The sequence below is a fragment of the Microbacterium sp. HMH0099 genome, from assembly GCF_049384025.1.
Lineage (GTDB): Bacteria > Actinomycetota > Actinomycetes > Actinomycetales > Microbacteriaceae > Microbacterium.
Genome location: NZ_JBMRJR010000003.1, coordinates 337385 through 393023 on the forward strand (window position 1 = coordinate 337385; position 55639 = coordinate 393023).

At 72.8% G+C, this 55639-nt stretch carries 50 protein-coding genes and 1 tRNA gene (1 of these 51 only partly in view); 20 read left to right on the plus strand and 31 right to left on the minus strand.

Annotated features, from left to right (window positions below; genetic code table 11):
• Positions 1-93: 93 nt before the first annotated feature.
• Positions 94-825, minus strand: coding sequence for a hypothetical protein (locus ACO03V_RS08780; RefSeq protein ID WP_423137322.1), 732 nt, complete (start codon positions 823-825; stop codon positions 94-96).
• Positions 826-969: 144 nt separating this feature from the next.
• Between ACO03V_RS08780 and ACO03V_RS08785 the strand changes: the two genes are divergently transcribed.
• Positions 970-1641 (plus strand): response regulator transcription factor, encoded by a 672-nt coding sequence (locus tag ACO03V_RS08785; RefSeq protein ID WP_423137323.1) that lies wholly within the window; start codon positions 970-972, stop codon positions 1639-1641.
• Positions 1638-3233, plus strand: a complete 1596-nt coding sequence (locus ACO03V_RS08790; RefSeq protein WP_423137324.1) for a HAMP domain-containing sensor histidine kinase — start codon at positions 1638-1640, stop codon at positions 3231-3233. The genes ACO03V_RS08785 and ACO03V_RS08790 overlap by 4 nt, the downstream gene beginning before the upstream one ends.
• 46 nt (positions 3234-3279) lie before the next feature.
• Here ACO03V_RS08790 and ACO03V_RS08795 read toward each other — a convergent pair whose 3' ends face one another.
• Complete coding sequence (locus tag ACO03V_RS08795) at positions 3280-4635, minus strand: hypothetical protein (RefSeq protein ID WP_423137325.1); 1356 nt, start codon at positions 4633-4635, stop codon at positions 3280-3282.
• A 328-nt stretch (positions 4636-4963) separates the two neighbouring features.
• Between ACO03V_RS08795 and ACO03V_RS08800 the strand changes: the two genes are divergently transcribed.
• The gene (locus ACO03V_RS08800) at positions 4964-5761 is read left to right on the plus strand and encodes a helix-turn-helix domain-containing protein (protein ID WP_423137326.1); all 798 of its coding nucleotides are present in this window, start codon (positions 4964-4966) and stop codon (positions 5759-5761) included.
• A 61-nt stretch (positions 5762-5822) separates the two neighbouring features.
• Here the strand turns inward: ACO03V_RS08800 and ACO03V_RS08805 are convergent, their stop codons facing one another.
• The 6 genes from ACO03V_RS08805 to ACO03V_RS08830 all read right to left on the minus strand — a co-directional run bounded on the left by ACO03V_RS08805 (position 5823) and on the right by ACO03V_RS08830 (position 11150).
• Positions 5823-6146: an ATP-dependent DNA ligase gene (locus ACO03V_RS08805; RefSeq protein WP_367726977.1), complete on the minus strand. Its 324-nt coding sequence runs from the start codon at positions 6144-6146 to the stop codon at positions 5823-5825.
• A 341-nt stretch (positions 6147-6487) separates the two neighbouring features.
• Entirely contained in the window at positions 6488-7459 is a 972-nt protein-coding gene (locus tag ACO03V_RS08810; protein ID WP_423137328.1) for a helix-turn-helix transcriptional regulator, read from the minus strand.
• Positions 7456-8388 carry a helix-turn-helix transcriptional regulator gene (locus ACO03V_RS08815; protein WP_423137500.1) on the minus strand — a complete coding sequence of 311 codons (933 nt, stop codon included), beginning with the start codon at positions 8386-8388 and terminating at the stop codon, positions 7456-7458. Before ACO03V_RS08815 ends, ACO03V_RS08810 begins: the two co-directional genes overlap by 4 nt.
• 90 nt (positions 8389-8478) lie before the next feature.
• Complete coding sequence (locus tag ACO03V_RS08820) at positions 8479-9426, minus strand: FKBP-type peptidyl-prolyl cis-trans isomerase (RefSeq protein ID WP_423137329.1); 948 nt, start codon at positions 9424-9426, stop codon at positions 8479-8481.
• 9 nt (positions 9427-9435) lie between these two features.
• The gene (locus tag ACO03V_RS08825; RefSeq protein WP_367726982.1) at positions 9436-10461 is read right to left on the minus strand and encodes a tRNA (adenine-N1)-methyltransferase; all 1026 of its coding nucleotides are present in this window, start codon (positions 10459-10461) and stop codon (positions 9436-9438) included.
• Positions 10458-11150 carry an HAD family hydrolase gene (locus ACO03V_RS08830; protein WP_367726983.1) on the minus strand — a complete coding sequence of 231 codons (693 nt, stop codon included), beginning with the start codon at positions 11148-11150 and terminating at the stop codon, positions 10458-10460. Before ACO03V_RS08830 ends, ACO03V_RS08825 begins: the two co-directional genes overlap by 4 nt.
• Positions 11151-11294: 144 nt before the next feature.
• Between ACO03V_RS08830 and ACO03V_RS08835 the strand changes: the two genes are divergently transcribed.
• Positions 11295-12158, plus strand: coding sequence for a PAC2 family protein (locus ACO03V_RS08835; RefSeq protein WP_367726984.1), 864 nt, complete (start codon positions 11295-11297; stop codon positions 12156-12158).
• Between the two features lie 188 nt (positions 12159-12346).
• On the opposite strand, the gene ACO03V_RS08840 is transcribed toward ACO03V_RS08835, so the two are convergent.
• Both ACO03V_RS08840 and ACO03V_RS08845 read right to left on the minus strand, forming a co-directional pair.
• On the minus strand, positions 12347-13177 hold the full coding sequence (locus tag ACO03V_RS08840; protein WP_423137330.1) for an undecaprenyl-diphosphate phosphatase: 831 nt from the start codon (positions 13175-13177) through the stop codon (positions 12347-12349).
• Positions 13178-13185: 8 nt separating this feature from the next.
• Positions 13186-14487: a M20/M25/M40 family metallo-hydrolase gene (locus ACO03V_RS08845; RefSeq protein WP_423137331.1), complete on the minus strand. Its 1302-nt coding sequence runs from the start codon at positions 14485-14487 to the stop codon at positions 13186-13188.
• 140 nt (positions 14488-14627) lie between these two features.
• Between ACO03V_RS08845 and ACO03V_RS08850 the strand changes: the two genes are divergently transcribed.
• Both ACO03V_RS08850 and ACO03V_RS08855 read left to right on the plus strand, forming a co-directional pair.
• A tRNA-Leu gene (locus tag ACO03V_RS08850) sits at positions 14628-14712 on the plus strand.
• A gap of 283 nt (positions 14713-14995) precedes the next feature.
• Positions 14996-16039, plus strand: a complete 1044-nt coding sequence (locus ACO03V_RS08855; RefSeq protein WP_423137332.1) for an isopenicillin N synthase family dioxygenase — start codon at positions 14996-14998, stop codon at positions 16037-16039.
• Positions 16040-16115: 76 nt separating this feature from the next.
• Here ACO03V_RS08855 and ACO03V_RS08860 read toward each other — a convergent pair whose 3' ends face one another.
• Positions 16116-17195: a VIT1/CCC1 transporter family protein gene (locus ACO03V_RS08860; protein WP_423137333.1), complete on the minus strand. Its 1080-nt coding sequence runs from the start codon at positions 17193-17195 to the stop codon at positions 16116-16118.
• A gap of 341 nt (positions 17196-17536) precedes the next feature.
• The gene (locus ACO03V_RS08865; protein ID WP_423137334.1) at positions 17537-19516 is read right to left on the minus strand and encodes a DEAD/DEAH box helicase; all 1980 of its coding nucleotides are present in this window, start codon (positions 19514-19516) and stop codon (positions 17537-17539) included.
• 265 nt (positions 19517-19781) lie between these two features.
• On the opposite strand from ACO03V_RS08865, the gene ACO03V_RS08870 reads away from it, so the two are divergent.
• Together ACO03V_RS08870 and ACO03V_RS08875 are read left to right on the plus strand one after the other, a co-directional pair.
• Positions 19782-20699 (plus strand): SGNH/GDSL hydrolase family protein, encoded by a 918-nt coding sequence (locus tag ACO03V_RS08870; RefSeq protein ID WP_423137335.1) that lies wholly within the window; start codon positions 19782-19784, stop codon positions 20697-20699.
• A 1-nt stretch (position 20700) separates the two neighbouring features.
• On the plus strand, positions 20701-21000 hold the full coding sequence (locus ACO03V_RS08875) for a putative quinol monooxygenase (protein ID WP_423137336.1): 300 nt from the start codon (positions 20701-20703) through the stop codon (positions 20998-21000).
• Positions 21001-21055: 55 nt separating this feature from the next.
• On the opposite strand, the gene ACO03V_RS08880 is transcribed toward ACO03V_RS08875, so the two are convergent.
• Entirely contained in the window at positions 21056-21862 is an 807-nt protein-coding gene (locus ACO03V_RS08880; protein ID WP_423137337.1) for a TrmH family RNA methyltransferase, read from the minus strand.
• A 100-nt stretch (positions 21863-21962) separates the two neighbouring features.
• On the minus strand, positions 21963-23165 hold the full coding sequence (locus tag ACO03V_RS08885; RefSeq protein WP_423137338.1) for an amidohydrolase family protein: 1203 nt from the start codon (positions 23163-23165) through the stop codon (positions 21963-21965).
• Positions 23166-23397: 232 nt separating this feature from the next.
• Between ACO03V_RS08885 and ACO03V_RS08890 the strand changes: the two genes are divergently transcribed.
• A complete protein-coding gene (locus ACO03V_RS08890; protein WP_423137339.1) occupies positions 23398-24246 on the plus strand; it encodes a Sir2 family NAD-dependent protein deacetylase in 849 nt (282 codons plus the stop codon).
• Positions 24247-24254: 8 nt separating this feature from the next.
• On the opposite strand, the gene ACO03V_RS08895 is transcribed toward ACO03V_RS08890, so the two are convergent.
• On the minus strand, positions 24255-25091 hold the full coding sequence (locus ACO03V_RS08895; RefSeq protein ID WP_423137340.1) for a PaaX family transcriptional regulator C-terminal domain-containing protein: 837 nt from the start codon (positions 25089-25091) through the stop codon (positions 24255-24257).
• A 106-nt stretch (positions 25092-25197) separates the two neighbouring features.
• Between ACO03V_RS08895 and ACO03V_RS08900 the strand changes: the two genes are divergently transcribed.
• The 3 genes from ACO03V_RS08900 to ACO03V_RS08910 are packed head-to-tail and all read left to right on the plus strand — an operon-like array spanning position 25198 to position 28981.
• Entirely contained in the window at positions 25198-26688 is a 1491-nt protein-coding gene (locus tag ACO03V_RS08900; RefSeq protein WP_423137341.1) for an FAD-dependent monooxygenase, read from the plus strand.
• A complete protein-coding gene (locus ACO03V_RS08905) occupies positions 26685-28370 on the plus strand; it encodes a (2,3-dihydroxybenzoyl)adenylate synthase (RefSeq protein ID WP_423137342.1) in 1686 nt (561 codons plus the stop codon). Before ACO03V_RS08900 ends, ACO03V_RS08905 begins: the two co-directional genes overlap by 4 nt.
• Positions 28370-28981 carry a flavin reductase family protein gene (locus ACO03V_RS08910; protein ID WP_423137343.1) on the plus strand — a complete coding sequence of 204 codons (612 nt, stop codon included), beginning with the start codon at positions 28370-28372 and terminating at the stop codon, positions 28979-28981. Before ACO03V_RS08905 ends, ACO03V_RS08910 begins: the two co-directional genes overlap by 1 nt.
• 69 nt (positions 28982-29050) lie before the next feature.
• Here the strand turns inward: ACO03V_RS08910 and ACO03V_RS08915 are convergent, their stop codons facing one another.
• Genes ACO03V_RS08915 through ACO03V_RS08925 form a run of 3 tightly spaced genes read right to left on the minus strand, consistent with a single transcriptional unit; the run spans position 29051 to position 31775 of the window.
• Entirely contained in the window at positions 29051-29857 is an 807-nt protein-coding gene (locus ACO03V_RS08915) for a maleylpyruvate isomerase family mycothiol-dependent enzyme (protein WP_423137344.1), read from the minus strand.
• Positions 29854-30678, minus strand: coding sequence for a fumarylacetoacetate hydrolase family protein (locus tag ACO03V_RS08920; RefSeq protein WP_423137345.1), 825 nt, complete (start codon positions 30676-30678; stop codon positions 29854-29856). The genes ACO03V_RS08915 and ACO03V_RS08920 overlap by 4 nt, the downstream gene beginning before the upstream one ends.
• Positions 30675-31775 carry a cupin domain-containing protein gene (locus tag ACO03V_RS08925; protein WP_423137346.1) on the minus strand — a complete coding sequence of 367 codons (1101 nt, stop codon included), beginning with the start codon at positions 31773-31775 and terminating at the stop codon, positions 30675-30677. Before ACO03V_RS08925 ends, ACO03V_RS08920 begins: the two co-directional genes overlap by 4 nt.
• Positions 31776-31974: 199 nt before the next feature.
• Between ACO03V_RS08925 and ACO03V_RS08930 the strand changes: the two genes are divergently transcribed.
• The gene (locus ACO03V_RS08930) at positions 31975-32787 is read left to right on the plus strand and encodes an alpha/beta fold hydrolase (protein ID WP_423137347.1); all 813 of its coding nucleotides are present in this window, start codon (positions 31975-31977) and stop codon (positions 32785-32787) included.
• Between the two features lie 59 nt (positions 32788-32846).
• Positions 32847-33434 carry a histidine phosphatase family protein gene (locus ACO03V_RS08935; RefSeq protein ID WP_423137348.1) on the plus strand — a complete coding sequence of 196 codons (588 nt, stop codon included), beginning with the start codon at positions 32847-32849 and terminating at the stop codon, positions 33432-33434.
• 169 nt (positions 33435-33603) lie between these two features.
• Here ACO03V_RS08935 and ACO03V_RS08940 read toward each other — a convergent pair whose 3' ends face one another.
• The 8 genes from ACO03V_RS08940 to pdhA are packed head-to-tail and all read right to left on the minus strand — an operon-like array spanning position 33604 to position 43304.
• Positions 33604-34413, minus strand: coding sequence for an HpcH/HpaI aldolase/citrate lyase family protein (locus ACO03V_RS08940; protein ID WP_423137349.1), 810 nt, complete (start codon positions 34411-34413; stop codon positions 33604-33606).
• A 46-nt stretch (positions 34414-34459) separates the two neighbouring features.
• The gene (locus ACO03V_RS08945) at positions 34460-34927 is read right to left on the minus strand and encodes a MaoC family dehydratase (RefSeq protein ID WP_367726997.1); all 468 of its coding nucleotides are present in this window, start codon (positions 34925-34927) and stop codon (positions 34460-34462) included.
• Entirely contained in the window at positions 34924-36099 is a 1176-nt protein-coding gene (locus ACO03V_RS08950) for an acyl-CoA dehydrogenase family protein (protein ID WP_423137350.1), read from the minus strand. Before ACO03V_RS08950 ends, ACO03V_RS08945 begins: the two co-directional genes overlap by 4 nt.
• Positions 36096-38093: an acetyl/propionyl/methylcrotonyl-CoA carboxylase subunit alpha gene (locus tag ACO03V_RS08955; protein ID WP_423137351.1), complete on the minus strand. Its 1998-nt coding sequence runs from the start codon at positions 38091-38093 to the stop codon at positions 36096-36098. The genes ACO03V_RS08950 and ACO03V_RS08955 overlap by 4 nt, the downstream gene beginning before the upstream one ends.
• A gap of 2 nt (positions 38094-38095) precedes the next feature.
• Positions 38096-39661: a carboxyl transferase domain-containing protein gene (locus ACO03V_RS08960; protein WP_423137352.1), complete on the minus strand. Its 1566-nt coding sequence runs from the start codon at positions 39659-39661 to the stop codon at positions 38096-38098.
• A gap of 19 nt (positions 39662-39680) precedes the next feature.
• Complete coding sequence (locus ACO03V_RS08965; RefSeq protein WP_423137353.1) at positions 39681-41138, minus strand: dihydrolipoamide acetyltransferase family protein; 1458 nt, start codon at positions 41136-41138, stop codon at positions 39681-39683.
• Complete coding sequence (locus ACO03V_RS08970) at positions 41135-42139, minus strand: alpha-ketoacid dehydrogenase subunit beta (protein ID WP_423137354.1); 1005 nt, start codon at positions 42137-42139, stop codon at positions 41135-41137. Before ACO03V_RS08970 ends, ACO03V_RS08965 begins: the two co-directional genes overlap by 4 nt.
• Before the next feature lie 52 nt (positions 42140-42191).
• On the minus strand, positions 42192-43304 hold the full coding sequence (pdhA, locus tag ACO03V_RS08975; protein WP_423137501.1) for a pyruvate dehydrogenase (acetyl-transferring) E1 component subunit alpha: 1113 nt from the start codon (positions 43302-43304) through the stop codon (positions 42192-42194).
• Between the two features lie 175 nt (positions 43305-43479).
• Between pdhA and ACO03V_RS08980 the strand changes: the two genes are divergently transcribed.
• A complete protein-coding gene (locus ACO03V_RS08980; protein WP_387054615.1) occupies positions 43480-43968 on the plus strand; it encodes an Lrp/AsnC family transcriptional regulator in 489 nt (162 codons plus the stop codon).
• A 105-nt stretch (positions 43969-44073) separates the two neighbouring features.
• On the opposite strand, the gene ACO03V_RS08985 is transcribed toward ACO03V_RS08980, so the two are convergent.
• A complete protein-coding gene (locus ACO03V_RS08985) occupies positions 44074-45066 on the minus strand; it encodes a DMT family transporter (RefSeq protein WP_367727004.1) in 993 nt (330 codons plus the stop codon).
• A 124-nt stretch (positions 45067-45190) separates the two neighbouring features.
• On the opposite strand from ACO03V_RS08985, the gene ACO03V_RS08990 reads away from it, so the two are divergent.
• Positions 45191-45751, plus strand: a complete 561-nt coding sequence (locus ACO03V_RS08990) for a CGNR zinc finger domain-containing protein (protein WP_423137355.1) — start codon at positions 45191-45193, stop codon at positions 45749-45751.
• Between the two features lie 160 nt (positions 45752-45911).
• Here ACO03V_RS08990 and ACO03V_RS08995 read toward each other — a convergent pair whose 3' ends face one another.
• Positions 45912-46817, minus strand: coding sequence for an alpha/beta fold hydrolase (locus ACO03V_RS08995; RefSeq protein ID WP_423137356.1), 906 nt, complete (start codon positions 46815-46817; stop codon positions 45912-45914).
• A 162-nt stretch (positions 46818-46979) separates the two neighbouring features.
• On the opposite strand from ACO03V_RS08995, the gene ACO03V_RS09000 reads away from it, so the two are divergent.
• The 3 genes from ACO03V_RS09000 to ACO03V_RS09010 all read left to right on the plus strand — a co-directional run bounded on the left by ACO03V_RS09000 (position 46980) and on the right by ACO03V_RS09010 (position 52002).
• Positions 46980-47714 carry an exonuclease domain-containing protein gene (locus ACO03V_RS09000; RefSeq protein WP_367727007.1) on the plus strand — a complete coding sequence of 245 codons (735 nt, stop codon included), beginning with the start codon at positions 46980-46982 and terminating at the stop codon, positions 47712-47714.
• A gap of 277 nt (positions 47715-47991) precedes the next feature.
• Entirely contained in the window at positions 47992-50403 is a 2412-nt protein-coding gene (locus tag ACO03V_RS09005; protein WP_423137357.1) for a M1 family aminopeptidase, read from the plus strand.
• A 144-nt stretch (positions 50404-50547) separates the two neighbouring features.
• Positions 50548-52002, plus strand: a complete 1455-nt coding sequence (locus tag ACO03V_RS09010; RefSeq protein WP_423137358.1) for a DUF222 domain-containing protein — start codon at positions 50548-50550, stop codon at positions 52000-52002.
• Positions 52003-52150: 148 nt separating this feature from the next.
• On the opposite strand, the gene ACO03V_RS09015 is transcribed toward ACO03V_RS09010, so the two are convergent.
• From ACO03V_RS09015 to glgA, 3 genes are all read right to left on the minus strand, one after another.
• A complete protein-coding gene (locus ACO03V_RS09015; RefSeq protein ID WP_367727010.1) occupies positions 52151-52402 on the minus strand; it encodes a type B 50S ribosomal protein L31 in 252 nt (83 codons plus the stop codon).
• A 101-nt stretch (positions 52403-52503) separates the two neighbouring features.
• The gene (locus ACO03V_RS09020) at positions 52504-53286 is read right to left on the minus strand and encodes an ABC transporter ATP-binding protein (RefSeq protein ID WP_387054604.1); all 783 of its coding nucleotides are present in this window, start codon (positions 53284-53286) and stop codon (positions 52504-52506) included.
• A gap of 136 nt (positions 53287-53422) precedes the next feature.
• Positions 53423-54622, minus strand: a complete 1200-nt coding sequence (gene glgA / locus ACO03V_RS09025) for a glycogen synthase (RefSeq protein ID WP_423137359.1) — start codon at positions 54620-54622, stop codon at positions 53423-53425.
• Between the two features lie 77 nt (positions 54623-54699).
• Here glgA and glgC point away from each other — a divergent pair, with 77 nt between their 5' ends.
• A protein-coding gene (gene glgC, locus ACO03V_RS09030) for a glucose-1-phosphate adenylyltransferase (RefSeq protein ID WP_367727013.1) crosses the window boundary here: on the plus strand, positions 54700-55639 show its 5' portion. Its footprint extends 305 nt past the window's final position; 940 of the gene's 1245 nt are visible here — the first part of the coding sequence; its start codon is at positions 54700-54702; its stop codon lies beyond the right edge, outside the window.

Sequence of the window (55639 nt, forward strand, 5' to 3'; positions counted from 1 at the left end):
GGCATCCCTCCCCGGCGTGTCCGACCCGGACTCCGCACGACGGCACGAGTCCGCGCGGCAGACAGACCGGGGATGGATGCCACGGCCCCCAGGTCAGCTGCCCTGCGACGGCGTCGCGCCGGGGGTCGGCGCGTCGGCCGGCGGGGTCGGGGCGTCGGCCGGCGGGGTGGGAGCCTCGCCGTCGGCGGGCGGGGTGGGAGCCTCGCCGTCGGCCGGCGGGGTGGGGGCCTCGCCGCGGGGTCCGCGGGGTCCGCCCTCGGCGTCACTCGGCGGGCCGGGACGCTCCCCCGGACCGCAGGCGCCGGGTCCCTCGCCGCGGGTCGGCGGGGTCGGAGCCGTGCCGTCGGCGGGCGGAGTGGGTGCCGTGCCGTCGGCCGGCGGGGTCGGGGCATCCGTGCCAGGAGTGGGCAGCGCGGTCGGCGCTCCCCCGTCGGCGGGGGCGGGCGCAGCCGTGGAGGCGCTCGTCGCACCGGTCGGCTGCGCGGCCAGAGCCGCCGTCCCGCCGGCGAGACCCGCAGCGACGACGACGGCGCCGACGATCAGCGCCGGTCGCGCCCACGTGCGCTTCTTCTGTGCCACAGGCGCCGCAGCCGCAGGGCCCGCGGGAGCCCCGGACGCCCCCTCGTACGGCGTGAGCGGCAGTGTCTGCGCGTCGCCCGCGGAGTCCAGCCGGGCGGTCTCCGCACGGTCCGCGTCGGCGTGAGCCGCATCCAGCCGGGCGGTCTCCGAGCGATCCGCGTCGGAGGGAGCGGCGTCGAGGCGGGCGGCCTCCGCCTCGTCGCGACGCTCGGCGTCGCCGTCGGCGGGGATGTTCTGATCGGTCATCATCTTCTCCTTCTCGGCGTTCTCCGCCGTGTCGATGACCAGCCTTCGAGCCGTGTCTGAAGCCCAGCTGAAGCCGCCACCCCGGGGGCGATCGCATACCGTTCGCATAACCGTCGCCCAGCCGTCCGCCCTACCGTGGAGCGGATGTCCGCTGCCGCCCGTGTCCTCGTCGTCGACGACGACGAGACCATCCGTCTCGCCGTCGTCACGGCCCTGCGCGCCGACGGTTTCGTCGCCGAGGGCGCGGCCGACGGCACGGATCTGGCGGACCGGCTGCAGGCGTTCCGCCCCGACCTGGTGATCTTGGACTGGATGATGCCGGGACCGTCCGGCATCCGTCTGCTCCCCCTCATCCGCGCCACCGGCGACATCGCCGTCATCATGCTCACCGCCCGCGACGAGGTGGACGACCGGCTGCGCGGCTTCAGCGAGGGCGCGGACGACTACGTGGTCAAGCCGTTCACGATGGCCGAGCTCGTCGCCCGGGCCGGTGCGGTGCTCCGACGTCGCGGGCGGCTGCCGCAGACCATCGCCGTCGCCGACCTCGTGGTCGATCCCGACGCCGCTGTCGCCCGCCGCGCGGGCGAGACGCTGGACCTCACCGCCACGGAGTTCCGACTCCTCCACCTTCTGGCCGACGGACGCGGGCGCACGCTGTCGAAGACCCAGATCCTGACGCAGGTGTGGGGGTACGAGGACTACGACCCGAACCTCGTCGAGGTGCACCTCAGCGCACTGCGCCGCAAGATGGAGGCCCACGGACCGCGTCTCATCCACACCGTCCGCGGCCTCGGATACCGATTGAGCACGGCGTGAGCGCGCCCCGTCCGCTGCGGACCGGCTCGCTGCGGCTCCGGACCGCGGCGGCCGTGCTCGCGCTGGTCGCGGTCCTGCTGCTCGTCCTGACGATCACCGTCGACGTGGCGCTGGGCGCACGGCTCCGCGCCCAGATCGAGGACCGCCTCCGTGACCGCGCGGCCGCCACCGCGTCGCTTGTCGGGACGGTCGACGACGCCGACCTCGCCGACCGCCTGTCGGCGCAGGGCCTGGCGGTCCGCATCGATGGGGCGAGCGGCGGGTCCGTGGTGGCCGGCCCGAGTCCCGATCAGCTGCGGAACGGGCCTCCCGGCGGTCCTCCCGCGGGCGGGCCGGGCGGCGAGGACCGCACGCCGACGACGACTCAGGATGCCACGGGCGTCACGGTCACGGCATCCGAGGTGTCCGGTGACGACGATCTGGTGACGCTGCGGTCGACGCTCAGCGACGGATCGGTGCTGACGCTCACCGCGTCCGCCGCGGGCGTCCAGGACACGCTGGTGCAGGTGCGGTGGGTCATGGGGCTCGCGTCCGCGGCGATCCTGCTGTTGTCGGCGGGCGCGATCGTGCTGGTGGTCCGGGCGACGCTGCGGCCGCTGGACCGCGTGTCGCAGGTCGCGCGCTCGATCGGCGCCGGCGAGCGCGAGCGGCGCCTGAACCCGACGCGTCCGGACACCGAGATCGGCCGCGTCGCGACCGCGCTGGACGACATGCTCGACGACGTCGTGGGCGCCGAGAACGCCGCCGTCGCCGCGGAGGCGCGGCTTCGGGCCTTCCTGTCGGACGCCGCGCACGAGCTGCGCACGCCCGTCGCGGGGATCCGCGCCGCCGCCGACACCCTCGTCCGCGCGGACCTCGACGGGCCCGACCGCGAACTGCTCGCGGCGCACGTGGCGCGCGAGGCCGCGCGGGCCTCCCGCCTGGTCGACGACCTGCTGATGATGGCGCGCGTCGATCGCGGTCTCGAGCTCGCCCCCGTCCGGACCGACCTGCGCACGCTGGTGGGCGCCGAGGCGGAGCGGGCGCGTCTGCTGCACCCGTCGCTGACTGTGCGGGAGAGGATTCCGGATGCCGCCGTGCCGGCACTCGTCGACCCGCAGCGCATCGCGCAGGTGGTGTCGAACCTCGTCGAGAACGCCGCCCGCGCGACGGACGCTCGCGGTGAGGTGACCATCGACCTCGACGCGTCGGCGGACCGCGCGACGGTGTCGGTGACCGACGACGGCCCGGGCGTCCCCGCGGACGAGCGCGAGCGCATCTTCGAGCGGATGGTGCGCCTCGACGCCGCCCGGTCGACGGGCGGCGTCGGGCTCGGGCTGCCGATCGCCCGCGGCATCGCCCGCGCGCACGGCGGCGACGTGCAGTACGTCTCCGCCGTGCGCGGGGCGCGGTTCGAGCTGGAGCTGCCGCTCGACGCGCTGCACGCCCCGCTCCTCGCGGAGGTGCCGGGGGCGCCGTCCACCGCGGAGGTGCCGGGGGCGCCGTTCGCGGCGGAGGTGCCGGCGTCCCGGGCCGAGGATGAGCCTGGGCCCGGGACGCGGGGCGGTCACGCGCGGGCGGGGGCACCGTCCGACTCGACGCGAGCCAGGTGATGCCCGTCGTCCTCGCCATCAGGGCGGGTCACCTTCACGACGAGTGTCAGCAGGTGGCCTCCTTGATGTAGAAGACGGCGGTGTCTCCGTCGTTGGACGTCGGCGCGATCGCCGCCACGCGCGGGTTGCTGGCCTTCAGACCGCTTCCGGCGACGCTTCCGCCGGAGTTCACGAGGTCACCGCTCTTCGTGACGGCGTAGACCGACCCCGTTCCATCCGTGAACACCTGGGAGACGTTCGTGGCGCCCGTCTTCTTCTTGGTGTCGGAACGGTAGATGTTGCCGTCCTTGACGTAGAAGATGGCGGTGCCGCCGTCGTTGGTCGTTTTGGCGTTCGCGGCGACGCGCGTGTTGCTCGAGTCCAGACCGCTGTCGACCACGCTTCCGCCGGAGTCCACGAGATCGCCGCTCTTCGTGACGGCGTAGACCGACCCCGTCCCGTCCGTGAACACCTGCGCGACGTTCGTCGCACCGGTCTTCTTCCCCGTGTCCGACCGGTAGAGGTCACCGTCCTTGATGTAGAACACCGCGGTGTCGCCGTTGTTCGATGTCGGGGCGATGGCAGCGACGCGCGTGTTGCTGGAGCTGAGGCCGCTGGCGACGACGCTTCCGCCGGAGTTCACCAGATCACCGCTCTTCGTCACGGCGTAGACCGAGCCCGTCCCATCCGTGAACACCTGCGCGACGCCGGTGGCGCCCGTCTTCTTCCCCGTGTCCGACCGGTAGAGGTCTCCGTCCTTGATGTAGAACACCGCGGTGCCCCCGTCGTTGGTGGTCTTGGCAATGGCAGCGACGCGCATGTTGCTCGAGTCCAGACCGCTGGCGACGACGCCGCCGCCGGAGTCCACCAGATCGCCGCTCGCCGTGACCGCGTAGACGGAGCCGGTCCCGTCGGTGAACACCTGAGCGACGTTCTTCGCACCGGTCTTCTTGCCCGTATCGGATCGCCAGAGGTCCCCGGCGTTGCTGGCCGCCTGCAGGGCCGCGCTCGCTGTGGCGTTCCCGCTCGTCGCGCTCATGGTGCTGTCTCCGCCCTTCGCCGGCACGGTGATGTCCGGGAGGGTGATCGACCCGTCCGACCCGGTCGTCGCCGTGTGGCTGGTCGAGCCGTCCGAGAACGTGTAGCCGTCCGCCAGCGAGACCGTGACCGACTCCCCCGGCGCTGCGACGCCGTTGCGGGTCGCCGTGACCTTCACGCCGGACACCGTCTTGCACGCCTCTCCGGAATAGCTGCTCTTGTCGAATGCGAGCTTCAGGTCCGTCGTCGCCGCGACCGCGGGGGTGGCCGTCGCGACCGCGACCACCGGGATCGTCCACGCCGCGCCCGCGACGATCGTGCGACGGCTCACGCCCGTCTCGTCGATGAACTCTCCGGATGCCCCGGATCGGTGGGTGGTTGTCATTGTCGTGCCTTCCGTCGGTGTCAAGGACGCAGGCCATCGTGCGGACCCGCCTGCCTCCCGCGCACGCGGTGGTGACTTCGCGACGGCGCGACGAGACATCACGACCGCGGACGGGTGACTTTCCGCCCGACGCTCCGGTCGGAGACCGTTCGCCCGCGCGGGGCGTGAAAGCGTCCGATCGAGGTGCACCCGCATCGAGGGGAGACCGTTGACGGATTACGCGATGCAGCCCGGACGGCGTCGCTACCGCCTGGAGGGCGCGGCTGCGCGCTCCTGGTTCCGGACCCGGGGCCGCGTGGCGCGCCCGATCCCGGGGGGTTCGGGGGACGTGGCGGTCGTCTCCGACGAGATGGTCGGCGCCCACTACGTCGCTCGCCGCGTGTGGCACACGCCCGCGCTCCTGATCCGCGCGCCGCGGGCGGCGCGGCCCGGCGAGACGCTGCAGCTGTTGGTCCAGGTGGCCGGTGAGGCGACCGTCCGCCTGGTGGACGACGACCTCTCCCTCGCACCGGGCGACATGGTGCTGTCCCACGGCAGCGGTGTCGCCTCGCTTCGCAACACGGCCCCGACGGCGCGCATCGAGCTCGCGCTCCCCCGACCCGCGACGGTCGCGTCGACGGCGCTCCGGGTCCTCCCCGCGGCCGACGAGTCCCTCGTCCCGACCATGCTGACGTCCATGGTCAACGCGGTGCTCAACGTCGAGGCATCCCCTCCTCTCCCCGTCGTCGAGGAGCTGCAGAACGTCCTCGGGGCGACCGTCGCGCTGCTGGCCGTCGAGCGCGACCCGCCGCGGGAGGCGGTCGCCGCCGGGGAGCGCCTGTACCGCGATGCGATGGCGCACATCCGAACCTGGGGTCACAGCCCGGCCGTCACGGTCACGTCGCTGGTGGCGGCGATGAACGTCTCCCGGCAGCATCTGGCGCGGGTGTTCGCCGCGCGCGACACGACTCCGGGCGCGGAACTGCGTCGACACCGAGCGAGCGCGGCGCGTCACCTGCTGATGAGCGGACTGATGGATGCCGCCGACGCGGCGCCCGCGTCGGGCTTCTCCTCCGTCCGTGCGATGCAGCGCGCGCTGCGCGCGTTCGAGTCTTCCGCCCCCGACGAGGAACGCCCGCTGCCCTGAGAAACGCCGGGTGAGGGCGTTTCTCGGTGCAGCGGGCGTTTCTCGGTGCGAACGGCCGGGCTCAGCGCCGGGCGTGCGTCGGCACGGGCACCGGGGCGATGCCCGCTGCGGTGAGCGTCAGGCCGTCGGCGCCGCTGGCGTCGTGCATCATCTGGTCGATGAGCTCGCGGTCGATGGCCGGTTCGCGGCCGCCGTAGAACTGCAGGACGAGGGCGTTCGACGCATGGATCCACAGGCTCGCCTGCCGGACCCCCTCGTTGACGGGCACCTGGAGCATGAAGCCCTCGTTGCGGCGCAGCTTGTTCATGATGACGATGCGGAGGTGGGCGAGGATGCGGTCGTCGATGTCGAACGACGCACGGTCGCGGTAAATGAGGCGTCCCACTGCTGGTCCTTTTCCGGCGCGCTGAAGCGTACCTGTGATGCAAGGGCGGGACCGCGCCGGGAAGCGCAGCAATGCGGGGACCTCCATTCTGCCACCTCCCCGCGGCATCCGGTCATCGGAACGGCTGCTCTCATAGCCGTCCCCCAGCCACCGCGCTCGTCTTCTGCATGACCGCCGGTGCCCCGGTCACCCCACGTGACGGACGAGGGATGCCACGCCCCACAGCCCCTGCAACCTCGCACCCCCACGCCCCACCGCCCCTGCAAAAGCGCGGCACCACGCCCCCAGCCCCCGGCAAACGCTCGGCACCGCGCGCAGCCCCAGCCACGGGCCCGGGCCGCTCAGCCCTGGGCGCGGTACTGCTCGAGCCCGGCCGCGGCCCACGCCGCCGCCGCCTGTCGGGCGCCGTTCGGCTCGAGGACCTCGACCTCGCCGCCCCGGCGCGCCGCGAGGCGCTTGAGGCCGTGCTCGTCGGCGAGCCACAGCGTCGCCGTGGACGTCTCCCCGTCGGTCTCGATCTCGGCACGGGCGAGGTAGTCGCCGATGAGCGGGGCGACAGTCGACGGGAAGCGGAATCGCGTGGGCGCGTCGTCGTCGCTCGGGGCGAACAGCTCGGGCACCGGGTCGGCCCCATGGAGGGCCGGGATGTCCGTGAGCGTCGGGTCGCTGACGCGGTCGAGGTGGAAGGTCCGCACGGCCTGACGGGTGTGGCACCAGCCCTGCAGGTACCACTGCCCGTTGGCGATGTGCACCTTGATCGGGTCGACGGTCCGCGTGGTGGGACCGGCGTCCGGAGCCCGGTACGTGAAGGTCACGGCGACGTGGGCGCGCAGCGCGCGGTCGACCACGTCGCGGACCCCGTCGACCGGTCCGGGAGCGACGATCACGGCCGCCGGCGTCGCCGAGGCCCCGCGGGCGAGCTTGGCGAGCAGACCCGTGACGAGCTCGTTGTCGCCGACACCCGGGAGGGTGCGGGCCAGCTGCAGCCCGGCCAGCAGCGCCGCCGCCTCGCGCGCGGTCAGACGCGGGCTGCGCTCCAGGCCGACGGTGTTGGTGATCGCGATGATCTCCTCGCGGTCGAGGAGGTCCCAGTCGATGTCGAACAGCTCGTTCGGCAGCTGCCAGTACCCGGCCTCGCCCGGCAGGCCGATGACCGTCAGGCGCTCCACCATCGCGCGCATCTGCGCCGGGCTGACGTCGAAGTCGTCGGCGGCCTCGGCGACGGACACCTCGCCCTTGCCGATGAGGTACGGCACGAGCTGCAGCAGCAGGGCCGCCCGGTCGAGAGCGGGCAGCGGACGGTCCGTGCTCATCGCGCACCTCCGCTGTGGAGGGCGAGCGTCGCCTCGAGCCGGGCGACGACCGCGTCGCGCAGATCGTCGGGCGCCACCACGCGGACCTCCGGCCCGTACGACGCCAGCTCGTCGGCGAACACGTGCAGGTCGACGTAGGGCACGACGATCCCCTGTCCCGCCGGCGTGGCCCGCCGCGCGAGCCGAAGCGCCGCCTCGGTGCCGGGGTGGACCTCGAGCAGCGCGCGCTGCCGGTCGGCGACCGCCCGCAGGCCCGCCAGCGCGCGTTCCCCGGCGCCGTCGCGCAGGGCGGGGTCGAACGACTCGCGCGTCACCGCGACATCGCCGACGATCCGGGAGAGGAGGAAGGTGCGGTCGGCATCCAGGTTCAGGTCATGCCCGAACACATGCCACCGGGCCTCGTACTCGACGAGGGCCAGCGGACGCACGCGACGCTCTCGCGGGTGGGCGGATCCGGGCCGCAGATAGGCGAAACGGACGACGCGTCCCTGCTCGATCGCCCGCTGCAGCACCGGGAACGACGCCTCGCGCAGGCTGATACGGGGCGCGTAGCCGATGATCGGCTCGTCGACCGGGATGCCGAGGGCTCGGATCTTGCGCAGACCGCTCCGCGCGTCGGCCGACAGCGACTCGCTGCCCCAGACGCTCCCCGCGATGTTGAGGAGGGCGATCTCGGCCGGCGTGAACGCGATGTCCCCCGGGAGGGCGTACTCGGCAGTCGGGACGCGATACCGCGCCTCGCGCAGGTCGTCCGGATCGGCGCGGTCGCCGATGGTCTCGATGGGCACGCCGAGACCCCGCAGGTTCTCCTTGTCGCGCTCGAACATCTTCTCCAGCGCGTCCTTCGACGCCCCGGCCTCGAACTGCTCGCGATACCCCGCGACGGAGGACAGGATCGTGTCCTTCGTCAGCCCCTGCTCGGTCGCCATGAGCGCGACCACGAGATTGACCAGCCGCTCCTCAGGAGCGTTGCGAGGTGATCTGGGGGGCACCCGCCCATCCTAGGTGCGGGGTGCGATTCAGTCGTCGACGCCCAGCACGTCGATGACGAACACCAGTGCGGTGTCGGCCGGAGCGCGGAACGCCGACTGCTCCTCGGTCGTGTCGTCCGCGGGGACGACGACCAGGACCTGCGAGCCGACCGTCTGGCCTTCGAGGGCGGATGCCACGGACTCCGGCAGCTGCGAGGGCTGCACGGCCACGGGCGCGGTGTCCCACGTCGACACGAACTGGCGGCGGTCGGTCCAGCCGACGCCGAGCACGTGGACACGGGTGATCGCGTCTGCGGTGACCTCCGCGCCGTCGCCCTTCTTCAGCGTCTGGACGACCACCTCGGACGGCGCGTCGCCGTCGGGGATGGTCACGCCCGGCTGACCGTCGGGCGCTCGGACGACGGAGGGCAGACCGAAGCCGGAGGTGTACTGGTCGGCGCCGTCGGCGGCGGCCAGGTAGGCGCGACGCACGTCGGCCACGACCACGGCCGAGCCGCCCGCGGGGATGCCGAGACCGGTCGCGGCCTGCTCGCCGACGCTGTCGTAGGGAAGCGAGACGACGAGACGCGAGCCCTCGGTCGCGCACAGCAGCGCGCCGGAGAAGTCGGGGAACGTCTGGTCCCACACCGAGAGGGGCTGCGCGTTCTGCGTGTTGCCGTCGTAGCGGGAGCTGACGATGCGCTCCCCCGTCTCGCCGTTGTAGACGGTGAGGTCGAGCAGGACCGTCTGGTCCGCCTCGGTGATGCGCGTGCCGTCGCCCTGGATGACCGTCTCGACGGAGCGGTCCTCGGCGACGAACGGCGTGCGCAGCTCGACGTCGGGGATCTCGCCGAAGTCGCCTGACACCGTGACGAGGTCGTCGAGCCGCGCATCGGAGGTCGGAGCCGGGCACGAGGAGGCGGCGGATGCCGAGCAGCCGACCAGGCCGAATCCGGCCAGGGCGGTCACGGCGACGAAGGCGGGGAGTCTGCGCACCGGAACAGTTTAGGCGGTCGGATCCGCGGGCTCCGCCGCGCCGGTCGCGGCGTCGGCGGACTGCTTGACGCCCGCGGCGGCCTTCTGCGCCTCCCGGATGCGCTTGCGGAGGTTCTTGTCCGTGATCTCGCGGTCGCCGACCGCGCCGGGCGTCCACAGCTCGACGTCCTCGTCGCCGTAGCTGGACTTCGACGCGCGCCGCTTGACCTCGGGCGGGACGGCGCCGGGCGCGAGACGACGGGCGGTCAGCAGGAAGCCGGTGTGCGCCACCATGCGGTGGTCGGGTCGGACCGCGAGGCCCTCGACGTGCCATCCGCGGACCATGGTCTCCGAAGCATCCGGGTCCGTGAAGAGACCCGTGTTGCGGATGTACTCCGCCACCCGGCTCAGCTGCGTGGCCGTGGCGACGTAGCAGAGGACGACGCCGCCCGGCGTGAGGGCGTCGGCCGCGACGTCGATGCATTCCCAGGGGGCGAGCATGTCGAGCACGACGCGGTCCACCGAGGCGGGCGCGACCGCGTCGGGGAGGCTCTCGACCAGGTCGCCCACGACGACGTCCCACGTCGGGGGTGTGGTCCCGAGGAAGGTCTCCACGTTGGCGCGGGCGACGTCGGCGAACTCCTCGCGGCGCTCGAACGACACGAGGCGGCCGGACGGGCCGATCGCGCGCAGCAGCCACAGCGACAGAGCACCCGAGCCGACGCCGGCCTCGACGACGGTGGCACCGGGGAAGATGTCGGCCGCGGCGAGGATCTGCGCCGCGTCCTTCGGGTAGACGATCGCGGCGCCGCGCGGCATCGACATGACGAAGTCGCGCAGCAGCGGGCGGAGGGCCAGGTACTCGTGGCCGGAGCTGTTGGTGACGACGCTGCCGTCGGGCTCGCCCACGAGGATCTCGTGCTTGAGGACGCCGTTGTGGGTGTGCAGCTCGCCGTTCTCGCGGAGCGTGATCGTGTGCAGGCGGCCCTTCGGACCGGTGAGCTGCACGCGATCGCCGACCCGGAAGGGGCCGCTCAGGTGGGGGGTCTCGCTCATCGGGTCTCCAAGCGGGTGGGGGCGGCGGCGTGCGCGGCGTGCAGCACGGCCAGGTCGTCGGCGGTGCGGCCCTCGAGCGTGGGCCACAGGGCGTGGGCGCCGACCTCGTCGAGTGACACCATGAGCGGGATGCCGAGGGACACGGCACCGCTGGCGATCGCCGAGCGCAGGCCGTTCGGCGAGTCCTCGATGGCGACGGTGTCGGCGATGTCGACGCCGAGCGCGGCGGCCGCCTGCAGGTAAGGGTCGGGGAACGGCTTCGGGCGCTCCACGTCGTCCCCGGCGACGACGACGTCGAAGGCGGGGAAGTCGATGAGGTCGACCACCGACAGGGCCATGCGCCGCATCGACATCGTCACGAGCCCGGTCTTCACTCCCGCGCGGCGCAGGTCCGCCAGGAGCTCACGGGCGCCGGGACGGAACGGGACACCGGTCGTGGCGAGCTGACGGAGCACCTCGTCCGTGAGGTGGGCGATGATCTCGTCGACGCTCATCCGGACGCCGGCGTTCTGCAGCAGCGCCGCCGAGTCCTCGAGCGCGAGGCCGACCATGCCGAGAGCCTGCGCGTGCGACCAGGTGCCGCCGAAGCTCTCCACCAGCGGCTTCTCGGCCGCCATCCAGTAGGGCTCCGTGTCGACGAGGGTGCCATCCATGTCCCACAGGACGGCGGCGGGAACGGGAGTGGTCATCGTTCCATCGTATCGAGCGCCCACCCATTCCCCCCGCCCGCCCGCCCCGGCCCGGGAGGGAGCGCGCCGGGCAGCCCCCTCCGGCCGCCGTGCGCCGCATGCGCCTATCCTGGAAGTCAGCCCGGACCGGGCAGAGGAGGTCGTGTGGACGCACTGGGTCGCCGGATCATCGTCGCCGCATTCGATGGGTGGAACGACGCCGGAGAGGCGGCGTCCGCCGCTGCGGCGCTCCTGCGTGCCGATCGGGGCTACGAGGTCGTCCACACGGTGGATCCGGAGCTGTACTTCGACTACCAGTACACGCGCCCGCAGATCGGCCTCGACGCCGAGGGCCGACGGACGCTCACCTGGCCCGAGGCGACGCTGCTGCGGCCGGTCGAACGCTCCGACAACGAGTTCTGGCTGCTCGTGGGCGTCGAGCCCGCGCGCGCCTGGCAGGCGTTCTCGGCCGAGTTCATCGACGTCGCGCTGCGCGAGGACGTCACCGGCTTCGTCGCTCTCGGCTCGATGATGTCCGACGTGCCGCACACGCGCCCCATCTCCGTCTTCGCCGGGAGTGACAACGACGGCGTGCGCCAGTCCCTCGGACTCGAGAAGAGCATGTACGAGGGGCCGGTCGGCATCCTGAGCGCGATCGGTCACGCGGCCGAGGGCGTCGGCATCCCGACCGCCAGCCTCTGGGCGAGTGTTCCGCACTACGTCGCGGGTCACACCCCGTCGCCCAAGGCGACGCTGGCCCTGCTCGACCGCCTCGAGACGATCACGGGCATGGACGTGCCGCGCGGGGAGCTCTCCGCCGAGGCCGCCGCCTGGGAGGCCTCCATCGACGCGGCCGCGGCCGACGACGAGGAGATGAGCGACTACATCCGCCAGCTGGAGCAGACCCGCGACACGTGGGACTCGCCGGAGGCGTCGGGGGATGCCATCGCGCAGGAGTTCGAACGGTACCTGCGCCGCGGTGGTGAAGGTCCGGCCAAGCCCGGACGCGACGACCCGCCGCGACGCTGAGCGCTGCGCTGCTGCGCGTGATCGGTGGTCCGCGGCCGACGCCCGCCGATGAACGCTTTCTGCGCTCATGAACGCGCGCACCCCGCGTTTCTCGGCGCGAACAGCGTTCATCGAGCGATGCAGGAACGGGCACGGGAACGACGACGGCGCCGCCCCCGAAGGGACGGCGCCGTCGTGTCGTGTCCGGATCAGTACGGCTGCAGCACGCCCACGGACAGCAGCACGATGAGCACCGCGCCGAGGAGCACTCGGTAGATCACGAACGGCAGGAAGCTGCCGCGCTTCAGGTAGCGCATCAGGTACGCGATCACGGCGTAGCCGACGACGAAGGCGACCACGGTCGCGATGGCCGTCTCGCCGAGGTTGTACGGTCCGCTCGGCTCCTCGAAGCTCTGGTACAGCTCGTACAGGCCGCTCGCGAAGACCGCGGGCACGGCGAGGAGGAACGCGTACTCGGCGGCCGCGGTGCGCGTGTAGCCGAGGGCGAGGCCCATCGTCGTGGTCGCACCCGAGCGGGAGACGCCGGGGATCAGCGCGAGGGACTGCGCTGCGCCGTACGCGAGGCCGTGCGGGTACGTGATGTCCTTCAGCTCCCGCGTGCGGCGCCCGTAGCGGTCGGCGATGCCGAGGATGATGCCGAAGACGATCAGCACGATCGCCACCAGCCACAGGTTGCGGAACGTGTCGCGGATCACGCTCTGGAACGCGAATCCCAGCAGGCCGATCGGGATGGTCCCGATGATGATTAGCCAGCCCATACGGGCGTCGGGGTCGTTGCGCGGGACCTTGCCGCTCAGCGACTGCGCCCACCGCGTGATGATGCGCACGATGGTGCGCCAGAAGAACAGGAGCACCGCGATCTCGGTGCCGATCTGGGTGATCGCGGTGAACGTCGCGCCCGGGTCCGTCGCCGAGGGAAGGATCTCGCCCACGATGCGCAGGTGCGCGCTGGAGGAGATGGGGAGGAACTCGGTCAGGCCCTGGACGAGCCCGAGGATGATGACCTCGAAGATGTGCATATGGTCCTTCAGTACGTCCGGATGAGGTCGGCGAGGACTCGACGACCGAACTCGAGTGCGTCGACGGGGACGCGCTCATCGACACCGTGGAACATACCGGTGAAGTCGAGGTCGGACGGGAGTCGCAACGGCGCGAACCCGTAACCGGAGATTCCGAGGGAGGAGAGGGCCTTGTTGTCCGTGCCGCCGCCGAGCAGGTACGGGATGACGGGGACGCCCGGGTCGTGGCGGCCGAGCTGCGCGACCATCGCGTCGACGAGGTCGCCGCCGAAGGGCACCTCGAGACCGATGTCCTGGTGCACGATCTCCACCTCCACGGCGGGCCCGACGATGCGCCGGATGTCGGCCAGCGCCGCCTCCTCGGTGCCCGGCAGGACGCGCACGTCGACGAGCGCCTCGGCGCGGTCGGGGATGACGTTGTGCTTGTAGCCGGCGGTCAGCCCGGTCGGGTTCGTGGTGGTCCGCAGCGTCGAACGCACGAAGGCGGCGGCGGGTCCGGTGCGGTCCGCGAGCGCGTCCGGATCACCCGCGTCATCACCCGTCAGCTCGGCGAGTCCCGCCAGCAGCTGGGTGGTCGTGTCGGTCAGGCGGACCGGCCACTCGGTGCGGCCGAGCGCGGCGACGGCCTCCGACAGCGCGGTGACGGCGTTGTCGGGGTGGAGGCGGCTGCCGTGCCCGGCGCGGCCGCGTGCGACGAGCTTGATCCAGATGAGCGCCTTCTCGCCGACCTGCAGCAGGTAGGCGCGGCGGTCGCCCACGGCGATCGAGTAGCCGCCGACCTCGCTGATCGCCTCGGTCGCCCCGGCGAACCACTCCGGGCGGTCCTTGATGACGAGGGCCGATCCTTCGACGCCGCCGTTCTCCTCGTCCGCGAAGAACGTGACGATGATGTCGCGTTCGGGCTGCTCCCCCGCCCGCAGCAGGTCCGCGGCGGCCGTGAGGATCATGGCATCCATGTTCTTCATGTCGACCGCTCCGCGTCCCCACAGGATGCCGTCGCGGATCTCCCCCGCGAACGGGTCGACGCTCCAGTCCTCGGCGACGGCCGGGACGACGTCGAGGTGGCCGTGGAGGATGAGCGCCGGCTTGTCCCGGTTGCGGCCGGGGATGCGCGCGCTGACGTTCGTGCGACGCGGGATGGGCTCGTAGTACTCGGGCTTCAGACCGAGCTGTTCCAGGTACGCACCGACGTACTCGGCGGCCTCTCGTTCGCCCTCGGAGCGCCCCCCGCCGTAGTTCGACGTGTCGAAGCGGATGAGGTCGGCCGCGACGCGGGCCACCTCGGGGATGTCGGTTCCGGGCGTGGACATGCGGACTACGGTACCCGCGCCGATGGCCCGCGCCCGGCAGGTGACGCCCCGGGACGCGCCCGGCGGGCGCCGCCGATTCGAGGGCGGGTCCAGAGCGTGGTAATGTCGTTCCTCGGTTGCGAAAGCGCCGACACCCAGATGCGCGGGTGGCGGAATAGGTAGACGCGCTAGCTTGAGGTGCTAGTGCCCGTATAGGGCGTGGGGGTTCAAGTCCCCCCTCGCGCACAGAACGACGAAGGCCCCCGGTTCATCCGGGGGCCTTCGTCGTTGTGTGCCCGGGCGGGAGGACATTGAACCCTCGCGGGGTTGGGCCCACGCCGCCCGAGAGGCTCCGCGCGCCGCGCAGCGGCGGGTGGAGGGGCGGTGGGGAAAGTCCCCCCTCGCGCACAGATGAGAAAGACCCCCGGGTTCGCCCGGGGGTCTTTCTGGTTTTGTACGTGACCCCGGGGTAACACCGGCGTGACACGGCGGCCGTAGCGTCGAGGCGTCCCTCGCAGAACGGATCCCCATGCCTCGCTTCCAGGTGCCCACGATCGACATCTCGGCCTGGGTCGGCCGCGGCTCGCCCGATTCGCGCGCCGCCGTCGTCGCCGCCGTCGACCACGCGTGCCGCACCGTCGGCTTCATGCAGATCAAGGGTCATGGCATCGCGGATGCCGTGATCTCCGACTTCGAGGCCGGGCTCGACGAGTTCTTCGCGTTGCCGTTGGCCGCCAAGAAAGCGTACGTGCGCCCCGCCGGGGAGAACCGCGGGTACAGCCCGCCGAAGAGCGAGTCCCTCAGCTACAGCCTCGGCGTGGACCCGGTCACGCGGATGAACGACTTCTTCGAGGCGTTCAACGTGGGGACGTCGGCGGCGGAGTATCCCGGCAGCACCGCGACCCCCGCGGACTACGCCAAGAACACCTGGCCTGCCGAGACCGCACTGTTCGAGCCGGCCGTCCGCACCTACTACGACGAGGCGCGCCGCGTGGCGCACACCCTGACCCGCATCTTCGCCGCGGCCCTGCGGGCGCCGGAGGACTTCTTCGACGGGATGACCGACCACTCGATCGACGTCCTGCGCATGAACAACTACGCGCTGCCGCCCGGGACTATCGAGCTCGACGGCGAGCTGACCGGCATGGGCGAGCACACCGACTTCGGGCTCGTGACGGTCCTGTGGGCGGACCAGGTGAAGGGCCTGCAGGTGCTCGCACAGGACGGGTCGTGGAACGACGTCTCCCCCGCCGACGGGGCCCTGCTCGTCAACCTGGGCGACGTCGCGGCGCGCCTCACGAACGACAAGTGGATGTCGACGCTGCACCGGGTCAAGCCGCCCGTCATCGACGGCACGATCGAGCGGCGACGGTCGGCCGCGTTCTTCCACGACGGCAACGCCGACGCCGTCATCGCGCCGCTGCCGCACTTCGTCTCGCGCGAGGCCCCCGCCCTGTACGAGCCGGTGACCGTCAGCGAGCACATCGCCGCGAAGCTCGGCGGCTCGCGCGCCGGGCGCAAGAACGACACCGCGGTGCGGGAGGCCGCGCGGGTGATGGCCAGCCTGGGCTGAGGCGCGGGGGCGTCGCGCGACGCCGGGCGATCGCGGTCCCGCCCGGCACCGGCGCGAAGGGCGGGATGCCACCGGCTCAGGCCGCGGACACCCCGAACAGCAGTCCGAGCACGTAGGTCACGGCGGCGGCCCCGAAGCCGATGGCGAGCTGCCGCAGTCCGCGCTTGAGCGGGGACGCGCCCGACAGCAGGCCGACCATCGCGCCGGTGGCCAGGAGCGCGACGCCGACGAGGGCGAGCGCGAGGACGACTGCGACGACGCCGGACAGTCCGAGCAGCCACGGCAGCACCGGGATGATCGCGCCCGACGCGAAGAACAGGAAGCTCGACAAGGCCGCACCCCACGCGCTCCCGACGACGTCGTCCGCGGACTCCCCCGGCGCGGCGCCGACGGGCGCCCTGCCGGCCTGCGCCGCCGTGACGACCTCGCGGGCTTTGTCGAGGGCGGCATCCGCGTCCATCCCCCGTGTGCGGTAGACGAGGGCGAGCTCGTTGGCATCCAGGTCCAGGTGCGGGAGGGCGGAGTCGGCGTAGTCGCTCTCCTCGGTGGCCTCGAGCAGCTCGCGCTGGGACCGCACCGAGACGAACTCGCCCGCGCCCATCGACAGCGCGCCGGCGAGCAGGCCCGCGATGCCGCTGAACAGCACGAAGCCCGGGGCGACGCCGGTCGCGCCGATGCCCATGACGAGGGCGAGGTTGGAGACCAGCCCGTCGTTCGCGCCGAACACGGCGGCGCGGAAGGTTCCGGACAGGCGCCGTCGACCGCGGGCGGCGAGACCGCGCACCACCTCGTGGTGCACCCGCTCGTCGGCGGCCATCGCGGGGGTCGCGTACGGCTCGTCGGCGTACGGCGACCGGGCCTCGGCGTTCTGCGCCAGTGCGAGGACGAAGATCGACCCGAAGCGGCGCGCCATCCACGCGAGCAGCGTCGTGCGGACACCGGCATGCGGCAGGCGCTGCGGGGTGTCGCCGAGGAGGTCGAGCCAGTGGTCCTCGTGGCGTCCCTCCGCCTCGGCGAGCTCGAGCAGGATGGCCCGCTCCTCCCCCGTACGCCGGGACGCGAGCTCGCGATACACGCGGGCCTCGGCGCGCTCGTCGACGAGGTAGCGGGCCCAGCGACGGCGGTCGCGGGCGGTCGGTGTGGCGAGGGTCGTCACGGTTCTCCTTCAGGTCGCCCCCCACCGTAATGAGGCGCACCCCGGCGTCCGGGCGCGTCGGCCGATACTGACAGCATTTCGGGCCTCCGAACCGCGTCTTCCCGCGGATCTCGGACGCCGGATGCCAGTGTTTCGGGCGCGCGAAACGGACGGCGGACCGCGGGGCCGCGCCGGCCGTCGCGCGCGTCGCCGGCCATTGCCCGCGCATTCTGCAGGACCGACCCGCAGGCCCGCGCCACGCTCGCCCCACCCGTGATCACCCGCACCACCGGCCCTGCAGAATGCCCGCGACACGAACGAACGCGCGGGGCGAACGCGCGGGACACGAACGAAAGCGCGCGTCAGGAGTGGACGCGCTTGCGCAGCACCTCGATGCGCGCCTGCAGCTGTGCCACGGTGGCGTGCGAGACGGCCGGGCCGCCGCAGATCCGCCGCAGTTCCGCGTGAACGAGCCCGTGGGCCTCGCCGCTCTGCCGGGCGTAGAGCCCGACCATGCTGTTCAGCAGCTGGCGCTGCTCCTTCAGGGTGCGGTGCAGCGGCTGCGGCAGGCCACCCTCGTCCACCGTCGGCGGCTCCTGCCCCGCGGCCTTCTCGTTGGCCTCGCGGGTGGAGCGGTGGCGCGACTGCCGGGTCGCGCGCGACATGAGCACCTCGTGCACCTGCTCGGGCTCGAGGAGACCCGGGATGCCGAGGAACTCCTCCTCCTCGACCGTCCCGGGCACGGCGAGCTGACCGAACTCCTGCCCGTCGAACATCACGCGGTCGAAATGGGCGAGCGAGCCGAGCGCCTGGTACTCGAACTCCTGCTCGAGCGCGTCGGACGCTTTGTCCTCGCGCTCGGCGGCATCCATCATGTCCTCTTCGGCGTTCCACTGGTCGTCCGCGTCGCTGTCGCGGTCGAGGGCGTGGTCGCGCTGCGCCTCCATCTCGCCGGCGAGGGCGAGCAGCTGCGGGACGTTGGGGAGGAAGACGCTTGCGGTCTCGCCGCGGCGGCGGGCGCGGACGAAACGGCCGATGGCCTGGGCGAAGAACAGCGGGGTCGACGCGCTCGTGGCGTACACGCCGACGGCGAGGCGCGGGACGTCCACGCCCTCGGACACCATGCGGACCGCCACCATCCAGCGGCTCGTCCCCTTCGAGAACGTCTCGATGCGGCCGGACGCCTCCGCCTCGTCGGAGAGGACGACGGTGACCTTCTCGCCGGAGATGTCCTCGAGAATGGCGGCGTATGCGCGGGCGGCCGTCTGGTCGGTCGCGATGACGAGACCGCCGGCATCCGGGACCGTCTCGCGCACCTCGGTGAGGCGGCGGTCGGCGGAGCGGAGGACGGCGGGGATCCAGTCGCCGTTCGGGTCGAGCGCGGTGCGCCAGGCCTGGGAGGTGATGTCCTTCGTGTTGTCCTGCCCGAGCTGTGCCTCCATCTCCTCGCCGGCCTTCGTCCGCCAGCGCATCTGGCCGGCGTAGACGAGGAAGAAGACGGGGCGGACGACGCCGTCGTCGAGGGCGCGCCGGTAGCCGTAGGCGTAGTCGGTGCGCGAGAGGCGGATGCCCTTCTCGTTCGGGTGGTATTCCACGAACGGAATGGGCGCGGTGTCGCTGCGGAACGGCGTCCCCGAGAGCAGCAGGCGGCGGGTGGCGCGGCTGTACGCCTCGCGGAGCGCGTCGCCCCAGCTCAGCGCATCGCCGCCGTGGTGGACCTCGTCGAGGATGACGAGGGTCCTGGCATCCATCGTCAGGCGCTGGTGGACGTCGGCCTTGACCGCGACCTGGGCGTACGTGACGGCGACGCCGTGGTACTGCCGGGACGGCGCGGCGTGCCGGTTGGAGAAGTACGGGTCGAGACGGATGCCGACCCGGGCCGCAGCCTCGGCCCACTGGGTCTTGAGGTGCTCGGTCGGGGCGACGACGACGATGCGGTCGACGACGCGGCGGCGCATGAGCTCGGAGGCGAGGCGGAGGGCGAACGTCGTCTTCCCGGCGCCGGGGGTCGCGGCGGCGAGGAAGTCGCGGGGACCCTTGCCCTCGCCGTCGGGCCCGTCGAGGCCGAAGTACAGGTCGAGCGCCTCGGCCTGCCACGCACGCAGGCGCTGGGCCGTTCCCCAGGGCGCGCGCTGCGGGAACGACGGCGACAGGTGCTCGGCGGCGAAGGAGCCGAAGTGCGTCTCGGAGCCGGGGTCGCCCTCGGGGACGGCGCCCGGCGCCGGCTGATCGGCGACGGGGGCGGTCGCGTCGGCGGGGGCGCCGTGCACGGGTGCGACGGGACGGTCGGCCAGGGCGTCGGCCGATGCGAGGGGTGTGGTGCGTATCTCGTCTTCCAGCATTGAACCTCCATCCCTCGCGAGCGCGAACATCCACGATAGGTCACGGCGGCGACGCCCGCGCCCCGGGGGTGTGCGGCCACCGCCCCGTCCGACCGGCGCCGCCCGCGAGAAACGCCGTCTGCACCGAGGAACGCCGGGTGCGACCGTTTCTCGGTGCAGCGAGCGTTCATCGGCAGAGGGATGGGGGCGGACGGATGCCACGGCTCCCACCCCCGCCGCCCTTGCCGTGTCGGGGGGCGGGGTTAGCCTGGGGACGGAGGTTTCGATGACACTCGATCCGCACTCGCCCGGCACTCCGCAGAACAGCACCGCGCCCGCCCGGCCCGACGACACGGCCGCGGCCGCGTCGGACAACCCCGGCCCGCACCCCTGGCGGCGATACGTCGCGCTCGGCGACTCCTTCACCGAGGGGATCGGCGACCCGCTGCCCGAGGGCGGGCACCGCGGCTGGGCCGACCGCGTCGCGGAGGTCCTCGCGGCCCAGGTCGAGGACTTCGCCTACGCGAACCTCGCCGTCCGCGGCAAGCTCATCGGTCAGATCGTGGCGGACCAGATCGAGCCGGCCCTCGCCCTCCACCCCGACCTGATCACGTTCTCCGCCGGCGGCAACGACGTCATCCGCCCCGGCACCGACCCCGACGCGGTGGCGCAGCAGTTCGAGGACGCGGTCGTACGGCTGCGCGGCCAGGGCGCCACCGTCGTCGTCTTCACGGCGATCGACACCGAGTTCACGCCGGTGTTCCGCGGCATCCGGGGCAAGGTCGCGATCTACAACGAGAACATTCGCGCCATCGCGGACCGGTACGACTGCGTCGTCGCGGACCAGTGGGGCCTCAAAGAGGTGCAGGACATGCGCTTCTTCGACGACGACCGCCTGCACTACAACGCGCTCGGTCATCACGAGGTCGCCCGCATGGTCCTCCGCGCCCTCAACGTGCCGAACGACCTGCAGCCGATGCAGCCGCAGGCGCTCCCGCTCATGAACTGGCGCGCCGCGCGCGAGAAGGACCTCGTCTGGGCCCGGTCGTACCTCGTGCCGTGGGTGCTGCGCCGGCTGCGCCACCAGTCCTCGGGCGACCACGTCGTCGCGAAGCGCCCGGAGCCGCTGCCGGTCGTCACCCTGGCGCCCGGACCGGATGCCGCCGGCCCCGACGCCCGCCGCCCGCGCGGCACGGAGGTGTGACGTGCCCTTCGTGAACGCCGGCACGCTCGGCACCGAACCGGGCCGACGGGAGGAGCTCGTCGGCATCCTGGTCCGCCGGAACGACGCCCTGCGCGAGCTGGGCTGTCAGCTGTACGAGGTGGGCACGAACGACACGCCCGACACGGTGTTCGTCGTCGAGGTGTGGCGGGATGCCGAGGCGCACCGCACGTCGCTCGAGCACCCGGACGTCCGCGCCGCCATCGCCGAGGCCCGGCCGCTGCTGAACGGCGAGTTCGGCGGGTTCCGCTTCGACGTGGCCGGGTCGCCGTTGCGCGACTGACGGCACGGCCCGATCCCCGCGCCGGCTCGGCGATCGCCCGCCGTACCCCGCGCGCTCAGCGCTGCGCGCGCCCCAGCTCCCACAGCGCGACCGCGCTGGCGGCGGCGACGTTGAGCGAGTCCACTCCCCCGGCCATCGGGATCGTGACGACCGTGTCGGCCGCGGCGAGCGCCCCGCGGCTCAGCCCGTCGCCCTCGGCCCCGAGCAGCAGGGCGACGCGCTCGTGCCCGGCCGCCGAGAAGGCGTCGAGCGGCACGGCGTCGTCCGAGAGGGCGAGCGCGGCCAGGTGCAGTCCAGCGTCACGGAGCAGCGGAGCGGCCGACGACCATTCGGGCAGACGCGTCCACGGCACCTGGAAGACGGTGCCCATCGACACGCGTACGCTGCGCCGGTAGAGCGGGTCGGCGCAGCGCGGGGTGACGAGCACGGCGTCGGCGCCGAGCGCGGCGGCCGACCGGAACGCGGCGCCGACGTTGGTGTGGTCGACGATGTCTTCGAGCACCACGACGAGCCGCGCCCCGGCGACGACGTCCTCGACGGGCGCGAGCGCCGGACGGTGCATGGATGCCAACAGCCCCCGGTGCACCGTGTACCCGGTGACCCCCTCGGCCACCTCGGACGCCACGACGAAGACGTCGACATCCTCCCCGACGAGCGCCACCGCGTCGTCGACGAACTTCTCCTGCACCAGCACCGAGCGGGGACGATGTCCCGCGCGCAGCGCCCGGTCCAGCACCTTCGACGACTCGGCGATGTAGAGGCCGCCGGCCGGTTCGGCCACGCGGCGCAGCGACACGTCCGTCAGGTCGCGGTAGTCGGCCAGGCGCGGGTCGGCGGCGGAGTCCACGGGGATGAGGGGCATCCCTCCACTCTGCCAGCCGACGGGTCCGCGAGACGCCGGCCCCCGCGCCCGACGCACCCTTCACGCAGAACAGGACGCCCGCGGCATCCCTCCCCCGGATTCAGGCGACGTGCAGCACCCGCCCGCCGCCGACCACGAGGGCGCGCTCCGGCTGGCGGACGAGCGCGTCCATCGCGTTCTCCGCATCGAGCAGGACGATGTCGGCGCGGGCACCGGCGACGAGGTCGTGCACCTCGCGTCCGACGGCCCAGCCCGCCGCGCTCGTCGCCCGCTGCACGACGCGCAGCAGGTCGTCGTCGCGGACGAGTCCCCCGGCCCGCGCGTACTGCCACGCGATGCCGAGCGTGTCACCGGTGCCGTAGGGGCTCCAGAGGTCCCGGATGCCGTCGGTGCCGAACCCGAATTCGATCCCGGCCGCCTCCAGCTCGCCGAGGGGCAGCTGCGGCAGGCGCAGCGGGGCGACGGTGGTCATCGTGACCCCCGCGGCCCCCATCGCGGACAGCAGGTCGCGACGCCGCGCGGGCTCGAGCTGCGCGACGGCGAACCCGTGCGCGATGTTCACGCGGCGCTGCAGGCCGAGCCGTTCGACGCGTTCGACCACCAGCTCGATCTGGAACGCCCCGAGCTCGGCGGGGTCGTGCAGGTGGATGTCGACGCCGACGCCCGTCTCGGCTGCGAGCCCCAGGACCGCGTCGATCTGCCCGACCGGGTCGCGGTCGATGGTCGCCGGGTCGAGCCCGCCGATCCACCGCACGCTGTCCCGTCCGGCGGCCTCGCGCAGCAGGTCGAGCACCCCGGGCCGGCGCAGCACCCCGTCCTGCGGAAATGCGACGATCTGCACGTCCAGCGCCTCGCCGTAGGCTCCGGCGGCGTCCTCGACGGCATGGATGCCGCGCAGCCCCACCCCCGTGTCCACGTCGACGTGACTGCGGATCGCGGTGGTGCCGTGACGGACGAGCTCCTTCAGCACGCGCGCCGCGCGCGCGGCCGACGGGATGCCGAGGGCGTCGCGCTCGGCCCGCTCGTGACGGATGCGGCCCTCCGTCGTCCGCTCACCGCCGGAGGACTGCCACGGCAGCCCCCACCAGGACTTGTCGAGATGGGCGTGCGCGTTCACGAGACCGGGCAGGGCGAGCAGGTTGCGCCCGTCGAACTCGCGGGCGCCGACCGGGTGGGTCGCGGGGGCGGTGACGGCGGTGATGCGTCCGTCGGCGAGGGCGATGTCGACGGGCTCGCCGCCCCAGGGCCGCACCCGTCGTATCGCGGTGACGTCGAGCGTGGGGATGGGGGGCGTGGAGCTCATCGGTTCATTATGGGCGGCGCGACCGGCGACGACCCGGCCGCCCCGCGGGTCGGGCCCGTGGCATCCATCCTCCGGCGTGCACGCGGCTCGCGCCGACGGTGAACGCTCTCGCATGGTGGAAACGCCGTGTCGCGTCGTTTCCACCGGGCGGGAGCGTTCACACATCCCCGCCCTCCCGAGCGGGGCTCGACGTCGACGCCCCGATCTACACTCGGACAGGACGGAGGTGCGCATGACGGACACGACACGGGATGCCGGGACGGAGGCATCCATCGACCGTGCCGTCGAGGTGCTCGCCGGTCGTCGTGTCGCGGTCCTGACCGGCGCGGGCGTCTCGACGGACTCGGGGATCCCCGACTACCGCGGCAAGGGCGCACCGACGCGGACGCCGATGACGGCGCAGCAGTTCCTCGCCAGCGAGGACGCGCGGCGGCGGTACTGGGTGGGCAGCCACCTGGGGTGGCGTGTGTTCGCCGCGGCGCAGCCCAACGGCGGTCACCGCGCCCTGGCCGCCCTGGAGCGGGCCGGCGTCGCCAACGGCGTGGTCACGCAGAACGTCGACGGTCTGCACGTGCGCGCGGGCAGTCACCGCGTCGTCGAGCTGCACGGCACGATGCGCCGGGTCGGCTGCCTCCACTGCGGCCAGGTGTTCGACCGGCGCGACCTGGCCGAGCGGGTCGAGGCCGACAACCCCTGGATCACGATGCCCGAGAACGTCGAGCTCGGCCCGGACGGCGACGTCACGCCGGCGTCGGCCGAGGGCTTCGTGGTGCCGACGTGCTCGGTGTGCGGCGGGACGCTCAAGCCCGACGTGGTCTTCTTCGGCGAATACATCCCGCTGGAGAAGTTCCGCGAGGCCGAGCAGCTCGTCCACGCCGCGGGAGCGCTCGTGGTGGCGGGCTCCTCCCTCGTGGTGAATTCCGGCATCCGCCTCGTCGAGCGGGCACGCCGTCGCCGATTGCCGGTCGTCATCGTCAACCGCGGCGAGACCCGTGCCGACGCCCGCGCGAGCGTCAAGATCGACGGCGGCACGACTCACGTGCTCGAAGAGCTCGCCGCGCGCCTGCCCGCCCTCCTGTGACGGCGGCCTCACTCCTGCGTGAACCCGACCGCCCCGCCGTCGAGGAACGCCCGGTGCGCACCGGTGACCGTCATGCCGGTGAGACGCTCGATCGCGGCCGTCGCACGCTCGCGCAGTTCGTCGTGCCGTCGGACGAACAACTCGTGGGCCCGCGGCGCGTTCCACTCCGCCGGAAGCAGCACGGCCGGCAGATCGGGGTCGACGAACGGGAATCGACGGTACTCGTCGGTCAGTCGCACCCGCTGCACGAGCGCGTCCTCGTCGTCCACCGGGTCGGCGGCGTCGCCGTGCCGCTCGACGAAAGCGCCGTAGAGGTCGTCGAGCGCGGCCAGGTCCCACCCTCGTGAGGCGATCGACCGGTCCCGGTCGATGTCGCCGCTGCGGCTGAGGAACACGTCGGAGCTCACGCCGTCGGCATCCAAGAGCTCGCGGGCCGCGGCGATCCGGTCTCCCGGGGCCACCCAGAGCGCCGGCTGCAGCTGACCGAATCCGAGCCAGGTGAGGCGTCTGCGCACCTCGTCGCGGGTCGATCGGTCGCCCGCGCGGGTGGCGATGAGGGTCCAGTCCCCGCTCCAGTCGCCCGGGACGTGGCGGAAGATGCGTTCTCGCCCCTCGTCGAGAAGCTCCCATGCCTTTGCCGAGAGCACGTAGGTGGTCAGCCGCCCGTCGCGGCGCGTCTCGAACCACCCCTCGGCGCGCAGCCGTGACATCACGACCCGCGCGGACCCCGGCTCGATGTCGAACAGCTGCAGCACCTCGCCGATGCCCCGCAGGGGGACCTCGCCGTCGCCGCAGTACCGGAAATAGTCCCCGAAGAGCGTGAAGACGAGGGAGCGGGGGCGCATGCCAGAACGTTACCGGACCCCGGTGTAACGAAAAGCTGGCGCACGCCGTCTTCACGTTGCATACTCGATGGGTCGTCATCGCCGAGATCTCAGCAAGGAGGCTGACATGCGTATCGCCGTCATCGGAGGCGGGCCCAGCGGTCTGTTGTTCGCGGCCCTGGCCGCCCGTACCATCCCCGACTCCCACGTGGACCTGTTCGAACGCAACCGCGCCGACGAGGCGTTCGGTTTCGGGGTCGTCTTCTCCGACGCCACGCAGAGCGGGGTGGATGCCGCCGACTCGGCGCTCCGCGAGACCCTCGACGCCTCGGGAGTGCGGTGGGATGCCATTCGCGTCACCGTCAAAGGCGAGACGTTGTCGTTCCTGGGCAACGGGATGGGCGCGGTGCTGCGCAAGGACCTGCTCGCCGCCCTCCAGCAACGGGCCGCCGCGGCCGGCGCGCACCTGCACTTCTCGACCGCACGGCGGGCGGACGAGCTGACGGACTACGACGTCGTGGTCGCCGCCGACGGTGCCAACTCGCTCACGCGCGCCGCGATCGGCGATGACACGCTGGGCGTGTCGTACGAGACGGCCGCGGCGAAGTTCATCTGGTTCGCCACCGACGCCGCCTTCGAGGGGCTGACGTTCCTGCACACTCACGTCGAACACCTCCCTGCCGATGTGCCCGGGGTGTTCGCCGCCCACGCCTATCCGATCGGCGGCGGGCTCTCGACGTTCATCGTCGAGACCGACGAGCAGACCTGGCGTGCCACGGGGCTCGACGGCTTCGACCAGGCCCTGCCGCCCGGCCCGAGCGACGAACACAGCAGGGAACACCTCGAGCAGATCTTCGCGCCCCTCATCGACGGTGCACGCCTCATCGGCAACAACTCGCGCTGGGGGAACTTCCGCACGATCCGAGCCCGGAGCTGGCATCACGGCAACATCGTGCTGCTCGGCGATGCCGTGCACACCGCGCACTTCTCGGTGGGGAGCGGGACCAAGATGGCGCTGGAGGATGCGATCGCTTTCGCGGACGCCCTGGCGGCGCACCCCGGCGACGTCGAGGCGGCCTTCACCGCATACGAGGCCGTCCGCCAGCCGCTGGTGGCACGCATCCAGGGCGCGGCGCGACCGAGCCTGTCGTGGTGGGAGAACTTCGGCACCTACTTCCACGCGTTCGAGCCGTGGCAGTTCGGCTTCCACTTCTTCTCGCGCGCTCTTCCCGCGGCCAAGATCGCCCGCCGCGATCCGGAGGCCGTGCGCCGCGCCCTGGACCGCTGGGAGAGCCGGCACGGGGCCGCGCCCCTCGAGTCGCCCATCTCGGGGCTGCTGGACCGGCGTGTCCTCCAGCGTGACGAGTTGCCCCCGTCCGTCATCGTCGCGGCCGGCACCGGCCTCGGCCCCGACGACGCCGTCCGCGAGGCCCTCGCGGACAACCCCGACGCCCGGGTCGTGCTCGTCACGGGCGGGAGTCCCCTGGACCGCCAGCTCGCCGCAGAGGCGGCACGCCTGCGACACGGCGTGGCGTCGATCATCGACGAGCCCGCGTGCGACGAGGATCGGGCCATGACCCTCGTGCTCTCGGGACGCGCGGACGCGGTGCTGCGATGAGGACCGCGGAGGGGACGACTCCCTGGCCCGCCGCGTTCGAGGAGCTCTATCGCGCCGAAGGGCTCTGGCAGCGCCGGCCGTTGGGCGACGTGTTCGCCGACTTGGTCCGTCGACACCCCGGACGCGTCGCCCTGGTCGACGACGAGGTCTCGCTGACGTACGCCGACCTGCTCGACCGCGCCGATGCGTGCGCCGCGCGGCTGCTCCGCCTCGGCATCGCACCCGACGACCGCGTCGTCGTGCAGCTGCCGAACCACTGGACCTTCGTCGTGCTCACGGTGGGGTGCCTGCGCGCCGGCATCGTCCCGGTCATGGCGCTGCCCGCTCATCGCGAGCACGAGCTGCGGCACCTCGTCGAGGCATCCGAGGCCGTCGCCATCGTCAGCCCGGACATGCTTCGCGACTTCGACCACCGTCGACTGTCCCGAGACCTGCGCGCGGCGAGTCCGACCCTGGAGCACGTGATCGTGCTGGCGGCCGACGATCATCGTCTTCCCGACGACGTCACAAGTCTCACCTCCCTGTGCGCCCCATCGGACGAGAGCACCCGGGGCCGCTCGCTTCCGGCCCCGGATGCCACGGCTGCCGCCGTCTTCCTGCTGTCCGGCGGCACGACGGGCCTGCCGAAGCTCATCGCCCGCACGCACGACGACTACCTGTGCAACATCGTGCTGACGTCCTCACCGGCGGCGATCGACGAGGACACCGTGTACCTCGCGACGTTGCCGATGGGGCACAACTTCCCCCTCGCCTGCCCGGGCGTCCTCGGAACCCTTCTCACGGGCGGCACCGTCGTGCCGCTCAGCTCACCGCGTCCGGAGAGGGCGTTCGCCGCCATCGAGCGCCACCGCGTGACGCATACCGCTGCGGTGCCGGCGGTCGTGGCATCCTGGCTCGATCACGCAGGCGTCGTCGGCGTCGAGGCTCTCCGAGCCCTCCGCGTGCTCCAGGTCGGCGGGGCGCGACTCGCCGACGAGCTCGCCGAACGCGCGGTGCGCGTGCTGCCGGGGACGGTCCAGCAGGTGTTCGGCATGGCGGAGGGCCTCGTCAACGTCACGCGGCTGGACGATCCCGTCGAGGTGATCGTGTCGACGCAGGGGCGGCCGGTGTCGGTGCACGACGAACTGCGCGTGGTCGACGAGCTGACCGGCGCGCCCGTGCGCGAGGGCGACCCCGGAGTGCTCCTCACCCGCGGCCCCTACACGCCGCGCGGCTACTACGCCGCACCGGACGCGAACGCGCGTTCGTTCACACCCGACGGGTTCTACATCACCGGCGATATCGTGCGCCTGCGGTCCGACGGCAATCTCGTCGTGGAGGGCCGCAGCAAGGACATGATCAACCGCGGGGGCGAGAACGTCTCCGCCGAAGAGGTCGAGAACCTCGTCTACCGCCTGCCCGCGGTGCGTCTGGCCGCCGCCGTCGCGATGCCGCACGTCACGCTCGGCGAGACGGTGTGTCTGTTCGCGGTGCTTCACGAGGGACACGCGCTCGACCTCGACGCGGTGCGCGCGCACTTCGAGAGGTCGGGGGTGGCGGCCTTCAAACACCCCGACCGGCTCGTGACGGTGAGCGAGCTGCCGCTGACCAAGGTCGGCAAGATCGACAAGAAGGCGCTGCGCGAGCGCCTCGTGACACCGCACGCAGCCCCCGGGCTCACCGCATCCGGAAGGACCGTCTGATGTTCATCGACGCCGCTGACCTCTCACCCGCTGAGACCTATCGCCTTCTCGTCGGCTCGGTCGTGCCGCGGCCGATCGCCTGGGTCACGAGCGGCCTCGAGCCCGTGAACCTCGCGCCCTTCAGCTCGTTCACGTGGGTGAGCCAGCATCCGGCGATGCTCGGCTTCACCGTCAACAAGCGCGCGAACGGCCGGAAGGACACGATCCGCAACATCGAGGAGCACGGCCAGTTCGTCGTGAACATCGCCGACGAGACGATGCTCGAGGCGCTGCACGCCAGTTCGGAATGGATGCCGCCGGACGTCGGCGAAGCCGACCGCTTGGGCCTCGCACTCGCGCCGTCCCGGGTGATCGGCACCCCGGGCCTCGCCGACGCACCGGTGCGCATGGAATGCCGGCATCACTCCACGACGGCGTTCAGCCCGACGGGCGGGGAGTTCGTCGTGGGGACGGTCCTGGGCTGGACGGTGCGCGACGACGTCGTGCGCATCGGGGCGACGGGTGCGGCGAGCATCGACACGCAACTGCTCCGCCCGATCGGCCGGCTCGCGGGTCCGCGTTACACTCCGCTCGGCGACGTGGTCGAGCTCCCCCCGGTGCCGGGCGGCTGAGGCTTCAGCGGGAGGGGACGCCGCGAGCACGACCGCTCGCGGCGCCCCCTCCCTTTTCGGGCAGACCGCTCAGAACCAGGGCGCGATCTCCGGCAGCTCCCCGCCACCCACGACGCGCAACCGCCGTGCACCGCGCCCCGCGAGCCAGCGCGCGAGGTCGGCCGCGGCGCCCTCGACCCGCGGTCCGCCCTGTCCGTACGCCCCGAGCGCGGTCTCACGATCGGTCGCGCGCAGCACCACCGCGCCCGGATCCCCGCGCCGAGTCCACGCACGGAACACGTCGGAGACGATCCCGTCGATCACCGCCGGCGGGAAGTCGAGGAACGATCCCCCGTTGCCGAGGTCGACCGCATGGACCCACACCTCCTTCGCGCGCATCCAGGCCGTCTCACGCGCCGGCACCGCGCGTCCCTCCGCCGTGACGACCGCGGCATCCCAGTGCGCGTCCGTGAGGTCGCGCCACTCGACGTCGAGGTGCACCGCGGCGTGATCGACGAGGTGCCGCAGGGCGCGCGTGGGAAGGGTGGCGCCGAGGGCGATCTCCTCGTCGCGCTGCGTGTCCGAGGAGTACATGCGGCTCTCGACACCCGTCCGCGCCCCCTCGACCGATCGGGCGACGGCGCGGGCGTGGTAGCCGACGTGCGCGACGACATGCCGCCGCGACCACCCCGGCAGCAGACTCGGCGCGTCGAGGTCGGCGTCGTCGAGCTGCATGAGCCGGCGCGCGAAGTACGCGGTGCCCCGGCGCGCGAGGTCGAGGTGCGCGTGCGGTGCCGCGTCGGCGTCGTAGCGTGCACCGGCGCCCTGCCGCTCGCGCAGTGCGAGCTGCTCCGGGCTCAGCGCGGGCAGCTCCCGGCGTGGCGCACCGGCGCTCACGGCTGCTCCGTCACGAAACGGTTGGTGAGCGTGCCGATGCCGTCGACCGTGACCTCGACGACGGAGCCGGACGTCAGGTACTCACGCGGATCGCGCGCGTGGCCGACGCCGCCGGGGGTCCCGGTGAGGATGACGTCGCCGGGGCGGAGCGTCGTGATCGTCGAGACGTAGCGCACGAGGTCGACCGGCCCGTGCACGAGGTCGTGGATGTCGCCCCGCTGCTTCACGACACCGTCCACCGACGTCGTCATGCGCGCATCCGACGGGATCTCGTCGGGTGTGACCAGGAACGGCCCGAGCGGGGTGGATCGCTCCCAGATCTTTCCCTGCAGCCATTCGCGCGTCCGGGACTGCCAGTCGCGCATCGAGGCGTCGTTCGCGATGGTGTAGCCGGCGATGGCATCCTCCGCCTGCTCCGCCGTCGCACGACGCACCGTCGATCCGATGACGACCGCGAGCTCGCCCTCCCAGTCGACCTCCGCGCTCTCGGGCGGCAGCGCGATGTCCTCCCCCGCGGCGGCGAGCGTGTCCGCGAACTTCGCGAACAGCACGGGGCGCTCGGGCAGCTCGCGCTTCATCTCCCGGATGTGCGCGCGGTAGTTGAGGCCGACGCACACGATCTTGCTCGGAGCGAGGATGACGGGGGCGAAGCGGACGGCATCCATTCCGACTACCGGCCCCGCCACCGACGCGACGCCTGACGGCGAACCGGCGCGCAGGAGGTCGCCGATATCGGCGAAACCCTCGAGCACGACCACCTGCGCCCCCGCGACCCGGGCCGCTGCGGTAGAGCCCTTCCAGTGGATCGTGCTCAGCTTCACCGCTCGGTCTCCGCTTCGAACTCGCGGTACAGCCCCAGCCCCTCGAAGATCGGGGTGTCGCTGAAGTGGAACAGGTCGAGACGTGTCTCGGCCTGCGCACGGAAACGGCACCAGCTCGGCACGACGAAGATGTCGCCGTGCTCGACGGTGTACTCCTGCTCGCCGAGCAGGATCCGGCCCGTGCCCTGGAACACCTGGTAGACGTTCGAGCCGACCTCTCGGCGAACGGGCGTCGACGCGCCCTCGCGCAAGCGATGGAACTGCGCGCGGATGGTCGGCATGACGTCCCCGCCGGTCGTCGGGTTGGCGAAGCGCACGGCAGCGTGGCCGGGGCCGACGGTCGCCGGCATCCCCTCCCCCTCGAGCAGCAGCTGATCCGTGAGGGCGGCGTCGGTGTGCTCCCATCGGTACGCCCCGATGGGGCTGGACACCGTGCGGCGCAGACCGGCCAGGGGCAGGAGGCCGGGGTGGGCCCACAGGCGCTCCGAACGCGAGAAGTTCGGCGTGGCCTCATCGGTGACGCGTTCCGCGCCGAACTCGAAGAAGCCCGAGTCCATCTGGTAGGCGAAGGGGATGTCGAGACCGTCGATCCAGGTCATCGACTCGTCGGTCTCGTTGTGGTGACCGTGGAAGTGCCATCCCGGGGTCAGCAGGAAGTCGCCGCGGCTCATGCGCACCGGGTCGCCGTTGACGACGGTCCAGACGCCCTCACCGGAGGTGACGAACCGGAAGGCGTTCTGCGAGTGCCGGTGCTCGGGCGCGGTCTCCCGAGGGCCCAGCTGCTGGATCGCCGCCCACAGGGTCGGCGAGATGTACGCGCGCCCGCCCATGCCGGGGTTGGCGAGGCCGATGGCACGGCGCTCACCGCCGCGTCCGACGGGCACGAGGTCTCCGGCACGCTCGGCGAGCGGGCGCAGGGCGCTCCAGCGCCACACCCACGGGACCGCCTTGGGCTGCGGCGCCTGCGGCATCAGGTCGTCGAGCTGCGTCCACAGGGGGATGAGGTGCTGGTCGTCGAAGCCGTTGTAGAGCTTGCGCAGTTCCGGGGTGTCCTCGGGCTGCATGGCGTTCTCGACCGGCGCGGTCGCGTGGCTCATCGGTCCTCCTCGATCGTCGATGTGCAACAACAATGCGTTACGCGGTTCCGTCTTGCAACCGTTTTTCGTTGCACGTTTGGATATTGGGAACGTTTCTGTTGCGCTCGCCGTCCATCTGTTACACGATGTGGGCCACGGGACGCTCGACGCCCCGCCCATCGGCATCCGGTGGGAGACACCGTTCTGCAAGGAGGCAGACATGTCCGATATCGAGCACGCTCTGACCGCGTCCGCCGATGGCACCCCGATCGCCTACTTCCGCCGCGGCACCGGCCCCGCCGTCGTCGTCACGCACGGCAGCATCGCCACGAAGGAACAGTGGCTCCCGGCGAGCGAAGCCCTCGCCGAGCATGTGACGCTGTACGTCTACGACCGCCGCGGGCGCGGGGGGACCGGCGACGCCGACGGCTATTCCCTCGACGACGAGCTCGCCGACATCGCCGCGATGAGGGAGGTCGCCGGCGCCGGCGCCCATCTGCTCGGCCACTCGTTCGGCGCACTCGCGACCCTCGCCTACGCCCGGCGGCACGGGCTGGGCGGCGGGACGCTCATCGCCTACGAACCGCCGCTCGCCGTGCAGGGCGCGGTCGCGGGGGACCGCCTCGACGGGTATCGGGAGCTGGTGGACGCCGGCCGCCTCGACGCCGCACTCGAGTATGCGCTCGTGAACTTCGTACGTGTGCCGGCGGAGGCGATCCCGTTCATCCGCGAGACACCGCTGTGGGGTGCGAGTGCTCCTCTCACACCGACGTGGGTGCGGGAGCTCGTCGAGATCGACGCGCTCGGGGACGACCTGTCGGCATACGCCGAGATCGACGCGCCGACCCATCTCATCACCGGCACCGCCACGACCCCCTTCCTCTTCCAGTCGGTGCACGACCTCGCCGCGGTGATCCCCGGGGCGACGGTCACCGAGATCCCCGGCGCCGACCACTTCGCCCATCTGTCCGACCCCGCCGGTTTCGCGGGTGTCGTCGTCGAGGCGGTGAGCCGCTCGGCCGTCACGGAGTAGCGGCGCCGGTCGCACCCTCGCCCGGCCGACGGCGGAGCCCGCCGGGTTAGGCTCGGACGGTGACGATCCTCACCCTTGTCCGCCACGGCGAGACCGACTGGAACGCCGGCGGTCGCATCCAGGGCTCGACCGACATCCCGCTGAACGCGACCGGTCGGGCGCAGGCGCGCGAGGTCGGCGAGATCCTCGCTGCGGAGTACGCCGGCCGCGCGGCCTTCGTCGTCTCCAGCGACCTGTCCCGCGCCGCGGAGACGGCCGACGTCATCGCGGCGGCCCTCGGCACGAGCGTCGCGCGGCGCCTGCCCGGCCTGCAGGAGCGCTCCTACGGCGATGCGGAGGGGATGGATGCCGCCACCTTCTACGCCACGTACGGCCCCTGGCACGCGGCGAACGTGCCGAACGCCGAGGCGTGGCCGGTCGTGCGCGAGCGCGCCCTGGCCGCGCTGGCCGAGGCCGTCGCCGCGGCGCCCGCCGACACCGACCTCATCGCGGTCGCGCACGGCGCGCTGATCCGCGAGGTCATCATGCACGCGACCGACGGGGAGTTCCCGCGCGAGGGCGAGCGCCTGCCGAACTGCTCCGTCACGACGTTCCGCCTGGACGACGAGGCGTGGGAGATGCTGGCCTACGCCGGCGTCGCCACCTGACCCCCGGTCCCCCTCGCTGGTTCTCCCCGCGCCCCCTGCCCTTCTGCCCCTGCGCTGACGTGGCGCACACGTACGCGGCGCGGGTAGCCCCGCGTACATTCGCGCCACGTCACGGCCGAAGGCGCGAGCTACCGGCGGGCAGTGGCGGGAGCAACGGCGCCGGCGCGGGTCAGCGCTCGCGCTGCAGCACCCGACGCGCGTGCCGCAGGATTGGCTCGTCGATCATGCGACCCCGAAAGCGGAACACGCCACCCTCCCCCTCCGCCGCGGCGAGCACCGCACGGGCCCATCCGACCTCCGCGGAGGACGGCGCGTACGCCGAACGGATGGTCTCGACCTGACCCGGGTGGATGCAGGCGGTGGCGGCGAACCCGGACGCCGCGGCATCCCGAGCCTCCTCCGCCAGGCCGTCCACGTCGGCGATGTCGACGTGCACCGCGTCGATGGCCGCCTTCCCGGCCGCCCCGGCCGCGAGCAGCACGCGCGCCCGGGCGAGGCGCGCGACGTCGCGGTAGGTGCCGTCGTCGCGGCGGCTGGCGGTGCCGCCGAGGCTGGCGACGAGATCCTCCGCGCCCCACATCAGTGCGACGACGTGCGGAACGGCGGCGAGCTGCTCGGCGGCGACCACCCCGCGCGCGGTCTCGCACAGCACGACCACCTCGTACCCGGACAGGGCGGAGAGGGATGCCACGTCCTCCGCCTTCGCGACCATGACCCGGCGCACGCGGGTCGCGGCCAGCGCGGCGAGGTCCCGCGCGAAGTCCTCGCTCCCCAGGGCGTTCACGCGCACGACGAGGCGGTCGGGGTCCGGGTCGGCGTCGACCAGCGCCGCCCGCGCGGCGGCCTTCGCGTCGGGGGCCACCGCATCCTCGAGGTCGAGGATGGCGGCATCCGCCCGGTCCAGCGCCTTCGCGAGACGATCGGGACGGTCCCCGGGGACGAACAGCAGGGCCGGCCCGAGATCGAACGCACGGGTCATCGTGCTCCCTCCCCGCGTCGCCGGAACGGCGGCATATCCGCGCGGCTCACCGCCCTCTCCCCTCGCTCCAGACGAGGACCGTCCGTGTCGCGGTCGCCACGATCTCGTCGTTCTGCGAGCGGCCGGTGTGGGCGAGCACGACGACGCCCTGCCCGGGCCGCGAGGCGGAGGGCCGGACCGACACCACCTCGGTCTGCGCGCTGAGGGTGTCCCCGACGAACAGCGGGGCGGGGAAGCTCACGTCCGTCAACCCGAGCTGGGCGACGAGCGTGCCCTGCGTCAGCTGCGCGACCGACAGGCCGACGAGGGTGGACAGCGTCCACATCGAGTTGACGAGGGGCCGCCCGAAGGGCTGGGTCGCCGCGTAGGCGGCATCCAGGTGCAGCGCCTGCGTGTTCATCGTCAGCGTCGTGAAGAGGACGTTGTCCGCGTCGGTGACGGTGCGCCCGGGCCGGTGCGCGTACCGCTCGCCGACGACGAACTCCTCCAGGTACAGGCCGCGCTGCTCGATCATGCCGCCACGGTACCGGTGAGCCCGAGCGCCCGCGAGATGACCATGAGCTGGACCTCGGTGGTCCCCTCTCCGATCTCGAGGATCTTCGAGTCCCGGTAGTGGCGCGCGACGGGGTACTCGTTGATGAACCCGTTGCCGCCGAACACCTGCGTCGCGTCGCGCGCGTTGGCCATGGCGGCGTCGCTGGCGGTCATCTTCGCCACCGCGGCCTCCACCGAGAAGGGCTTCCCGGCGTCGCACAGCCGCGCCGCGTGCACCCACGCCAGTCGCGCGGTGTGGACACGGGCGTGCATGCGGGCCAGCAGGAACTGGATGCTCTGCCGCGTCGACAGCCGCTCGCCGAAGACGGTGCGGCTGCGCGCGTAGTCGACGGCCGCCTCCAGGCATCCCTCCGCCGCCCCCGTCGCGAGCGCGGCGATGGCGACGCGCCCCTCGTCGAGGGTGCGCAGGAAGTTCTTGAACCCCTGCCCGCGCTGGCCCAGCAGGTTCGCCGCGGGCACGCGCACGCCGTCGAAGGTGAGGGGGTGCGTGTCGGACGCGTTCCAGCCGACCTTGTCGTACGCGGGCCCCACGGTGAAGCCGGGGGTGCCGTTGGGCACGATGATCGTCGAGATCTCGGGGCGGTCGCCGGTCCGGCCGGTGACCGCCGTCACGGTGACGAAACGGGTGATCGCCGTGCCGGAGTTGGTGATGAACTGCTTCGACCCGTCGACGACCCACTCGTCCCCGTCGAGACGGGCGGTCGTGCGCGAGGCGCCGGCGTCGCTGCCCGCCTCGGCCTCGGTCAGCCCGAACCCGGCGAGGGCGCGTCCGGCGACGAGGTCGGGCAGGTACTCGTCCTTCTGCGCCGGGGAGCCGTAGCGGTAGATCGGCATGGCTCCGAGCCCGACACCGGCCTCGAGGGTGATCGCGAGGGACTGGTCGACGCGCGCGATGCCCTCGATCGCCACGCACAGCGCCGCGTAGTCGCCGCCCTGTCCGCCGACCTCCTCGGGGAAGGGCAGCCCGAACAGCCCGAACTCGCCCATCTGGGCGACGATGTCGAGCGGAAGCTCGTGCGCGCGGTCCGCCTCGTAGGAGCGGGGCGCGACCACCTCGTCGGCGAACTCCCGCACCATCGTCCCGAGCTCTCGTTCGTCGTCGGTGAAGGCCTGCTGGCTGTCGATGCTCACGGGTGCGTCTCCTTGAGAGAGGGGGTGGGAAGGGATGCCGAGGACGCGACGTGATCGCGGACCCCGGACGGGAGAGGGACGTCGATGGATGCCGCGGCGTCGACGTGATCGCGAGGCCCGACCTCCCCGGGGGTCACGGTCGCCACGACCGCGTCGCGCGCGACCTGGGCGTCGACGGCGACGCGGACGCGCACGATGCCGGCGTGCGGGGCCACGACCGTGTGCTCCATCTTCATGGCCTCGATCGTGAGCAGCCGGGCTCCCGCGTCGACGACCGCGCCGTCGGCGGCGTGCACGGCCACGACGGTGCCCGGGAGCGGAGCGACGAGCTCCGGGGCCACGGCTCCCGGCGCGCGACCGGCCGCGGCGCGTCGGCGGGCGGCGGCGTCCCGCCGCGACACCAGCCGCAGACGGTGCGCCGCGCCGTCGGCGTGCACCCAGTACCCGACCGGACCGCCCGTGACGACGGCGCCGTCGGCGGCGCCCGGGGCGACGTCGTGCATCCGTCCGGCGTCGTCCTCCAGGACCACCGTGCGGGGAGCCTGTGCTCCGCCGGCGCGCCAAGCCCCGACGCGACCCCAGACCGAGCCGTCGGCAGGGGGCGCGGCATCCCTCTCCGCCCGTTCCGCGACGGCGGCGAGCGCGGTCTCCGACGGGGACGGGACCGCGGGCGTGCCGCGCCGGTCGAGCAGCCCCGTGTCGAGGTCGCCCGCCTGCACGGCGGGGTCGGCGAGCAGCGCCCGGAGGTCGGCGATGTTCGTGTCGACGCCGAGCACGACGGTCTCGGCGAGCGCGGCGTCGAGCCGGGCCAGGGCGGTGGCGCGGTCGGGTCCGTGGGCGACGACCTTGGCGATCATCGGGTCGTACAGGGCGCTGACGACGCTGCCGGCCTCGACGGCACTGTCGACGCGGGCGGAACCGGGATGCCACCGGCTCACGGTCCCCGTCGCGGGGAGGTAGCCGCGGGCCGGGCTCTCGGCGTACACGCGCGCTTCAATCGCGTGCCCGTCGAGGCGGAACGCGGGCAGGTCGAGGGCGAGTCCCGCGGCCACGCGCAGCTGCTGCTCGACGAGGTCGATGCCGGTGACCAGCTCGGTCACGGGGTGCTCGACCTGCAGGCGCGTGTTCATCTCGATGAAGAACGGCTCGTCGACCCGGTCCCCGGCGACGAGGAACTCCACGGTGCCCGCGCCGAGGTAGCCGACGCTGCGGGCTGCGGCCACGGCGGCGTCGCCGAGGCGCGCGCGGGCCGCGGCGTCGACCACGGGCGAGGGAGCCTCCTCGATCACCTTCTGGTGCCGCCGCTGCAGCGTGCACTCGCGCTCGCCGAGGGACACGGTCGTCCCGTCCGCGTCCGCGAGCACCTGCACCTCGATGTGCCGCGGCCGGTCGAGCAGCCGCTCCAGCAGCAGGGTGTCGTCGCCGAACGCGGCGGCGGCCACGCGGCGGGCGGTGGCGAGCGCGTCGGCGAGGTCGTCCCGGCCGGTGGCGACCGTCATCCCCTTGCCGCCGCCGCCCGCCGAGGGCTTCACGAGCAGCGGATATCCGGCGCGATCGGCCTCGTCCGCGATCCGCGCGTCCGACAGGCCCGCCGCGGAGAACCCCGGCACCGTGGGGACGCCGTGCCTCGCGACGTGCTGCTTCGCCCGGATCTTGTCCCCCATCACCTCGAGCGCCTCCACGCCCGGGCCGACGAACACGATCCCCGCGGCGATGCACGCGCGGGCGAAGCCGGCGTTCTCGCTGAGGAAGCCGTACCCCGGGTGCACGGCCTGCGCCCCCGACGACACCCCCGCCGCGATCACGGCGTCGACGTCGAGGTACGACGGCACGCGTACGGCGTGGTCGGCCTCGCGGACGTGGGGCGCGGCGGCATCCATGTCGGTGAAGACGGCGACGGAACGGATGCCGAGACGCCGGAGCGTCCGGAACACGCGGCGCGCGATCTCCCCGCGGTTGGCGACGAGCACGGTCGAGAAGAGGGGGTCGCTCACGATCACATCCGGAAGAGGCCGAAGCCCCGGTCGGCCAGCCGCACCCGGCTGACGACGTCGAGCGCGAGCCCGAGCATCGTGCGGGTGTCCACGGGGTCGATCACGCCGTCGTCCCAGAGCCGGGCGGTGGCGTAGTACGGGTCGCCCTGCTCCTCGTAGCGGGCGCGGATCGGTTCCTGGAACGCGGCGTCGTCGGCATCCGTCCACTTTTGTCCGCGCGCGACACGCTGATCGCGGGTGACGGTGGCGAGGACGGATGCCGCCTGCGCGCCGCCCATGACGGAGATGCGGCTCGACGGCCACGTCCAGAGGAACCGCGGGTCGTACGCGCGGCCGCACATGGCGTAATTGCCCGCGCCGTAGGAGCCGCCGACGAGGACGGTGAGCTTGGGGACGCGGGTCGTGGCGACGGCGGTGACCATCTTGGCGCCGTCCTTGGCGATGCCGCCGGCCTCGGCATCCCGTCCCACCATGAACCCCGTGATGTTCTGGAGGAACAGCAGGGGGATTCCGCGCTGGTCGGCGAGCTCGATGAAGTGCGCGGCCTTGAGGGCGGACTCGCTGAAGAGCACGCCGTCGTTCGCGATGATCCCGACGGGGTGTCCGTGCAGGCGCGCGAACGCCGTGATGACGCTGTCGCCGTAGAGGGCCTTGAACTCGTGCAGGGACCCGCCGTCGACGAGGGTGTCGACGACGGCGCGCATGTCGACCGGCTGGGCGACGTCGGCGGGGACGATGTCGTAGAGGTCCCGCGGGTCGCGCGCCGGGTCCGTCGGCGGGAGCACCTCCCACACCGGTGCGGGAGCCGGTGGGAGGGTCGCGACGATGTCGCGGACGATCTCCAGCGCGTGCTCGTCGTCGTCGGCGAGGTGGTCGACGACCCCCGAGCGGCGGGCGTGCAGGTCGCCGCCGCCGAGCTGCTCCGCGGTGACGTCCTCGCCGATGGCGGCCTTGACCAGCGGCGGCCCGCCGAGGAACACCGTGCCCTGGTTCCGCACGATCACGCTCTCGTCGCTCATCGCCGGGACGTACGCCCCGCCCGCGGTGCACGAGCCCAGGACGGCGGCGATCTGCGGGATGCCGCGGGCCGACAGCTGCGCCTGGTTGCGGAAGATCCGGCCGAAGTGGTCGCGGTCGGGGAACACCTCGTCCTGCAGCGGCAGGAACGCCCCGCCCGAGTCGACGAGGTACACGCACGGAAGGCGGTTCTCGAGCGCGATCTCCTGCGCTCGGAGGTGCTTCTTGACCGTGAGCGGGAAGTACGCGCCGCCCTTCACGGTGGCGTCGTTCGCGACCACCATGACGTGGCGGCCGTGGACGAGACCGATCCCGGCGACCACGCCCGCCCCCGGCGCCTCGCCGCCGTAGAGCCCGTGCGCGGCCAGCGGCGCGACCTCGAGGAACGGGCTGCCCTCGTCGAGCAGCCGGTCCACGCGATCGCGGGCCAGCAGCTTGCCGCGGGCGGTGTGCCGGGCGCGCGCCTCGTCGGACCCGCCCCGCGCGGTGCGGGCGAGGGTGTCGCGGAGGGCCCCGGCGAGGCTCTCCTGGGTCGCGGATGTCGTGCTCATGGTGCGGTCCCCTTCCGGCTCAGCGGAGCAGCATGGCCCGGCCGGGCTCCCGCAGGACGCCGGCGACGTCGGTGAGGAACCGCGCCGCCTCGGCGCCGTCGACCAGGCGGTGGTCGAACGACAGGCTCAGCGTCACGACGTCGCGGAGGGCGATGGCGCCCTCGTGCTCCCACGGCATCCGTCGCACCGCCCCGACCGCGAGGATCCCCGCCTCCCCCGGGTTGAGGATGGGCGTGCCGGCGTCCACGCCCAGGACGCCGACGTTCGTGATCGAGAAGGTCCCGCCGGTCATCGCCGCGGGGGCCGTCCGACCGGCGCGCGCCGTCGCGGTGAGCTCGGCGATCGCGTCGGCGAGGTCGACGAGCGCGAGACGGTCGGCATCCGGCACGTGCGGCACGACGAGGCCGCGGTCGGTGGCCGCCGCGATCCCCAGGTGGACGTAGTGGTGCGTCACGATCTCGCCGGCCTCCTCGTCCCAGCGCGCGTTGAGCGCCGGGGTGCGTCCGAGGGCGAGGCAGGCGGCCTTCGCGACGACGGCCAGGATGCCGATGCGGTGACCGTCGAGGGCGCGATCGCGGGTCAGCGACGCGAGCAGCTCCGTGGTCGCCGTGACGTCGACCGTGAGGAATGTCGTGGCGTGCGGAGCGGTGAACGCGCTGCGGACCATGGCGGCGGCGGTGTGCTTGCGCACTCCGCGGATGGGCGTGCGCGTGACGCGGTCGTCAGCCGCCGCGGCGGCACGCGGGGACGGAGCGCTGCCTCGCGCGGCGAACGCCTCGACGTCCTCCCGGGTGACGACCATGCCCGGCGCGGTCGTCGCCGCCACCTCCGCCAGGTCGATGCCGAGGTCCTTGGCGAGCTTGCGCACCGGCGGGGTCGAGCGCGGGCGCTCCCCCGTCGTCTGCCCGCCGGGCAGCGGCTCGGCGTCGTGGGGCATCACGTCGTGCGGTGCGGCCGCGTGCACGGCGGCATCCCGGTCGAGCACCGTGGCGGCGCCCGTCCGGGGGCGGCGCCGGGGCCGGTCGCCGCGGGTCGGGGCGGCGCCGTACCCGACGAGGTTGGGTGTGGCCCGGGTCTCCCCGTCCGCCGTCTCGTCCGTCGTGCGGAGATCCGGGACGACACGCCGCCCGGCGGCGGCGCCCACCGGCGTGTCGGCCGTGGACTCCGCGGGACGGCGGGCGGGATCGGATGCCGCAGGACGGCGGGCGGGATCGGATGCCGGCTCGGTGGCATCCCCTCCCCCGACCTCGAACGAGACGAGGGGCGCGCCGACCTCGACGACGTCTCCGGCGGCGGCGTGCAGTCCGCGGACCACGCCGGCGTACGGGGAGGGGATCTCGACGATCGCCTTGGCCGTCTCGACCTCGGCGATGGTCTGGTTGAGGGTGACCTCGTCGCCCTCGTCGACGTGCCACTGGACGACCTCCGCCTCGGGCAGTCCCTCGCCGAGGTCGGGCAGCAAGAAGCGCTCGATCATCGCGCCACCTCGCCCGGGACCCGGTCGCACACGATGTCGACGGCGTGCAGGATGCGGTCGAGGTCCGGCAGGTGGTGCCGTTCGAGCTTCGCCGGCGGATAGGGGATGTCGTGCCCGGTCACCCGCTGCGGCGCGGCCTCGAGGAACGTGAAGCACCGCTCGGTGATGCTCGCGACGATCTCCGCACCGACCCCCGCCTCGCGGGCCGCCTCGTGCGTGACGACGACGCGACCGGTCTTGCGGACGGATGCCGCCACGGTCGACATGTCGAGGGGCGACAGCGACCGCAGGTCGATCACCTCCAGCGACAGGCCCTCGTCCTCCGCGGCGAGCGCCGCGTCCAGCGCGACACGGACCTGCGCGCCGTACGTGACGATGGTGGCATCCGTCCCCTCCCGCGCGACGCGGGCGAGGTGCAGCGGCGGGGCGTCGGCGAGGTCGAGGTCGAGGTCGACCTCCCCCTTGGCGTGGTACAGCCGCTTCGGCTCGAAGAAGATGACGGGGTCGTCGGAGGCGATCGCCTGGCGGAGCAGGAGGTGGGCGTCCTGCGGGGTCGAGGCGGCCACGACGCGCAGACCCGCGGTGTGCACGAAGTACGCCTCCGGCGACTCGGAGTGGTGCTCGGCCGCGCCGACGCCGCCCGCCCACGGGATGCGGATCACCAGCGGCATCCGGACCCGCCCGTTCGTGCGGTAGTGCAGCTTGGCGACCTGGCACACGATCTGGTCGAACGCGGGGTAGACGAAGCCGTCGAACTGGATCTCGACGACCGGACGGTAGCCGCGCATGGCGAGACCGACCGCGGTGCCGACGATCCCGGCCTCGGCGAGCGGGGTGTCGATGACGCGGTCCGCCCCGAAGCGCTCGAGCAGGCCGTCGGTGACGCGGAAGACGCCGCCGAGGCGGCCGATGTCCTCGCCGAGCAGCACGACCCGGTCGTCGTCCGCGAGGGCGCCGGCCAGGGCCGCGTTCACCGCGGCGCCGAGAGTCAGCGCGACCATCAGGCGACCTCGTCCTGAGCGCCGGTGGGGCATGCGACCGTGAGAGCGACCATCACTCGTCCTCCCCGAACCCGTCGAGGTAGGCGCGGTACTCCGCCTTCTGCGCGGCGAGGGGCGCGTGCGGCTCCGCGTACACGTGGTCGAAGAGGCTGTCGGCGGGGCGGGTGGTCGCCCCGATGCACGCCGCGCGCACGTCGGCGGCCAGCGCGTCGGCGGCGGCGTCGACCTCCGCCGCCGCGTCGTCGTCGAGCAGCCCTTCGGCGCGGAGGAACGCCTCGAACCGGGCGATCGGGTCCCGTCGCGCCCACCGCTCCACCTCGGCGGCGTCGCGATAGCGGGTGGGGTCGTCGCTCGTGGTGTGCGGACCCATCCGGTACGTGACCGCTTCGAGGAACGAGGGACCCTCGCCCCGGCGGGCGCGGTCGAGCGCCCAGCGCATCGCGCCGACGCAGGCGAGCACGTCGTTGCCGTCGACGCGCATGCTGGGCACGCCGAAGCCGGGCGCGCGGCCCGCGATCGGGAACCGCGCCTGCACCGAGACCGGCTCGGAGATCGCCCACTGGTTGTTCGAGCAGACGAACACCACCGGCGCCCGGAACGACGAGGCGAACACGAGCGCCTCGTTCACATCGCCCTGGCTGGTGGCGCCGTCCCCGTAGTAGGCGACGGCGACGTCGGTGGAGCCGTCGCGCTGGGCGCCCATCGCCCAGCCGGTGGCGTGCAGGGACTGGGCCCCGATGATGATCTGCAGGGGCGCGACACCGATCGCGGCGTGGTCGTACGCGGAGTGCTCCTCGCCCCGCCAGGCGAGGACGTAGTCGGCGGGCTGAGCGCCGCGGGCGAGCAGGACGCCGTGCTCGCGGTAGCTGGGGAAGACGAAGTCCCCCGCGGCGAGCGCGTGCGCGGTGCCGATCTGGACGGCCTCCTGCCCGCGGCACGGCGCCCACAGGGCGAGCTGCCCCTGGCGCTGCAGGGCGACGCCCTCGGCGTCGAGGCGGCGGGTCAGCACCATGTCGCGATGGAGGGCGCGCAACGCGTCCGGGGCGAGGTCGGCCAACCAGGGATCGAGCGAGGGATCCGCGACGCGCGTCCCGTCCGGCTCGAGCAGTCGGGCGGTGGCCACGTCTTCCGCGAGGTCGGCGGCGTCGGTGCGGGTGTACGTCATCGTCATCCCTCCAGTCCTGTCCGCGCGCCTTATGGGTGCGTCGGACGATCCGGGTGCCGGCAGCGTCGCCGACAGGGCCGACCGTACGCGCGGAAGGCAAGCCGCTCAAGACCTGGCCTCGGAAGTGAGCAGGCTGCCCATTGCGCCGACCGTCAACGCTGCTAATGTTCGCAGCATGACCAAGCTCGACGCGGTCGACCTCGACCTCCTCCGCGCCCTGTCCGCGGATCCGCGCGCCACCGTCGTCGCCCTGGCCGAGAGCCTCGGCCTCTCGCGCAACACCGTCCAGGCGCGGATGGCCCGCCTGGAGCGCGGTGGCGTCTTCCTGTCCTACGAACGGGCACTGGCCCCCGATGCGCTCGGCTTCCCCATCGAGGCGTTCCTGCAGGTGACCGTGCGGCAGGCGGAGCTCCCCGCGATCCGCGAGGCGCTGGCGCTGGTCCCCGAGGTGGTCCAGGCGCACGGTCTCAGCGGCCAGGTGGACCTGCTCGTGCGCGTCGCGTGCCGGGACACCCAGCACCTGTTCGACACGGACGCGCGCATCCTCTCGATCGAGGGCGTCGAACGCACCGAGACCTCCCTCGTCATGGGCGAGGTCATCGGCTACCGGGTCGCGCCGCTCATGCAGCTCGCCCGCCGCGGCGCCGGGACCACCCCCGCCTGACCGGACCGTGGATGCCGCCCGCGTGGCATCCATCTCCCACCCCTCGGGTCGGAAGAACAGGGATGCCACCGGCGTGGCATCCATCCCGCCCTCCCGCTCGCGGCCTCAGGGGCTGGGGATCACCGGGATGCTCGCGGTCTCGGTGCGCGGCTCGACCGGACCGGACGCGTCGAGCTTGACGAGCACGACACCCGCGAGGATGAGGGCGCCGCCGACGAACTGGATCGGCGCGGGGGTCTCGCCGAGGAGCAGCCACGCGAAGCCGAGCGCGAACAGCACCTCCGACAGGCCGACGAACGACGCCAGGCGCGAGCCGATGAGCGGGACGGCGATGACGCCGAGCGCATACCCGACGGTGGTGGCGACGCCGCCGACCCACAGCAGCGGGAGGATGCCGGGCACCTCGAGTCCCGCGAGCTCCACGGTGATGGAGGGGGCGGCGAAGGGCAGGACGCCGACGAGGACCAGCGCGCCCATGAGGGCGGTTCCGACGAGCAGTCCCCCGGCCGCCAGGGCGAGCGGCGGGAGGTCGTCGCCGGCGCGGCCCGCGATGACGAAGTAGGCCGCGGCGCACACGGCCGCGCACAGGGCGAACACGGTGCCGAGCAGGTCGAAGCGCGCACCGCTGATGTCGACGACGAGGACGAGTCCGGTCATCGCGACCACCGACCCGATGACGACCGCCCGCGACGGCGCGCGGCGGGTCCGGACCCAGACGGCGATGACGATGAGCACGGGAGCGATGTACTGGATGAGCAGCGCGACGGCGACCGGCATGCGCTGCATCGCGGAGAAGTAGAACAGCTGGCACCCGGCGACGGCGGTCAGGCCGAAGGCCGCGATGAGAAGGCCGTGACGGCGGAGGAAGCCGCGCTGCCGGCGGATCGCGAGGACCAGAGCGGGCGAGAGCAGCAGCGCCGCCAGGCCCATGCGGACGATGAGCACCGCGCCGAGCGACCACCCGCCGTCGAGGAGCGGCTTGACGAACGGGCCGCTGGAGGAGAACGCGAGCGCCGACGCGACGGCGATCGCGAGCCCGGTGACCGCGCCGGAGCCCTGACGGACGGGGCGCGGGAGGGTGACGGGCGTCGTGGTCATGCGGATTCCTCTGGACAGGGGCGAAGCGGCGGCCGCGTTCCCGGATCGCGGGGGCGGCGAACGCTGTCATGAGTGAACAGCGTTTACACTCGTGACAGTACGGCCCGACATGTCAGGAGTCAAGATGGTCTTCATCCGTGACACCGAACTGGTGCTGCGTGCCGCCGTGGAGCTGGTCAACACGCTCCCCCACACCGAGGTGAGCGGCGTCGACACGCTCACGCGGCCGGCCGACCTCGAGGCGTTCGTCACGGCGCACGGATACACCGGATCGCGCACGCGCGACGAGGACGAGCTGGCCCGGGTCCGCGGCATCCGGAGTCGCCTCCTGGAGCTGTGGCGGGTCGATCGCGACGGCGCCGTCCCGCTCGTGAACGCGATGCTCGCCGACGGGCGGACCCTCCCTCAGCTGGTGCGGCACGACGGGATGGACTGGCACATCCACGCGAGCGATCCCGACGAGCCGCTGGCGATGCGCATCCTCGTCGAGACCGCGCTGGCGTTCGTCGACGTGATCCGCGCCGACGAGTACGCCCGCGTGCGGGTGTGCGACGCCGACGACTGCGAAGGCGTCTACGTCGACTTCTCGAAGAACGGCTCGAAGCGCTACTGCGACGCCGGCAACTGCGGCAACCGCATGAACGTCATCGCGTACCGCAGGCGCAAGGCCGAGACCACCGCGTAGGCCCGCGTGTTCTCGCGCTGAGGTGTCACAGATGTACGCGAGAGCCCGCGCGGCGCGTGCATCTGCGCCATGTCACCGCCCCTGCGACGCCCGACCCTTCTCGCGCTGAGGTGTCGCAGATGTACGCGAAAGCCCGCGCGGCGCGTGCATCTGCGCCACCTCAACGCCCGGCGGTCTCGCGCAGGAAGTCCCGGATGGCGGATGCCGCCGCCTGCGGGGTCTCGTAGTGGATGAGGTGCCCGACGTCGGGGATCTCGACGAGCCGGGCGTCGGGGAACAGCGTCGCGAGGTGGCGCTCGGCCTCGATCGGGGTGATGTCGTCCTTCTCGGCCGCGATGAGCAGCGTGGGCTGCGTGATGCGCGGCGCGGACTCCCGGACGTCGTGCGAGACGCTCGTCACGAACGCCTCGTGCAGAACGTCGCGGTCGGCGAAGCGCGAGAAGTACTCGTCGTGCTGCTCGTGCACGAACCGGCGCAGATCGGGGTCGCGCGTCTTGGCCATCGCGTTGCTCATGACCCGGACGATGAGGCCGTTGCGGAGCAGGGCGTCGCCGAGGCGGCGGGGCAGTCTGGCCCCGGCGAGGTAGTAGAAGACGGCGAGGCGGGTGAGGATGCCGCGGGGTCCCTCGAGCGCGGGGGCGCCGATCGGGTTGACGAGGATGAGCTTCGGCGTCGCGAGCCCCTGCGCGACCGCGGCCGACGCGACGATCGAGCCGAACGAGTGCCCGAGCACGACGGCATCCGGAGCCACCACCTCCACGAACGCGCGCAGCCAGCGGGCGTAGCCGTCGAGATCGTGCGGCTGCCCGGCGAACGGCGGCGTCTCGCCGAAGCCGGGCAGGTCGGGAGAGATGACGCGGATGCCGCGCAGGTGCGCCACGACGGGCTCGAGGCCGTGGTGCTCGCCGCGGAAGCCGTGCACGGCGACGATCGTCGGGCGGGGGTCGGCCGGAGCGGTGTCGGCGTCGTCGCCGTAGACCCAGTACGCGGTGCGGGTGCCGCCGATCTCGATCTCGCGGCGGGTGACCGGGACCTCGGCGAGGAGGGACGCGTACGGGTTCGGCACGCGGTCGAGTTTATGTCGTGCGGCGGCGCGGTCCGGGGCGACGGCTCGCCGCGCCCCGTGAGGGTTCCGGATCCTGTCCTCCTCGGCCGTCGCCCCGCGCCTTCTGTCCACCGATTCGCGCGTCGCCGTCACGGTGTCGGGGGCCGCCTCTACGGTGGGCCCATGACCACGTGGCAGGCCGAGCCGCTCCCTCTGTTCCAGACGCCCGAGTGGGCGCGGGTGGTGGGTGTGTTCGACCTCGAGACCACCGGCATCGACGTCGTCAGCGACCGCATCGTCACCGCGCACGTGGGCGTCCTCGACGTCGACGGTCAGGTCGTCGACGCGCGCGACTGGCTCGCCGACCCGGGCATCGAGATCCCGGCCGGGGCCGCCGCGATCCACGGCATCTCCACGGAACGTGCGCGGACGGAGGGCGCCCCCGCCGCCACGGTCGTGGCCGAGGTCGTCGAAGCGCTGTCGGCGCTGTTCGCCGCCGGCATCCCGGTCGTCGCCTACAACGCCCCGTTCGACTTCTCCCTGCTCAAGCACGAGGCGCTGCGGCACGGGATCGCGCCGATCGAGAAGCCCTCGCCGGTGCTCGACCCGCTCGTCATGGACAAGACCTACGACCGCTGGCGGCGCGGCAAGCGGACGCTGTCCGTGGTCGCGGCGCACTACGCGGTCCCGCTGGAGTCCGCCCACGAGGCCTGCGCCGACGCCGTCGCGGCCGGGCGCCTCGCCCTGGCCCTCGCCGAGAGGTTCGGGGCATGGATGCCGCCCACGGTCGACGAGCTGCACCTGCGGCAGGTCGCGTGGGCACGGGCGCAGGCGGCGAGCCTGACCGAGTACTTCGTCAAGATCGGGCGCCTGGACGCCACCTCCCCGCCGCTCGACGGTGCGTGGCCGATCCGCTGACGGGCTCTCGCCGCGGAGCCCGGTGCTCCCGCCGCGCGGAGCCCGGTGCCCTCGCCGCACGGAGCCCGGTGCTCCCGCCGCGCGGAGCCCGGTGCTCTCGCCGCGCGGAGCCCGGTGCTCTCGCCGCGCCCCCACGCCATCCGCTGACGCGCTCCGGCTGCGCGCACCCCGGAACCCGCGCGTCACGCCGCGGAAACGTGCCGCCCCTACGGTGGCGTCAACGATCCGGGCAGCGGCCGCGTCCGCCTGCCCCCCTCCTCCGAACGGACCCCCGCCCATGCGTCATACCCCGCCAGCCCGCCCTGCGCGACGCCCCGTCCTGCACCGCTCCCTCGTCACCGCCGGCGCCGCCCTGGTGGCGATGGGCCTGGTCTCGTCCTCGGTCATCCCCGCGTTCGCGGCCGACCCCGTCGACGGCGCGCGCACGTCCGGCGATGCGATGTTCCCGAACGTCGGCAACGGCGGCTACGACGCGCTCGACTACGACATCGACGTCGCCTGGACCCCGGATGCCGTGCAGACGGGCTCCGTGGTGGCCGGCTCCCTCGTCGCGACGTCGACGATGTCCGCCCGCGCAGCCGCGCCTCTCCGCAGCTTCTCCATGGACTTCGAGGGCCTCGAGATCGACTCCGTCACGGTGGACGGCGTCCCGGCGACCTGGCAGCGCGACGTCGACGTCGACGCCATCCGGCACAAGCTCATCGTGACCCCGGCCACCCCGGTCGACGGGGAGTTCCGCGTCACCATCGCCTATCACGGCGTCCCCCAGGCGCACGTCGACGCGGACGGCTCCTACGAGGGCTGGAACGCCACGACCGACGGCGCGACGATGCTGGGGCAGCCGATCGGCAGCATGACCGGCTTCCCGCACAACAACACCCCCGGCGACAAGGCCACCTACTCGATCGCCGTCGACGTCCCCACGACGCTCAGCGACGCGACCGGCGCGGGGGCCGCCCCGGCCGCCGCCGTCAGCAACGGCGAGCTGGTCGCGAAGACGCCGACGAGCGACGGCGCCCGCACGACGTGGGAATGGCGGCAGACGCGGCAGATGGCATCCGAGCTCGTCATCATCTCGATCGGACGCTACGACGTCATCGAGTCGTCGGTGACCCTCGGCAGCGGCCGGACGATTCCCGCGTGGTCCTTCGTCGACTCGACGTCCACCGCCGCGAACAAGGCGACCGTGACGACCGCGGTCGACCAGCTCGGTCCGATCATCCGCGACCTGGAGTCGATCTACGGCCCCTACCCGGGCGGCAGTGCCGGCGTGGTCGTCGACCGCGTCCCGCGCGGCATCAACTACGCGCTCGAGACGCAGGACCGCTCGTTCTTCCCGACCCGCATCGGCTTCAGCACCCTCGTGCACGAGCTGGCGCACCAGTGGTACGGCAACAACGTCTCCCCCACGACGTGGACGGACATCTGGATCGCGGAGGGCATGGCCACCTGGTCCGAGAGCTTCTACAGCGGCAGCGACGGGTTCGGCACCGGTCCGGCGTCGCGCGAGCAGCAGTTCGCGGCGTGGGAGGCCACTCCCGCCGACGACGAGGCCTGGACCATCGCCCCGGGCGCGCAGACCGACCCCGCGAGCCTGTACGGCTTCCAGACCTACGACCGCTCGGCGCAGTTCTGGGCGGCGCTGCGCGTCGCGATCGGCGACGACGCGTTCTTCACCCTGATCGAGCAGTGGCAGACCGACTTCGCCGGCACCAGCCGGACCGGGGCGGACCTGCTCGCCCTCGCCGAAGAGGTGTCCGGCCGCGACCTGACGGCGTTCTCCCAGGACTGGATCCTGGATGCCGACAAGCCGGCGTGGCCCGACGAATTCGCTCTCTCGCTGTCCGCCGACACCACGGCGGCGCTCGAGCGCGGCGAGGTCACGACGTACACCTTGACCGCCGACAACACCGGTCTGGTCCCGCTCGCCACCTCGACGGCATCCGTCGACCTCTCCGCCGTCCTCGACCGCGCCTCGATCGATCCTGCGGCGCTGGACCCGGCTCTGACGCTCGTCGGCGACGAGCTCACGTGGACGATCCCCGCCGCAGCCCCGGGCGAGACCGCGTCGGTGTCGTTCCCGGTGACGGTGGACGACGACGCCTCGGGCGGGACCCTCTCGACGACGGCGGCCGCGAGCCTCGGCGGGACCTGCCTGTCGTGCGCCAGCGATCTCGCCGTGCAGGAGTACCCGGTGGACGCGCAGGCGCCCGTCATCGAGGGCGACGCCACGGTGGGCTCGACGCTGACCGCGACCACTCCCGGCTGGACCGCCGGCACCTCGTTCACGTACTCCTGGGCGATCGACGGGATCTCGATCCCGGATGCCACCGCCCCCACCGTCGTCCTCCCCGCTGCCGCCGAGGGGCGCACGGTGACGGTGACGGTCACGGGGTCGCTCGACGGGTACACCGCCCGGACGCGGACGAGCGCGGCGGTGGGTCCCGTCGCCGCGGCGGCGGTCCCCGGTCCGTCCCCGTCGGCGTCGGCATCGGCCCTACCGTCCTCCTCGCCCTCGGCGTCGGCGGTGGCGGTCCCCGGACCCGCGCGCGGGCAGCTCGGCGTCACCGGCACCGAGCTGCCGATCGTGGCGATCGTCGCGGCGGCGGGCGCGCTCGTCGCCGGTGCGGCGCTGTCGGTCGTCACCGTGCGCCGGCGACGTCTCGCACGCCAGGCGGACTCGGCCTGATCCTCACGTGACGAACGCCCCCGCCCCGGTTCCGGACGTGGGGGCGTTTCGTCGTGGGAGGTATCGGGAGTCGTCCTGACGGGCCGGTTCCGGCGTCGAGGACGCCGCCGATCCGATGTCGGAGGTCGCCGATAGCGTTCTGTCATGTCCCGCGTCGCCCGTCCCGCCGACCGGCCCTCGCCGGCGTTCCGGGAGTGCGACGGGGCGCCGTGGCCCGCCGACGACGAGCTGGATCTGGATGCCGAATGGGCAGCCCTGGACGACAGCGGCGGGGCCTCGTGGTGGGGCGACGACGAGCCGCACCCCTCGATCTCTGCGACGTCGACGTGGGGGTTCCGACCGTCCGACGCGGTCTCCGCGCTCGACGCGCGGCTCGGACACCTGGAGTGCGTCACGGCAGACCGCCGGCGCGCGACCGCGGCGGAGTATCGCCTCATCCTGACGATCCTCGACGAGGCGGCCGCCGACCCGACGCCCTGGGTCGGTCCCGACCCGACCGTCGACCGCGCCTGGCTCGATCCCCGCGGGCGCGCCGCGCGCGCCGTGCAGCGCGACCGCGTCGACCTGGCGGAGCGTGCGGCCGTGGCCGAGATCGCCGTCCGCCTGCATCTGTCGGAGCAGACCGTGCGCACCCGCGCCGGTCACGCCCGCACGCTCGCGGACGGCTGCCCGCGGATCTGGGCCGCCTTCGGCGAGGGGTGCCTGTCGGAGAAGCTCGCGATCGACGCGGCACGCACGGCGTCGACCCTGCCCGCCGGGGACCGCGACGCCCTCTCCCGCTTCGACGAGGAGGCCCTCGTCCCGGCCCTCACCCTCACGCCGGCGAAGTTCGCCGTCGCGGCGCGGGCGATCCGCGAACGCGTGCACACGGAGTCCCTCGAAGAGCGGCATCGACGTGCGGCCCAGGACCGTGGGGTCTGGATGTCGGCGGAGCTCGACGGCATGGCATCCATCCATGCCCTGCTCCCCGCCGACCGGGCCCGCGCGGTGATGTCGCGGCTCGATCGGGCCGCCCGGCACGTGCACGCCGCGGAGGACGAGGAGCGGACGCTGGCGCAGCTCCGCGCCGACGCGTTCGCCGACCTCGTGACGATGAGCGAGCCCGAGAGCCCCGCGTTCCGGAACGCTCCCCCGGCGACGGTCGTCGTCACCGTCCCCGCGTTGACGCTGCTCGGACGCGGCGATGAGCCCGCGACGCTGGAGGGCTACGGCCCCATCGATCTCGAGACCGCGCGACGGCTCGCCGGATCGGCGACGTCGTGGGTCCGGCTGCTCACGCATCCCGTGTCCGGCGCCCCACTGGTGCTGGACCGGACGACCTATCGCGTGCCGGTCGCCCTCCGCCGCTGGCTCGGTGTGACCTCCCCCACCTGCGTGTTCCCGGGGTGCGGACGGGCTGCACGCGATTGCGACATCGACCATCGCACCGCCTGGGCCGGGGGCGGGACGACGGACGGCGACAACCTCGACCCGAAGTGCCGACATCATCACCGTCTTCGTCACGAGTCGCGGTGGGACATCACCCGGTCCCCCGGCGGCGAACCGGCGTGGACGTCCCCGCTCGGCGGCACCTACGGCTCCGATCCGCCCCCGTTCTGAGGCGGCCGCCCGCCGCGATCCCCTTTGTGCCCTCGCGCGACCGTCGCACCACGGGCGAAGACGACGTCGGGCGTCCGCGGTGTTTCGCACCCGCAAAGCACGAAGCCCCCCGTCCCGGAGGACGAGGGGCTTCGCGGAAGAACGAGTCTTACTTGGAACCGAAGTTCTTGAAGCGCTGGTTGAACTTCTCGACGCGACCGGCGGAGTCCATGATGCGCTGCTTGCCCGTGTAGAAGGGGTGCGAAGCGGACGAGATCTCGACGTCGATGACGGGGTACTCGACACCGTCGAGCTCCACGGTCTTGTCGCTGCTCACCGTCGAACGGGTGAGGAAGGTCTCGCCCGAACCGAGGTCGCGGAACACGACGGCCTTGTACTCGGGGTGGATGTCAGTCTTCATGGGAGGTCCTTTGAGAAGTGGTGCCCTGGATTCTGCCAGGACGGTCAAAGTCTGCGGCGCCGACGGCACCAAACGTCGATTCTACCAGGCGATCGGCCCGATCACGACGCGCGGGCCGCGTACCGACCGGCCTCGTGCGTGAGGGTGATCTCGACCCCGAACGTCGCGGTCAGGTTCTCGGCCGTCAACGCCTCGGAAAGGGGCCCGGATGCCACGACCTCGCCGTCCCGCAGCAGCAGCACGTGCGTGAAGCCGACGGGGATCTCCTCCACGTGGTGGGTCACCATGACCATCGCCGGCGTGGTGGGCGCCTGCGCGTACCCGGACAGCAGCGACAGCAGCTCCTCGCGCGCACCCAGATCGAGGCTCGCGGTCGGCTCGTCGAGCAGCAACAGCTCGGGGTCGGTCATGACGGCGCGGGCGATCTGCACGCGCTTCTGCTCGCCGTCCGACAGCGTCCCGAACGTGCGATCGGCGAGGTGGTCCAGACGCCACTCGGCGAGGACGCGCAGCGCGCGTCGCTCGTCGATGTCCTCGTAGTCCTCGCGCCAACGGCCGACGACCGAGAACGCCGCGGTCAGCACGACGTCGAGCACCGTCTCCTCGGGCGGCACGCGGCGCGCCATCGCCGAGGAGGCGAACCCGATCCGCGGACGCAGCTCGAACACGTCGGTGCGGCCGAGCCGCTCGCCCAGGATCGTCACCGCACCCGAGGTGGGGTGCAGCAGCGTGTCGGCGAGCTGCAGGACGGTCGTCTTGCCCGCGCCGTTCGGCCCGAGGACGACCCAGCGCTCGTCGTCGGAGACGGTCCAGTCGAGGTGGGAGACGATGTCCCGCGCGTTCCGGCGGACGACGACGTCGGAGAATTCCAGAACCTGCGGCATGCGTCCCAGCCTATCGGGCACCGTCCCGGAACAGCCGTCCGACGCGGCCGAAGCACCCGGCCGGAACCCTGGCCGGGACCCTGCCAGGACTCCCGCCGGAACCCCGCCGGGACCAGCCCCGCCGGACCGCCCTGCCCTATGCCTTCGCGTTCGCCGCGACCTCGGCGTACAGCGCCGCCGTGGTCTGTGCGATCGCGGCCCAGCTGAAGTCCTGAACGGCCCGCTCGCGCCCCGCCTCGCCGTAGCGCTGCGCGGTCGCGGCATCCGTCACGACCTCCGTGAGCACCCGGGCGAGGTCCGCGACGAACCGGTCGGGGTCGACGGGGGTTCCGGTGCCGTCCTGCACCTGCTCGATGGGGACGAGCCGGCCGGTCACGCCGTCCACGACGACCTCGGGGATGCCGCCGGTCGCGGTGCCGACGACGGCCGCGCCGCACGCCATGGCCTCTAGATTCACGATGCCGAGCGGCTCGTACACGGACGGGCAGACGAACGTCGTCGCCGAGGTGAGGATCGCGCACAGCTCGTTGCGCGGCAGCAGGCGGTCGATCCACACGACGCCCTCGCGGGTCTCCTGCAGCCCGCGCACCAGCTCCTCGACCTCCGCGAGGATCTGCGGGGTGTCCGGCGCGCCGGCACAGAGGATGAGCTGCACGTCGGCCGGCAGCTGCTCCGCCGCGCGCAGCAGGTACGGCAGACCCTTCTGCCGCGTGATGCGCCCGACGAACACGACGGACGGCCGCGACGGGTCGATCCCCACCGAGGACAGGAACGCGTCGTCGGACACCGGATGCCACGCCTCGGTGTCGATGCCGTTGTAGATCACCCGCACGGCGGCGGGATCGAGCGACGGGTAGCTGCGCAGGATGTCGGCGCGCATGCCCTCGCTCACCGCGACCACGGCGGCCGCGCCCTCGTAGGCGGTCTTCTCGATGTAGCTCGAGACGGCGTAGCCGCCGCCCAGCTGCTCGGCCTTCCACGGCCGCAGCGGCTCCAGGCTGTGCGCGGTGACGACGTGCGGGATGCCGTGGAGGAGCGACGCCAGGTGCCCGGCGAAGTTCGCGTACCAGGTGTGGGAGTGCACGACGTCGGCGCCGGCGACGTCCGACACGATCTGCAGGTCGGTGCCGAGCGTCTGGATCGCCCCGTTCGCCGACGCCAGCTCGGACGGCACGCCGTAGGAGGTCGTGTCGGCCTCGTCGCGTTCCGCGCCGAAAGCCCGCACCTGCACCTCGGTGCCGTCCGCGCGCAGCGCGCGGACGAGCTCGGTGGCGTGCACGCCGGCCCCGCCGTAGATCTCCGGCGGGTACTCCTTGGTGACGATGTCGACGCGCATGAGACGAACCGTAGTACACGCTGTCAACCGACGCGCCGCATGTAGTCGCGGCCCCGAAGGACCCCTAATGTGTAGCCATGCCTGCAGCGCCGAAGGTCTTCGGAATCATCCTCGCCGGCGGCGAGGGAAAGCGACTCATGCCCCTGACGGCGGATCGCGCGAAACCCGCCGTCCCTTTCGGCGGCCAGTACCGCCTGATCGACTTCGCAATCTCCAACCTCATCAACTCGGGGCTGCGACAGCTCGTCGTGCTGACGCAGTACAAGTCGCACAGCCTCGACCGCCACGTCTCGCAGACCTGGCGCATGTCGCCGATGCTGGGCGCGTACGTCGCCTCGGTCCCGGCGCAGCAGCGCCTCGGCAAGCGGTGGTTCTCCGGTTCGGCGGACGCGATCCTGCAGAGCATGAACCTCATCCGCGATGAGAAGCCCGACATCGTCGTGGTCATCGGCGCGGACCACGTCTACCGCATGGACTTCGCGCAGATGCTCGACGCGCACATCGCCTCCGACGCGCGCGCCACGGTGGCCGGCATCCGTCAGCCCATCTCGCTGGCGAACCAGTTCGGCGTCATCGACACCGACCCGGCCGACCCGACGAAGATCCGCGAGTTCCTCGAGAAGCCGCAGAACCCCACGGGCCTGGCCGACGCGCCGCACGAGGTGCTCGCCTCGATGGGCAACTACATCTTCGACGCGGACGCGCTCGTCGAGGCGGTCACGCACGACGGCGAGCTGCCGACCTCCGCGCACGACATGGGCGGCGACATCGTGCCCTACTTCGTCAACCGCGGCGAGGCCGCCGTCTACGACTTCAACCGCAACGACGTCCCCGGCTCCACCGCGCGCGACCGCTCCTACTGGCGCGACGTCGGCACGATCGAGTCGTTCTACGACGCGCACATGGACCTGATCTCGACCCTGCCCATCTTCAACCTGTACAACACGGACTGGCCGATCTACTCGCAGACCGTCAACGCCCCGCCCGCGAAGTTCGTCCGCGACTCCGTCGGCCGCA

What these genes read in the sequence shown, in the direction of transcription:
- ACO03V_RS08780 (WP_423137322.1), bottom strand. Translation starts at nt 825, where the DNA reads ATGACCGATCAGAACATCCCCGCCGACGGCGACGCCGAGCGTCGCGAC.
- ACO03V_RS08785 (WP_423137323.1), top strand. Translation starts at nt 970, where the DNA reads ATGTCCGCTGCCGCCCGTGTCCTCGTCGTCGACGACGACGAGACCATC.
- ACO03V_RS08795 (WP_423137325.1), bottom strand. Translation starts at nt 4,635, where the DNA reads ATGACAACCACCCACCGATCCGGGGCATCCGGAGAGTTCATCGACGAG.
- ACO03V_RS08810 (WP_423137328.1), bottom strand. Translation starts at nt 7,459, where the DNA reads ATGAGCACGGACCGTCCGCTGCCCGCTCTCGACCGGGCGGCCCTGCTG.
- ACO03V_RS08815 (WP_423137500.1), bottom strand. Translation starts at nt 8,388, where the DNA reads ATGGCGACCGAGCAGGGGCTGACGAAGGACACGATCCTGTCCTCCGTC.
- ACO03V_RS08825 (WP_367726982.1), bottom strand. Translation starts at nt 10,461, where the DNA reads ATGAGCGAGACCCCCCACCTGAGCGGCCCCTTCCGGGTCGGCGATCGC.
- ACO03V_RS08830 (WP_367726983.1), bottom strand. Translation starts at nt 11,150, where the DNA reads ATGACCACTCCCGTTCCCGCCGCCGTCCTGTGGGACATGGATGGCACC.
- ACO03V_RS08840 (WP_423137330.1), bottom strand. Translation starts at nt 13,177, where the DNA reads ATGCACATCTTCGAGGTCATCATCCTCGGGCTCGTCCAGGGCCTGACC.
- ACO03V_RS08845 (WP_423137331.1), bottom strand. Translation starts at nt 14,487, where the DNA reads ATGTCCACGCCCGGAACCGACATCCCCGAGGTGGCCCGCGTCGCGGCC.
- ACO03V_RS08855 (WP_423137332.1), top strand. Translation starts at nt 14,996, where the DNA reads ATGCCTCGCTTCCAGGTGCCCACGATCGACATCTCGGCCTGGGTCGGC.
- ACO03V_RS08865 (WP_423137334.1), bottom strand. Translation starts at nt 19,516, where the DNA reads ATGCTGGAAGACGAGATACGCACCACACCCCTCGCATCGGCCGACGCC.
- ACO03V_RS08870 (WP_423137335.1), top strand. Translation starts at nt 19,782, where the DNA reads ATGACACTCGATCCGCACTCGCCCGGCACTCCGCAGAACAGCACCGCG.
- ACO03V_RS08880 (WP_423137337.1), bottom strand. Translation starts at nt 21,862, where the DNA reads ATGCCCCTCATCCCCGTGGACTCCGCCGCCGACCCGCGCCTGGCCGAC.
- ACO03V_RS08885 (WP_423137338.1), bottom strand. Translation starts at nt 23,165, where the DNA reads ATGAGCTCCACGCCCCCCATCCCCACGCTCGACGTCACCGCGATACGA.
- ACO03V_RS08890 (WP_423137339.1), top strand. Translation starts at nt 23,398, where the DNA reads ATGACGGACACGACACGGGATGCCGGGACGGAGGCATCCATCGACCGT.
- ACO03V_RS08895 (WP_423137340.1), bottom strand. Translation starts at nt 25,091, where the DNA reads ATGCGCCCCCGCTCCCTCGTCTTCACGCTCTTCGGGGACTATTTCCGG.
- ACO03V_RS08900 (WP_423137341.1), top strand. Translation starts at nt 25,198, where the DNA reads ATGCGTATCGCCGTCATCGGAGGCGGGCCCAGCGGTCTGTTGTTCGCG.
- ACO03V_RS08905 (WP_423137342.1), top strand. Translation starts at nt 26,685, where the DNA reads ATGAGGACCGCGGAGGGGACGACTCCCTGGCCCGCCGCGTTCGAGGAG.
- ACO03V_RS08910 (WP_423137343.1), top strand. Translation starts at nt 28,370, where the DNA reads ATGTTCATCGACGCCGCTGACCTCTCACCCGCTGAGACCTATCGCCTT.
- ACO03V_RS08925 (WP_423137346.1), bottom strand. Translation starts at nt 31,775, where the DNA reads ATGAGCCACGCGACCGCGCCGGTCGAGAACGCCATGCAGCCCGAGGAC.
- ACO03V_RS08930 (WP_423137347.1), top strand. Translation starts at nt 31,975, where the DNA reads ATGTCCGATATCGAGCACGCTCTGACCGCGTCCGCCGATGGCACCCCG.
- ACO03V_RS08940 (WP_423137349.1), bottom strand. Translation starts at nt 34,413, where the DNA reads ATGACCCGTGCGTTCGATCTCGGGCCGGCCCTGCTGTTCGTCCCCGGG.
- ACO03V_RS08945 (WP_367726997.1), bottom strand. Translation starts at nt 34,927, where the DNA reads ATGATCGAGCAGCGCGGCCTGTACCTGGAGGAGTTCGTCGTCGGCGAG.
- ACO03V_RS08960 (WP_423137352.1), bottom strand. Translation starts at nt 39,661, where the DNA reads ATGAGCACGACATCCGCGACCCAGGAGAGCCTCGCCGGGGCCCTCCGC.
- ACO03V_RS08965 (WP_423137353.1), bottom strand. Translation starts at nt 41,138, where the DNA reads ATGATCGAGCGCTTCTTGCTGCCCGACCTCGGCGAGGGACTGCCCGAG.
- ACO03V_RS08970 (WP_423137354.1), bottom strand. Translation starts at nt 42,139, where the DNA reads ATGGTCGCGCTGACTCTCGGCGCCGCGGTGAACGCGGCCCTGGCCGGC.
- pdhA (WP_423137501.1), bottom strand. Translation starts at nt 43,304, where the DNA reads ATGACGTACACCCGCACCGACGCCGCCGACCTCGCGGAAGACGTGGCC.
- ACO03V_RS08980 (WP_387054615.1), top strand. Translation starts at nt 43,480, where the DNA reads ATGACCAAGCTCGACGCGGTCGACCTCGACCTCCTCCGCGCCCTGTCC.
- ACO03V_RS08985 (WP_367727004.1), bottom strand. Translation starts at nt 45,066, where the DNA reads ATGACCACGACGCCCGTCACCCTCCCGCGCCCCGTCCGTCAGGGCTCC.
- ACO03V_RS08990 (WP_423137355.1), top strand. Translation starts at nt 45,191, where the DNA reads ATGGTCTTCATCCGTGACACCGAACTGGTGCTGCGTGCCGCCGTGGAG.
- ACO03V_RS09000 (WP_367727007.1), top strand. Translation starts at nt 46,980, where the DNA reads ATGACCACGTGGCAGGCCGAGCCGCTCCCTCTGTTCCAGACGCCCGAG.
- ACO03V_RS09005 (WP_423137357.1), top strand. Translation starts at nt 47,992, where the DNA reads ATGCGTCATACCCCGCCAGCCCGCCCTGCGCGACGCCCCGTCCTGCAC.
- ACO03V_RS09010 (WP_423137358.1), top strand. Translation starts at nt 50,548, where the DNA reads ATGTCCCGCGTCGCCCGTCCCGCCGACCGGCCCTCGCCGGCGTTCCGG.
- ACO03V_RS09015 (WP_367727010.1), bottom strand. Translation starts at nt 52,402, where the DNA reads ATGAAGACTGACATCCACCCCGAGTACAAGGCCGTCGTGTTCCGCGAC.
- ACO03V_RS09020 (WP_387054604.1), bottom strand. Translation starts at nt 53,286, where the DNA reads ATGCCGCAGGTTCTGGAATTCTCCGACGTCGTCGTCCGCCGGAACGCG.
- glgA (WP_423137359.1), bottom strand. Translation starts at nt 54,622, where the DNA reads ATGCGCGTCGACATCGTCACCAAGGAGTACCCGCCGGAGATCTACGGC.